Origin of the sequence: Morganella morganii H1r (assembly GCF_000633515.1) — a bacterium.
Lineage (GTDB): Bacteria > Pseudomonadota > Gammaproteobacteria > Enterobacterales > Enterobacteriaceae > Morganella > Morganella morganii_B.
In genome coordinates this window covers 1-57,671 of sequence record NZ_AYMP01000001.1, presented here as the reverse complement: position 1 = coordinate 57,671, position 57,671 = coordinate 1, and the positions used below count along the sequence as shown (strand labels likewise).

General features: G+C 52.8%; 51 protein-coding genes, 1 tRNA gene and 1 pseudogene (1 of these 53 running past the window's edge). 28 read left to right on the top strand and 25 right to left on the bottom strand.

The window, feature by feature from the left end; genetic code table 11:
* Positions 1–59, bottom strand: the 5' portion of a protein-coding gene (locus U868_RS0100280; RefSeq protein ID WP_025151533.1) for a glycosyltransferase family 39 protein. The gene continues 1,414 nt to the left of window position 1, outside the view; 59 of the gene's 1,473 nt are visible here — the first part of the coding sequence; the start codon lies at positions 57–59; its stop codon lies beyond the left edge, outside the window.
* Between the two features lie 214 nt (positions 60–273).
* Here U868_RS0100280 and yihI point away from each other — a divergent pair, with 214 nt between their 5' ends.
* From yihI to hemN, 3 genes are all read left to right on the top strand, one after another.
* Complete coding sequence (gene yihI / locus U868_RS0100275; RefSeq protein WP_025151532.1) at positions 274–777, top strand: Der GTPase-activating protein YihI; 504 nt, start codon at positions 274–276, stop codon at positions 775–777.
* A gap of 262 nt (positions 778–1,039) precedes the next feature.
* Positions 1,040–1,318 carry a SemiSWEET family transporter gene (locus tag U868_RS0100270; protein ID WP_025151531.1) on the top strand — a complete coding sequence of 93 codons (279 nt, stop codon included), beginning with the start codon at positions 1,040–1,042 and terminating at the stop codon, positions 1,316–1,318.
* Between the two features lie 132 nt (positions 1,319–1,450).
* Positions 1,451–2,821 (top strand): oxygen-independent coproporphyrinogen III oxidase, encoded by a 1,371-nt coding sequence (hemN, locus tag U868_RS0100265; RefSeq protein WP_025151530.1) that lies wholly within the window; start codon positions 1,451–1,453, stop codon positions 2,819–2,821.
* Here hemN and glnG read toward each other — a convergent pair.
* The 3 genes from glnG to glnA form a co-directional block, all read right to left on the bottom strand.
* Complete coding sequence (glnG, locus tag U868_RS0100260; RefSeq protein WP_025151529.1) at positions 2,818–4,272, bottom strand: nitrogen regulation protein NR(I); 1,455 nt, start codon at positions 4,270–4,272, stop codon at positions 2,818–2,820. The two genes, hemN and glnG, sit on opposite strands and share 4 nt — an antisense overlap.
* 18 nt (positions 4,273–4,290) lie before the next feature.
* Positions 4,291–5,340: a nitrogen regulation protein NR(II) gene (gene glnL, locus U868_RS0100255; protein WP_025151528.1), complete on the bottom strand. Its 1,050-nt coding sequence runs from the start codon at positions 5,338–5,340 to the stop codon at positions 4,291–4,293.
* Positions 5,341–5,494: 154 nt separating this feature from the next.
* Complete coding sequence (glnA, locus tag U868_RS0100250; protein WP_025151527.1) at positions 5,495–6,904, bottom strand: glutamate--ammonia ligase; 1,410 nt, start codon at positions 6,902–6,904, stop codon at positions 5,495–5,497.
* Positions 6,905–7,464: 560 nt separating this feature from the next.
* Here glnA and typA point away from each other — a divergent pair.
* From typA to fabY, 4 genes are all read left to right on the top strand, one after another.
* Positions 7,465–9,285 carry a ribosome-dependent GTPase TypA gene (gene typA, locus U868_RS0100240; RefSeq protein WP_025151526.1) on the top strand — a complete coding sequence of 607 codons (1,821 nt, stop codon included), beginning with the start codon at positions 7,465–7,467 and terminating at the stop codon, positions 9,283–9,285.
* 221 nt (positions 9,286–9,506) lie between these two features.
* Complete coding sequence (gene yihX / locus U868_RS0100235; protein WP_025151525.1) at positions 9,507–10,124, top strand: glucose-1-phosphatase; 618 nt, start codon at positions 9,507–9,509, stop codon at positions 10,122–10,124.
* Between the two features lie 33 nt (positions 10,125–10,157).
* Positions 10,158–10,595 carry a D-aminoacyl-tRNA deacylase gene (dtd, locus tag U868_RS0100230; RefSeq protein WP_004236576.1) on the top strand — a complete coding sequence of 146 codons (438 nt, stop codon included), beginning with the start codon at positions 10,158–10,160 and terminating at the stop codon, positions 10,593–10,595.
* Between the two features lie 50 nt (positions 10,596–10,645).
* Positions 10,646–11,563: a fatty acid biosynthesis protein FabY gene (fabY, locus tag U868_RS0100225; RefSeq protein ID WP_015422399.1), complete on the top strand. Its 918-nt coding sequence runs from the start codon at positions 10,646–10,648 to the stop codon at positions 11,561–11,563.
* A gap of 232 nt (positions 11,564–11,795) precedes the next feature.
* Here fabY and U868_RS0100220 read toward each other — a convergent pair whose 3' ends face one another.
* Together U868_RS0100220 and U868_RS0100215 are read right to left on the bottom strand one after the other, a co-directional pair.
* Entirely contained in the window at positions 11,796–13,559 is a 1,764-nt protein-coding gene (locus U868_RS0100220) for a hypothetical protein (RefSeq protein ID WP_025151524.1), read from the bottom strand.
* A 130-nt stretch (positions 13,560–13,689) separates the two neighbouring features.
* Positions 13,690–15,075, bottom strand: a complete 1,386-nt coding sequence (locus tag U868_RS0100215) for a uracil-xanthine permease family protein (RefSeq protein ID WP_025151523.1) — start codon at positions 15,073–15,075, stop codon at positions 13,690–13,692.
* Between the two features lie 241 nt (positions 15,076–15,316).
* On the opposite strand from U868_RS0100215, the gene gltS reads away from it, so the two are divergent.
* Positions 15,317–16,549, top strand: a complete 1,233-nt coding sequence (gltS, locus tag U868_RS0100210; RefSeq protein ID WP_025151522.1) for a sodium/glutamate symporter — start codon at positions 15,317–15,319, stop codon at positions 16,547–16,549.
* A gap of 50 nt (positions 16,550–16,599) precedes the next feature.
* On the opposite strand, the gene recG is transcribed toward gltS, so the two are convergent.
* From recG to U868_RS0100175, 6 genes are all read right to left on the bottom strand, one after another.
* Positions 16,600–18,681 (bottom strand): ATP-dependent DNA helicase RecG, encoded by a 2,082-nt coding sequence (recG, locus tag U868_RS0100205; protein WP_025151521.1) that lies wholly within the window; start codon positions 18,679–18,681, stop codon positions 16,600–16,602.
* Between the two features lie 18 nt (positions 18,682–18,699).
* A complete protein-coding gene (gene trmH / locus U868_RS0100200) occupies positions 18,700–19,395 on the bottom strand; it encodes a tRNA (guanosine(18)-2'-O)-methyltransferase TrmH (protein WP_025151520.1) in 696 nt (231 codons plus the stop codon).
* Positions 19,396–19,404: 9 nt separating this feature from the next.
* Entirely contained in the window at positions 19,405–21,510 is a 2,106-nt protein-coding gene (gene spoT, locus U868_RS0100195; RefSeq protein WP_025151519.1) for a bifunctional GTP diphosphokinase/guanosine-3',5'-bis pyrophosphate 3'-pyrophosphohydrolase, read from the bottom strand.
* Positions 21,511–21,527: 17 nt separating this feature from the next.
* Positions 21,528–21,803, bottom strand: coding sequence for a DNA-directed RNA polymerase subunit omega (rpoZ, locus tag U868_RS0100190; RefSeq protein WP_004236565.1), 276 nt, complete (start codon positions 21,801–21,803; stop codon positions 21,528–21,530).
* A gap of 54 nt (positions 21,804–21,857) precedes the next feature.
* Complete coding sequence (gene gmk / locus U868_RS0100185) at positions 21,858–22,481, bottom strand: guanylate kinase (protein ID WP_004236564.1); 624 nt, start codon at positions 22,479–22,481, stop codon at positions 21,858–21,860.
* A gap of 295 nt (positions 22,482–22,776) precedes the next feature.
* Positions 22,777–23,394, bottom strand: coding sequence for a trimeric intracellular cation channel family protein (locus tag U868_RS0100175; protein WP_025151517.1), 618 nt, complete (start codon positions 23,392–23,394; stop codon positions 22,777–22,779).
* Between the two features lie 139 nt (positions 23,395–23,533).
* Here U868_RS0100175 and U868_RS0100170 point away from each other — a divergent pair, with 139 nt between their 5' ends.
* Positions 23,534–24,814 carry a DUF3748 domain-containing protein gene (locus U868_RS0100170; RefSeq protein WP_025151516.1) on the top strand — a complete coding sequence of 427 codons (1,281 nt, stop codon included), beginning with the start codon at positions 23,534–23,536 and terminating at the stop codon, positions 24,812–24,814.
* A gap of 10 nt (positions 24,815–24,824) precedes the next feature.
* Here the strand turns inward: U868_RS0100170 and U868_RS0100165 are convergent, their stop codons facing one another.
* Positions 24,825–25,163, bottom strand: a complete 339-nt coding sequence (locus U868_RS0100165; RefSeq protein WP_025151515.1) for a YceK/YidQ family lipoprotein — start codon at positions 25,161–25,163, stop codon at positions 24,825–24,827.
* A gap of 470 nt (positions 25,164–25,633) precedes the next feature.
* Complete coding sequence (locus tag U868_RS0100160) at positions 25,634–26,206, bottom strand: DNA-3-methyladenine glycosylase I (RefSeq protein ID WP_025151514.1); 573 nt, start codon at positions 26,204–26,206, stop codon at positions 25,634–25,636.
* 184 nt (positions 26,207–26,390) lie between these two features.
* On the opposite strand from U868_RS0100160, the gene glyQ reads away from it, so the two are divergent.
* Complete coding sequence (glyQ, locus tag U868_RS0100155; RefSeq protein ID WP_004236554.1) at positions 26,391–27,299, top strand: glycine--tRNA ligase subunit alpha; 909 nt, start codon at positions 26,391–26,393, stop codon at positions 27,297–27,299.
* Positions 27,300–27,308: 9 nt separating this feature from the next.
* Positions 27,309–29,378, top strand: a complete 2,070-nt coding sequence (gene glyS / locus U868_RS0100150; RefSeq protein ID WP_025151513.1) for a glycine--tRNA ligase subunit beta — start codon at positions 27,309–27,311, stop codon at positions 29,376–29,378.
* 132 nt (positions 29,379–29,510) lie between these two features.
* On the opposite strand, the gene U868_RS0100145 is transcribed toward glyS, so the two are convergent.
* Entirely contained in the window at positions 29,511–30,602 is a 1,092-nt protein-coding gene (locus tag U868_RS0100145; RefSeq protein ID WP_025151512.1) for a filamentous hemagglutinin N-terminal domain-containing protein, read from the bottom strand.
* A gap of 267 nt (positions 30,603–30,869) precedes the next feature.
* Between U868_RS0100145 and U868_RS0100135 the strand changes: the two genes are divergently transcribed.
* From U868_RS0100135 to U868_RS0100095, 9 genes are all read left to right on the top strand, one after another.
* Positions 30,870–30,946 (top strand) — tRNA-Pro (locus tag U868_RS0100135).
* A gap of 162 nt (positions 30,947–31,108) precedes the next feature.
* Positions 31,109–32,656 (top strand): ShlB/FhaC/HecB family hemolysin secretion/activation protein, encoded by a 1,548-nt coding sequence (locus tag U868_RS0100130; RefSeq protein WP_025151511.1) that lies wholly within the window; start codon positions 31,109–31,111, stop codon positions 32,654–32,656.
* Between the two features lie 438 nt (positions 32,657–33,094).
* Positions 33,095–34,708 (top strand): dipeptide ABC transporter periplasmic-binding protein DppA, encoded by a 1,614-nt coding sequence (dppA, locus tag U868_RS0100125; protein ID WP_025151510.1) that lies wholly within the window; start codon positions 33,095–33,097, stop codon positions 34,706–34,708.
* Between the two features lie 200 nt (positions 34,709–34,908).
* A complete protein-coding gene (dppB, locus tag U868_RS0100120) occupies positions 34,909–35,928 on the top strand; it encodes a dipeptide ABC transporter permease DppB (protein WP_015422405.1) in 1,020 nt (339 codons plus the stop codon).
* Positions 35,929–35,940: 12 nt separating this feature from the next.
* On the top strand, positions 35,941–36,843 hold the full coding sequence (dppC, locus tag U868_RS0100115; RefSeq protein ID WP_004236547.1) for a dipeptide ABC transporter permease DppC: 903 nt from the start codon (positions 35,941–35,943) through the stop codon (positions 36,841–36,843).
* Between the two features lie 10 nt (positions 36,844–36,853).
* On the top strand, positions 36,854–37,837 hold the full coding sequence (dppD, locus tag U868_RS0100110) for a dipeptide ABC transporter ATP-binding protein (RefSeq protein ID WP_004236546.1): 984 nt from the start codon (positions 36,854–36,856) through the stop codon (positions 37,835–37,837).
* Complete coding sequence (dppF, locus tag U868_RS0100105; protein WP_240182632.1) at positions 37,830–38,828, top strand: dipeptide ABC transporter ATP-binding subunit DppF; 999 nt, start codon at positions 37,830–37,832, stop codon at positions 38,826–38,828. The genes dppD and dppF overlap by 8 nt, the downstream gene beginning before the upstream one ends.
* Positions 38,829–39,018: 190 nt before the next feature.
* Positions 39,019–39,726, top strand: a complete 708-nt coding sequence (locus U868_RS0100100; RefSeq protein ID WP_025151508.1) for a hypothetical protein — start codon at positions 39,019–39,021, stop codon at positions 39,724–39,726.
* A 163-nt stretch (positions 39,727–39,889) separates the two neighbouring features.
* On the top strand, positions 39,890–41,557 hold the full coding sequence (locus U868_RS0100095) for a M16 family metallopeptidase (RefSeq protein WP_025151507.1): 1,668 nt from the start codon (positions 39,890–39,892) through the stop codon (positions 41,555–41,557).
* 55 nt (positions 41,558–41,612) lie between these two features.
* Here U868_RS0100095 and U868_RS0100090 read toward each other — a convergent pair whose 3' ends face one another.
* From U868_RS0100090 to yhjD, 4 genes are all read right to left on the bottom strand, one after another.
* On the bottom strand, positions 41,613–42,641 hold the full coding sequence (locus U868_RS0100090) for a serine hydrolase domain-containing protein (protein WP_025151506.1): 1,029 nt from the start codon (positions 42,639–42,641) through the stop codon (positions 41,613–41,615).
* 2 nt (positions 42,642–42,643) lie between these two features.
* Positions 42,644–42,850: a 2-hydroxymuconate tautomerase family protein gene (locus U868_RS0100085; RefSeq protein WP_004236540.1), complete on the bottom strand. Its 207-nt coding sequence runs from the start codon at positions 42,848–42,850 to the stop codon at positions 42,644–42,646.
* Positions 42,783–44,423 carry an HAL/PAL/TAL family ammonia-lyase gene (locus U868_RS0100080; RefSeq protein ID WP_071997673.1) on the bottom strand — a complete coding sequence of 547 codons (1,641 nt, stop codon included), beginning with the start codon at positions 44,421–44,423 and terminating at the stop codon, positions 42,783–42,785. Before U868_RS0100080 ends, U868_RS0100085 begins: the two co-directional genes overlap by 68 nt.
* Positions 44,424–44,504: 81 nt before the next feature.
* A complete protein-coding gene (yhjD, locus tag U868_RS0100075) occupies positions 44,505–45,497 on the bottom strand; it encodes an inner membrane protein YhjD (protein ID WP_025151504.1) in 993 nt (330 codons plus the stop codon).
* 192 nt (positions 45,498–45,689) lie between these two features.
* On the opposite strand from yhjD, the gene U868_RS23305 reads away from it, so the two are divergent.
* Both U868_RS23305 and U868_RS0100065 read left to right on the top strand, forming a co-directional pair.
* Positions 45,690–46,139 (top strand): putative T6SS immunity periplasmic lipoprotein, encoded by a 450-nt coding sequence (locus tag U868_RS23305; RefSeq protein WP_025151503.1) that lies wholly within the window; start codon positions 45,690–45,692, stop codon positions 46,137–46,139.
* Between the two features lie 85 nt (positions 46,140–46,224).
* On the top strand, positions 46,225–46,884 hold the full coding sequence (locus U868_RS0100065) for an NleE/OspZ family T3SS effector cysteine methyltransferase (protein WP_025151502.1): 660 nt from the start codon (positions 46,225–46,227) through the stop codon (positions 46,882–46,884).
* Positions 46,885–46,909: 25 nt separating this feature from the next.
* On the opposite strand, the gene U868_RS0100060 is transcribed toward U868_RS0100065, so the two are convergent.
* Positions 46,910–47,299, bottom strand: coding sequence for a DUF1090 domain-containing protein (locus tag U868_RS0100060; protein WP_025151501.1), 390 nt, complete (start codon positions 47,297–47,299; stop codon positions 46,910–46,912).
* A gap of 189 nt (positions 47,300–47,488) precedes the next feature.
* Here U868_RS0100060 and U868_RS0100055 point away from each other — a divergent pair, with 189 nt between their 5' ends.
* Both U868_RS0100055 and gorA read left to right on the top strand, forming a co-directional pair.
* Complete coding sequence (locus U868_RS0100055; protein ID WP_025151500.1) at positions 47,489–48,331, top strand: 23S rRNA (adenine(2030)-N(6))-methyltransferase RlmJ; 843 nt, start codon at positions 47,489–47,491, stop codon at positions 48,329–48,331.
* 69 nt (positions 48,332–48,400) lie between these two features.
* Positions 48,401–49,753, top strand: a complete 1,353-nt coding sequence (gorA, locus tag U868_RS0100050) for a glutathione-disulfide reductase (protein WP_025151499.1) — start codon at positions 48,401–48,403, stop codon at positions 49,751–49,753.
* A 96-nt stretch (positions 49,754–49,849) separates the two neighbouring features.
* On the opposite strand, the gene U868_RS25180 is transcribed toward gorA, so the two are convergent.
* The 5 genes and pseudogenes from U868_RS25180 to mobA all read right to left on the bottom strand — a co-directional run.
* Positions 49,850–50,011: a hypothetical protein gene (locus U868_RS25180; protein WP_205275470.1), complete on the bottom strand. Its 162-nt coding sequence runs from the start codon at positions 50,009–50,011 to the stop codon at positions 49,850–49,852.
* 80 nt (positions 50,012–50,091) lie between these two features.
* Positions 50,092–50,613: an isopentenyl-diphosphate Delta-isomerase gene (idi, locus tag U868_RS0100040; RefSeq protein ID WP_025151498.1), complete on the bottom strand. Its 522-nt coding sequence runs from the start codon at positions 50,611–50,613 to the stop codon at positions 50,092–50,094.
* 127 nt (positions 50,614–50,740) lie between these two features.
* Positions 50,741–51,043, bottom strand: a complete 303-nt coding sequence (locus U868_RS0100035; protein WP_004240743.1) for an HdeA/HdeB family chaperone — start codon at positions 51,041–51,043, stop codon at positions 50,741–50,743.
* Between the two features lie 209 nt (positions 51,044–51,252).
* Positions 51,253–51,822, bottom strand: coding sequence for a molybdopterin-guanine dinucleotide biosynthesis protein MobB (gene mobB, locus U868_RS25805; protein ID WP_345840311.1), 570 nt, complete (start codon positions 51,820–51,822; stop codon positions 51,253–51,255).
* Positions 51,808–52,344: pseudogene (gene mobA, locus U868_RS25800) on the bottom strand (molybdenum cofactor guanylyltransferase MobA); the annotation flags it as partial. The pseudogene mobA and the gene mobB, both read right to left, overlap by 15 nt.
* 226 nt (positions 52,345–52,570) lie before the next feature.
* Here mobA and U868_RS0100020 point away from each other — a divergent pair.
* From U868_RS0100020 to polA, 4 genes are all read left to right on the top strand, one after another.
* Positions 52,571–52,840 carry a YihD family protein gene (locus U868_RS0100020; protein WP_025151496.1) on the top strand — a complete coding sequence of 90 codons (270 nt, stop codon included), beginning with the start codon at positions 52,571–52,573 and terminating at the stop codon, positions 52,838–52,840.
* Positions 52,840–53,835 carry a serine/threonine protein kinase gene (locus tag U868_RS0100015; protein WP_025151495.1) on the top strand — a complete coding sequence of 332 codons (996 nt, stop codon included), beginning with the start codon at positions 52,840–52,842 and terminating at the stop codon, positions 53,833–53,835. The genes U868_RS0100020 and U868_RS0100015 overlap by 1 nt, the downstream gene beginning before the upstream one ends.
* Positions 53,836–53,853: 18 nt before the next feature.
* Positions 53,854–54,477 (top strand): thiol:disulfide interchange protein DsbA, encoded by a 624-nt coding sequence (dsbA, locus tag U868_RS0100010; RefSeq protein WP_025151494.1) that lies wholly within the window; start codon positions 53,854–53,856, stop codon positions 54,475–54,477.
* Positions 54,478–54,821: 344 nt separating this feature from the next.
* A complete protein-coding gene (polA, locus tag U868_RS0100005) occupies positions 54,822–57,614 on the top strand; it encodes a DNA polymerase I (RefSeq protein WP_025151493.1) in 2,793 nt (930 codons plus the stop codon).
* The last annotated feature ends 57 nt before the right edge of the window (positions 57,615–57,671 follow it).

The window sequence follows — 57,671 nt, the reverse complement described above, 5'->3', positions numbered from 1 at the left end:
ACATAAGCAGCGACCCAAAACCAGACAGGGCGGTGCGACGTTTGTTGTGAAAAGTGCATAATTCTATATCTTGGTTAAAATAATGGCTGTGTTCATTATTCACCCGGAGGTGAAATGATGGATCGTTTTGACGGAAATCAGGGTACACTAGCCGCCAGCGAATCATTGTCATGGCTGCGGGCGTCCGGAAGCCATGAATATAGTTTTGTACTGTTCATTTACACGGTAAATGTTAACACAAATTAATCAGTTATTTTTAAGCGAGTAAGGTATATGGCCGCTATTTCAAAAAAACCATCCCGGTCACGGACACCAAAGAAAAGCCGTGAGGAGCTCAACGCGGAAGGCCGTGAACGTAAACGGCAGAAAAAACACCGCGGTAATCCGTCCGGTGCCCGTCAGCAGGATGATGCCCGCAAAACCGGCCGTGGTGCGGATAATGCGGTTGCTGATCCGCGTATCGGCAGTAAAAAACCGGTTCCGCTGTTTGCGGAAGGTAAAACCTCCGTTAAACCGGCAGTAAAAAAACCGGCTGAGCCGGTCAAAGCCGGATTATCTCCTGAAGAGGAACTGGCAAAACTCGAGAACGACGAGCGCCTCGATGCATTACTGCTGCGCCTTGAGAACAACGAAACCCTGACCGCAGAAGAAAACACCTACGTTGATACCATGCTGGAACGTATCGACGCACTGATGGAAAAACTCGGTATTTCTCTTGATGAAGATGATGATGAAGAGAAAACCGACGACATCATGCAACTGCTGAAAGGTCGCTGATCCTCAGTTATTTTACTGAAACCGGCGGCACCGTATCAAAACCGGCGTAACGGGTGACTGTTATGCCGGTTTTCTTATTTCAAGCCTACGTGTTTGCCGTGTTATCTGCCTTAATGGAGGATTAAATACTGCCCGGTGGCGGCTATCTGCAATATTAATGCTGTTTTTCTGTGACAGTACTGGCAGATATATTATTGAAAATAATAAATAATTCCTAAGAATAATACAGGATTATGCTGATACTGTTCTCCGGGAGAAACCCATGGGTAATACCAAACGTCCGCCGCACGACCACAGCCGCTTTATCCGCTGCCTCGGCTGGGTGGCAACCTTTACGGCATTCTGTATGTATGTCTCCTATATTCCTCAGATCATGGATAACCTTGCGGGACATAAAACATCACCGTTACAGCCGCTGGCTGCTGCATTTAACTGTACGCTCTGGGTCATTTACGGCATTAAAGTGAAAGATCTGCCGGTTGCGGTCGCCAATGCCCCCGGTGTTTTGTTCGGATTAGCGGCAATGCTGACCGCCTTATAGCGACCTGCCTGATTATCCGTCTGTGGCACGATCATATTAATCGGGCGGCAGATCCGATAAACTGTGCGGCACACAAAACCGTCAGAGAACGGAAATACATTAATTCTGCAAAGGTGAGGCAAAGGGGAGAGCATGTCTGACGCGATCGTCTGGGATCTGGCATTGATCCGGAAATATAACTATTCCGGTCCGCGATACACGTCGTATCCGACCGCACTGGAATTTAATCAGCAGTACAGTGACAGTGATTTTATCGCCTCAGCAAACCGCTATCCGCAGCGCCCGCTGTCGTTATATGTGCATATCCCGTTCTGCCATAAGTTATGTTACTTCTGCGGCTGTAATAAATTAGTCACCCGGCAGAAGCATAAGGCGGATGAATATCTGGCCGTGCTGGAGAAAGAGATTGCCGCCCGTGCCCCGTTGTTTGCCGGACGCGAAGTGCATCAGATGCACTGGGGCGGCGGTACGCCGACCTATCTCGATAAAGCGCAGATCAGCCGTCTGACCGGCATGCTGCGTCAGCATTTCCGCTTTGCGCCGGATGCTGAGCTTTCCATTGAAATCGATCCGCGTGAAATCGAGCCCGATGTTATCGACCATCTGCGGGCGGAAGGATTTAACCGCCTGAGTATGGGGGTTCAGGATTTCAACAAAGAAGTGCAGCGCCTGGTCAACCGCGAGCAGGATGAAGCGACGATTTTTGCCCTGGTGGAGCGTGCCCGCGCAACCGGGTTTGAATCCGTCAGTATCGACCTGATTTACGGGCTGCCGAAACAGACTCCGGAAAGTTTTGCCTTTACCCTGAAACGGGTGGCGGAGCTGTCACCGGATCGCCTGAGTGTCTTTAACTATGCCCATTTGCCGGACCTGTTTGCCGCCCAGCGGAAAATCAAAGATGAAGACCTGCCGTCCGCAGAGCAGAAACTGACGATTTTACAGCAGACAATTGAAAACCTGACCGGCAGCGGCTATCAGTTTATCGGGATGGATCACTTCGCCAAACCGGATGATGAGCTGGCGATAGCCCAGAATAACGGCATCCTGCACCGTAATTTCCAGGGGTACACCACCCATGAGGAGTGCGATTTACTGGGCTTTGGTGTCTCTGCAATCAGCATGCTGGGTGACCACTATGCTCAGAACCAGAAAGACCTGAAAACCTGGTATGCGCAGGTGGAAGAGTGCGGTAATGGGTTGTGCCGGGGTCTGGTGCTGACGGAGGAAGACTGCCTGCGCCGCGATGTGATTAAGGCGCTGATCTGCAACTTCCGGCTGGATTATTCGCAGATTGAAAAGCAGTATAACCTGGATTTTAAAACCCATTTCGCCGAAGATCTGCAATTATTGCAGCCGATGGCGGATGACGGACTGGTTGAGATCCGCGACGATGCTCTGGTGGTCACACCGCGCGGACGGCTGCTTATCCGTAATATCTGTATGTGTTTTGATACCTATCTGCGTAACCAGATGCGTCAGCGTCAGTTTTCCCGCGTAATTTAATCTGTTTCCGGGGTTGATGCGGTGTCATCAATCCCGGCCTCTTTCAGTTTCCGTGTCAGCGTATTACGCCCCCAGCCCAGCAGAAGGGCGGCATCCTGCTTGTGTCCGTTACTGTAATTCAGCGCGCACTGCAGCAGGGTACGTTCAAACAGCGGCAAGGCATCCGCCAGCAGATCGGTTTTCCCGGCCCGTAACTGTGCATCCGCCCACTGCGCCAGTTGCTGATCCCAGTTTCCGGCTGCCGGATTATGGCTGTGCTCACTGCGGATATGCTCTCCGGCGGCAGTCATGGTCAGGTCGGCAGGCAGATCCTGCGGCAGTACTTCCTGGGTGGCTGACATCACGGTCAGCCAGCGGCAGACGTTTTCCAGCTGACGGACGTTACCGGACCACGGCAGCTGCATCAGCAGTGCTTCGGTATCCGGATGCAGGGCTTTCGCTTCTGTTCCCAGCTCTTTTGCGGTTTTTTGCAGAAAATAGCGTGTCAGGCGCGGAATGTCCCCCGGCCGTTCCCGCAGCGGCGGCAGCTGCATGCGGATAACATTCAGGCGGTGAAACAGGTCTTCGCGGAATTTGCCTTCTGCTGCCAGCCGCTCCAGATCCTGATGGGTGGCGGCAATAATTCTCACATCCACCTTCACCGGTGCGTAACCGCCGACACGGTAAAACTGGCCTTCCGCCAGCACCCGCAGCAGCCGGGTCTGAATATCGAGCGGCATATCACCAATTTCGTCAAGAAACAGTGAGCCGCCGTCTGCCTGCTCAAAACGCCCCTGCCGCACCTGTGATGCCCCGGTAAACGCCCCTTTTTCATGGCCGAAGAGTTCTGATTCAATCAAATCTTTCGGGATCGCCGCCATATTGAGGGCAATAAACGGTGCATCCGCCCGCGGGCTGTGATGGTGCAGGGCGTGCGCCACCAGTTCTTTCCCGGTCCCGGATTCGCCGTTAATCAGCACACTGATGGAGGAGCGGGATAACCGGCCTATCACCCGGTACACCTCCTGCATGGCAGCGGATTCACCGATAATGCCGGACACCGGATCGGCAGCCGCTTCCTGCCGTACCGGCAGATGCTGCTCGCGGTAATGTTCCAGGGCACGGGCCACCAGCGTGACCGCATCATCAATATCAAAGGGTTTCGGCAGATAATCAAACGCACCCTGCTGGTAAGCATTCACGGCAGCATCCAGGTCGGAATGGGCGGTCATAATAATCACCGGCAGCAACGGGTTATGCTGTTTGACCGCCGCCAGCAGAGACAGGCCGTCCATGCCCGGCATCCGGATATCGGAGATCAGCACGTCCGGCTGTTCACTGCCCAGCGCCGCAAGAGCATTCTCCGCACTGTCAAAACAGACACAGGCATAACCGGCGCTGCTCAGTGCGCGTTCAAGCACCCAGCGGATCGCGCTGTCATCATCAACGACCCAGATTTTTCCCGGCTGCATATGATCTCCTCAACAGGCTTACTGACGGATTGGCAGATAAAGTGAAAACAAGGTGTGGCCCGGCCAGCTGCTGAACTCAATCTTGCCGTTATGCTGATCGATAAGATTGCGGGCTATGGATAAACCCAGCCCGGTGCCACCCTCGCGGCCGCTGACCATCGGGTAGAACAGCGTATCCAGGATATGCGGCGGAATACCCGGGCCGTTGTCCTCAATATCAATCCGGGCGGCCAGCCGGTAGCGTTCACCGTGCAGCATCACCCGGAATGCGGTGCGGGTGCGCAGAATAATGGTACCGCCTGCGCTGTGCAGGGCTTCCAGGGCATTGCGCATGATATTGAGGATAACCTGCTCGATTTGGTCGGGATAATGCGATAACTCCGGCAAACTGGGATCGTAATCTTTGAGCAGCGTGATATTGTCCGGCTTTTCCAGATTGATGAGCTGAAAGACCCGCTCCGCCACATGGTGAATACTCTGCAGGCTTTTCTGCCCCGGATGCTGAGGGCCGAGAAGGCGATCAACCAGCGCCCGCAGGCGATCGGCCTGTTCGATAATCACCTGTGTGTATTCCTGAAGTGCCGGATCCGGCAAAGCGCGGGATAACAGTTGTGCGGCACCGCGCAGCCCGCCGAGCGGGTTTTTGATTTCGTGTGCCAGTCCGCGCACCAGGTCACGGGCAGCAGCCTGCTGTGCCTGCTGTAACTGTTCCTGGGTAATGCGCCGGTGACTGTCGAGCGGCGTCAGTTCCAGCAGAATAAAATCGCCGGATACCGGCTGGGCACTCAGCGAAAGAGCGTGCATCTGGTTATTCACCACCAGAGTCACATCGTTGTCAGTAAAGCTGTGACCTTCTGCCAGTGTGGCCTGTAATGTGGCGGTATCGAGGGAAAGGTAACTGTATAAAATAGGGAGCGGTGTGCCGGTGAGTTTACGGGCACTCTGTGCAAACAACTGCATAGCGGACTGGTTGGCGTAGCGGATAATCAAATCATTATCCAGCAGCAGGACACAGTTGATCAGTGAATCAAGGAGCTGCTCTGCCTGCGGTTTGTTATCCGGGTTCATTGTTATCCACCTCTTTGCACCAATTTGGTGCATTGTAGCGTATTTACCCCGCAGGAGAAAAGGACCCGCCCAACGGCGGGTCAAGTGCTTCACGGCAACAAAATAAACCGGAGCCTGTCACTCTGAGAGCCGCCAAACAGCGGCGTCATCAGAATTACACGCTGTAATACATATCAAATTCAACCGGATGCGGCGTCATATTCAGGCGCTGAACATCGGCGCGCAGCAGGTCGATATAGGTGTTAATCGCATCTTCGGTAAACACACCGCCACGGGTCAAGAATTCGTGGTCAGCCGCGAGTGCGTCCAGCGCATCGCCCAGAGACGGTGCGACTGTCGGGATTTCTTTCGCTTCTTCCGGCGGCAGGTCATACAGGTTTTTATCCATGGCATCGCCCGGATGAATTTTATTGATGATACCGTCGAGACCGGCCATCAGCTGGGCGGCAAAGGCCAGGTACGGGTTAGCCGCCGGGTCCGGGAAGCGGACTTCAATACGGCGGGCTTTCGCACTGGACACAATCGGAATACGGATTGACGCTGAGCGGTTACGTGCGGAGTAAGCCAGCATCACCGGTGCTTCGTAGCCTGGCACCAGACGTTTGTAAGAGTTGGTGGTCGGGTTGGTAAAGGCATTCAGGGCACGGGCGTGTTTGATAATCCCGCCGATGTAATAGAGCGCCATTTCTGACAGACCGGCATATTTATCCCCGGAGAACAGGTTAACGCCGCCTTTTGACAGAGACATGTGGCAGTGCATACCGGAGCCGTTATCGCCGACCAGCGGTTTTGGCATAAAGGTCGCGGTTTTACCGTAGCGGTGTGCCACATTCTGCACCACGTATTTGTACATCTGGGTTTCGTCCGCTTTCAGCGTCATGGTATTGAAGCGGGTGGCGATTTCGTTCTGGCCGGCAGTACCGACTTCATGGTGATGTGCTTCAACGACCAGCCCCATCTCTTCCATGACCAGACACATTTCAGAACGCAGATCCTGTGAGGAATCGACCGGCGGCAGCGGGAAGTAACCGCCTTTCACACGCGGACGGTGACCTTTGTTACCTTCCGGATAGGCGGTACCGGTGTTCCAGGCTGCTTCAATATCATTGATATGATAGTAAGCACCGGAGATATCCGCACCGAAACGGATGTCATCAAACAGGAAAAACTCAGGTTCAGGCCCGAACAGGACGGTATCCGCAATATCACTGGTGCGCAGGAAATCTTCGGCACGTTTGGCAATAGAGCGCGGGTCACGGTCATAGCCCTGCATGGTGTTCGGCTCTAACACATCACAGCGCAGAACCAGCGTCGGAACGTCAAAGAACGGGTCAATCAGCGCGGATTCCGCAATCGGCATCAGTACCATGTCAGATTCGTTGATGCCTTTCCAGCCGGCCATTGAGGAACCGTCAAACATTTTTCCGTCTTCGAAGAAATCTTCATCTACCTGATGAGCAGGGATCGACACATGCTGTTCCTTGCCTTTGGTATCGGTAAAGCGTAAGTCCACGAATTTAACGTTGTACTCTTCCATCATGGTCAATACATGTTCAACAGACATATTCAGATCTCCTGGTTTGGGATGTTCCGTCAATCCTCTGGTGGTCACCCGGAGGGACACTGATTGCGGTTCTCACATTGCTTGACAGATATAAAGCGAAAAGCGTGCCAACTTTTCTAAAAGGGGCAAACCGCGTTACAGCAACGGGTTACTTAAATAAGGATAGCGGAAACGGCGTAAGTTGCACCATATTGGTGCATTTCTGTGTCGGCTTACCGATCCGGGGTGCACTGTTATGGTGCAATGAAATCAGTGCACTGTTTCCCGGCCACAAACGCAAAAAAAGTATCTCTTTTATCCTGAATAGGTTTATGATATGCCCCTCTGAATTCGTCGCTGAGCGTGGTATGCGCCGCTGATTTTGTAAAAAAATGGCAGGATGAATTTTATCTTCATGTTTTATAATCATTTATTTTTTAAGTGAGATGTATCACACTTCTTTCACTTGCCTCAGAGAACGTGTAAAATACCACCAAACATCTACACCATAGATGGGCGTTGTTGAAAAGAATGCTATCTGTGACGTAATTCCCATCCATTAACGAAAACGGTACAAGTCTTTGTCTATCGAGAAATTAAGAAATATTGCCATCATCGCTCACGTTGACCATGGCAAGACCACGCTGGTCGATAAATTATTACAGCAGTCCGGTACGTTTGATGAGCGTTCAAAACCGGAAGAGCGTGTAATGGACTCCGGCGATCTGGAAAGAGAGCGCGGCATTACTATTCTTGCCAAAAATACCGCGATTACGTGGAACGACTATCACATCAACATCGTTGACACCCCGGGGCACGCCGATTTCGGTGGTGAAGTAGAACGTGTGATGTCCATGGTTGACAGCGTGCTGCTGCTGGTGGATGCGATGGACGGTCCGATGCCGCAGACCCGCTTTGTAACGCAGAAAGCGTTCGCAAACGGCCTGAAACCCATCGTCGTTATCAACAAAATTGACCGTCCGGGCGCACGTCCTGACTGGGTTATTGACCAGGTATTTGACCTGTTCGACAACCTCGGCGCAACTGACGAGCAGCTCGATTTCCCGATCATTTACGCATCTGCGCTGAATGGTATCGCGGGCACCGATTATAACGATATGGCGGATGACATGACCCCGCTGTACGAAGCTATCGTTAAGTATGTTGAGCCGCCTCAGGTTGACCTCGACGGTCCGTTCCAGATGCAGATCTCCCAGCTCGATTACAACAACTATTTAGGTGTTATCGGGATTGGCCGCATCAAGCGCGGTAAAGTCAAACCAAACCAGCAGGTCACGGTTATCGATGCGGAAGGTAAAACCCGTAACGGTAAAATCGGTAAGGTTCTCGGACACTTAGGTCTGGATCGTATCGAAGCTGAAATCGCGGAAGCCGGTGATATCATCGCGCTGACCGGTCTGGGCGAACTGAATATCTCAGATACTATCTGTGACACCGGTTGTGTTGAGGCATTAAAACCACTGGCTGTTGATGAACCGACCGTCAGCATGTATTTCTGCGTTAACACCTCACCATTCTGCGGTAAAGAAGGGAAATATGTCACTTCCCGTCAGATCCTTGACCGCCTGAAGAAAGAACTGGTTCACAACGTGGCACTGCGCGTTGAAGAAACTGAAGACCCGGATGCATTCCGTGTGTCAGGCCGTGGTGAGCTGCACTTATCTGTTCTGATCGAAAACATGCGCCGTGAAGGTTTTGAGCTGGCGGTATCCCGTCCGCGCGTTATCTTCCGCGACATCGACGGCCGTAAACAGGAGCCGTTCGAGCAGGTGACTCTGGATATCGAAGAGCAGCACCAGGGTGATGTGATGAAGGCACTGGGTGAGCGTAAAGGCGAACTGCGTGACATGATGCCGGATGGCAAAGGTCGCGTGCGTCTGGATTACAGCATCCCGAGCCGTGGTCTGATCGGTTTCCGTACTGAATTCATGACCATGACATCCGGTACCGGTTTACTGTATGCCACATTCAGTCACTATGATGATGTTAAACAGGGTGAAATCGGCCGTCGTCAGAACGGTGTGATGATTTCCAATGGTCAGGGTAAAGCGGTTGCTTACGCACTGTACAGTCTGCAGGATCGCGGTAAGCTGTTTGTCGGTCATGGTACTGAAGTGTATGAAGGCCAGCTGATCGGGATTCACTCACGTTCAAACGACCTGACAGTGAACTGCCTGACCGGTAAGAAACTGACCAACATGCGTGCATCCGGTACTGATGAAGCGACCACACTGACACCGTTTATCGAGAAAACCCTGGAACAGGCGTTAGAATTTATCGATGACGACGAATTAGTGGAAGTAACGCCGAAGTCTATCCGTCTGCGTAAACGCCACCTGACTGAAAACGACCGCAAACGCGCACACCGCAGCAAAGATTAATCTCTGCCGGTTGTTTTGATTCATGCCACTCAGGGCGCCTCCGGGCGCCCTGAGCTTTTTCTGGGTACTGATCACATACCGGTCACAGACTGATAACCGCACTGAAATACGGGCGGGATCGCAGTCCCGGATATTTTTTCTCTCCGAAAATGGTTTTCACTCTGTTCAGGAAGGGAGTCTGCGGGTAGAGTAAAAATAATTCATCAACCCGGAGGGATGGTATGCTTTATATTTTTGACATGGGTAATGTCATTATTGATATTGATTTTAAACGTGTTTTATCAGTCTGGAGTGACCTGAGCGGTAAGCCGCTGTCCGAACTGAGCAGTGATTTTATTCACGGCGAAACCTTTAAACAGCATGAATGCGGCAAAATTTCCGATGTTGAATTTGCCGAAGCCATTAATGATCAGCTGGATATGTCGCTGAGTTTCGATGAGTTTGCCGAAGGCTGGCAGGCTATCTTTATCTCTGTCCGCCCTGATGTGATTGATATCATGAACAGGCTGCGTGAGCAGGGACACCGCGTGGTGGTTCTCTCTAATACTAATCGTCTGCATCAGGACTACTGGCCGCAGCACTATCCGGAAATCGCCGCTTCCGCCGATTACCTGTATCTTTCCCAGGATCTGGGGCTGCGCAAGCCGGATCCGGATATCTATCAGTATGTGCTGGAAACCGAAGAATTTGAGCCGCAGGATGCCGTGTTCTTTGATGATGTCCGCGAAAACGTGGATGCGGCAGTGGCGCTCGGTATCAACGGCGTGTTGGTCGCCGATCGTGACACAGTTTCCCGTTATTTTGCAGAGTATGATTTTTCAGCAGACGTGACTGAGTAATTCAGGTGTGATTGTTTTTTAAACGGATATGACATGATTGCATTAATACAGCGTGTGACCCGCGCGGATGTCCGGATCGCCGGGGAAATTGCCGGTGAAATCGGGCCAGGATTACTGGTTCTTCTGGGTGTTGAGCGGGATGATGACGAACAAAAATCAAAACGCCTGAGTGAAAAAGTGATGGGTTACCGCATTTTCAGTGATGCGGACGGAAAAATGAACCTGAATGTGGCGCAGTCCGGTGGTCAGCTGCTGGTGGTATCACAGTTCACCCTGGCAGCGGAAACACAAAAAGGAATGCGCCCGGGATTTTCAAACGGCGCAGCACCGGAAAAAGCCAACGCCTTATATGAGCACTTTGTAGCGCAGTGCCGTGCAGCAGGAATGGTGACGGAAACAGGCCGGTTTGCGGCAGACATGCAGGTCAGTCTGACAAACGATGGTCCGGTCACTTTCTGGCTGCAGGTATGATACAACAGTCTCAGGCCGGTCACCGGTTACCACTGACAGGAGAAAGTGAGATGTATCATTTACGTGTACCAAAAACCGATCAGGAGCTGGAAAGCTATTTTCATTTCCGCTGGGCGATGCTGCGCAAGCCGCTGAATCAGCCGCAGGGGTCGGAAAAGGACGGTTATGATACCTATGCACATCATCAGATGGTGGTGGATGAAACCGGGCAGCCTGTGGCTGTCGGCCGCTTGTATATCAATGCAGAAAATGAAGGCGCGATCCGCTTTCTGGCAGTTGATCCGCAGATGCAGGGACGCGGGCTGGGCACACTGATTGCACGCGCACTGGAGTCCGTGGCGCGTCAGGAAGGTGTTAAGCGGATTGTCTGCAGTGCCCGTGAGGAAGCGGTCGCATTTTTTGAAAAATCAGGTTTTGAAAACAGAGGACCGATTACAGGCCCGCAAACGACGCCTGTTCGTCATTTTTTTATGATTAAATCCGTTGAAACCCTCGATGCGATTCTGCATCGTCCCGACTGGTGTGCCGAATTACAGAAAGCATGGTATGAAACCATTCCCCTGAGTGAAAAAATGGGGATCCGCATTACGCAGTATACCGGTCAGGAATTTATGACCACCATGCCGGAAGGCCCGAACCAGAACCTGCATCAGACCATTTTTGCCGGCAGCCAGTTCTCGATGGCGACACTGACCGGCTGGGGGCTTATCTGGCTGCTGCTACAGGAAAATTCCCTGGATGGCGATATTGTGCTGGTGGATGCCAATATCCGTTACCGCAAGGCGGTGGCAGGCAGACCGGAGGCTATTGCTTCCCGCGATAAACTCAGTGGTGACCTGGATCGTCTGGCGCGCGGCAGTAAAGCGCGGATTAAGCTGGAAGTGACTGTCGGGCAGGGTGATGAGGTCGGCGCTGTCTTTACCGGCACCTATATGGTGCTGCCCGGCCAGAAACACAGCGCGGAGTGACGGGTAAAACAGCGCCTTACGGCGCTGTTAACAGAATCTGTAAGATCCGGGATGCTCTGATAACAGGCAAAACGAAAAGACGCTGTAAACACATCCCTGTGCGCCCGGATCGCGCCATCCCTGGCGCTTACGCTTTTCGCTCGCTTGCCTGTTATCATCACGGCACATAATCCGCAGTGTTACCGATAAAGAAAAACAGCGCTCTGAGGCGCTGTTTCTGTATCAGCAGGGGTTACAGTATTTCCCCGGTTTCGCTGTTATCCGGGATCACCCGCTGTGCGGGCGGGGCAGAAGGCACCGGCTCTGCGGAAACCGGGGTGTTGTTCATCTGTCCTTGTGTGATAGCCCGGTTTATCTGATTCCCCTGTTTATCCTGTCCGGAGAGCATACCGCTCAGCGTGCTGCGGATATCCTCTGCCCGTAATTGCCCGTTCAGGCGCAGTGTGTAATTGGCGCTGCCGGTCAGCGGAGCTGGCTGCCAGCCCCATTGTGACAGGATCTGACTGTCCGCCCCGGTTGCCTGCAGTGTGAAACTGAAAGGCGCGGTGCCGGATGGTGTGGCCTGAAACTGCATTTTCAGCAACCCTTCTCCGGCGGAGGCGGCAAATTGTGTGGTTGCCGCGCTGTCAGTACCGGCCGTCAGTGTCAGATACGGGCGGTGCAGTTCAACCCGGTTAAAGGTGGCATTACCGGCACTGACAGAAAGCTCGCCGTCCCATAAACCCCACTGACCGGATTTCAGGATCTGCATGGTTTTGATGTAGCCGTTCACATTGGTGAGCTGGAACGGGAAAACCGGCTGTGTATCAATCAGCAGGGCATTGGAGATTTTAATATCCTGTAAGCGGATAGCATCAATTCCCTGCGGGGCGGCTTCCTGTAATGCGGCGAACCACTGTTCCGGCAAACTGTATAGCAGGTTGTCGGCGACACCGCTGGTGATATCCAGTGTCCGAGTGGCACGGTTCCACTCCCCGGTAAAGCGCAGAATACTCTTGTCATAACGGCCGGTCAGGCGGTTGACGGCTATCTGATCGCCGCGCAGTTCCAGCGTGCTGATAATGTCAGAAAAATGCTGCCCGCTGAGTGTCAGATCTGCGGCGGCGATATCCGCCTGTCCGTTGTCTGTCTGCCAGCGTCCCTGTTTAAAGGCCAGATTTTTGACCGTGCCTTCCAGATAGTTTACCGCCCACTGATGACCTTCGAGCTTGATATTGGTGGCGGTGATATTTTTGGCCTGAATATCCGGCAGACTTTCCGTACTGTCTGCCAGCTGTGTCAGTGTTTGCGGTGTCTGCCAGCGGATGTCATTAAGCAGCAGGTTATCCAGCTGCCACTGACCTTCGGCGCTGCGGCGTCCGGTGGCGGTGATCAGGCCGTTTTCCAGTGTGGCGGTCAGGTTATCAAAGGTGAACTGTTTTCCGCTGACATCCCCCTGTGTGAGGATATTTTTCAGTGGCAGGCCGTAGTAGTTCAGGCTGCTGGCGGAAAACTGGTATTTACCGTTACCGGTCAGATCACTGCCCTGCGGCTGCCACGGCGTGATCCCGCCGGTAACACCTTCTGCGTTAATTACCCGGTTGCCGTCGGTGCGGCGGAGTGCGGTCTGATTGAGCTGTAATAACCCGGCACTGACCGGCAGAGTACCGCTGTCAGCCGCATCAGAAATTTCAATATCCCCTTTCTGCACAATGATACGGGCAAACCAGCCGGGTTCAGAAAAACTGCGCCAGTCCAGCGTCAGCTCAACATTAGCGGCTTCCAGAGCAAAATCACCGGAAACCGTGCTGATACTGATATCACTGAGTGAAATACGTGAAGGGGAGGAAAGCGAGTGACTTATCGCGGAAAGCGAGACGTTGTAGCGTGTATTGTCACTGATAAGGGCTGAAACCTGTTTTGTGCCCCATGATGTCTGCACCACAAGGGCACCGGCAACGATAAGAATAATGACCAGTGTTATCAGCCAGAAAACAGCCCGTCCCAACCATTTCATAATGCGCTCCCCGAGAGATAATCCTGAGGGCATACTAGCGTGAGGCTCTTTGTGGTGACAAGGATTATCGCGGTTTTTCCGCACAGAGCAGCCCGCGTGACCCTTTCCGGTCACGCGGTTAAACAGATGATTATTTCTCCGGCGGGAAAATCAGGTTCAGGGCAATCGCGGTCAGGCCACCGGCTGCAATTCCTGAAGAGAGCAGGGTTTTCAGCCAGTCCGGTGCGAACTGCAGGATAAGCGGCTGCTGGGAAACACCCATGCCGACAGCCAGTGACAGCGCGATGATCATAATCGCGCGGCGGTTCAGGGTTTCGCGGGAAACAATCCGCACCCCGGATGCTGCAATCGTCCCGAACATGACAATGGTTGCGCCGCCGAGTACCGGTTCCGGAATGTGCTGCACAAAACCGGCTACGGCCGGGAACAGTCCCAGTACGATCAGCATCAGCGCCACTACATAACCGACATAACGGCTGGCAACGCCGGTCAGCTGGATCACTCCGTTGTTCTGCCCGAAGCAGGAGTTCGGGAAGGTGTTAAAGACCGCAGACAGGGCGGAATTGAGGCCGTTTGCCAGTACACCGCCTTTCAGACGCTTCATATAGAGCGGGCCGGATACCGGCTGTTCGGAGACATCGGACGTGGCGGTAATATCACCGATGGTTTCCAGCGAAGTCACCATAAAGATCAGGATCAGCGGCAGCAGCAGGTTCCGGTCAATGGATAAGCCGTAATAGAGCGGTGCCGGGATCACCACCATTTCCTCCGGGATTTCCGCATGGTTATCCGGCAGCATGCCCATCCACCAGGCGGCCAGATAGCCTGCGGTCATCGCCAGCACCAGTGATGCAACGCGCAGATACGGGTTTTTCTGACGGTTCAGCAGCACAATTACCGCCAGCACAATACCGGCCAGGATCAGGTTATCGGCAGAGCCGAAGGTGTTATCCGCCATTGCGCCGTAACCGCCGCCGATGGAGGTCAGCCCGACCTGGATCAGTGACAGGCCGATAATCATCACCACCACACCGGAGACCAGCGGTGTGATAATACGGCGCGCCAGATGCAGGAACCGGGAGAGGATCACCTCTGTCATGGCTGCCAGCATCAGCGTGCCGAACAGCGCCGCCATCATCCCTTCCGTATCCACACCATTATTTTTCAGTGCCATACCGCCCATAATCAGCGGGGCAACAAAGTTAAAACTGGTGCCCTGAATCGAGAGCAGTCCGGAGCCGACCGGCCCCCAGGTGCGGATTTGCAGCAGTGAGGCCAGCCCGGACGCAAACAGCGACATGCTGATAATCCGCTGGGTATCATGAGCCGACAGGCCGAGCGCCTGAGCGATAAGCAATCCCGGCGTAATCACCGCCACAAACATCGCCAGCAGATGCTGACAGGCGGCAAAGAGCGTCTGCGGCAGCGGCGGACGATCTTCCAGACGGTAGATGAGTTCACTATTTGTGTTAGTCGCGGGAGTTACGCTGGTTTTGTCAGAAATGGCAGAGTTCATGTCAACAGGTCCGGGATAAGCAATTTCCGTATTTTAATGATCTGTGGCACAAAAGCAATCGTTTGCGCAGGTGAGTTGTTATTTTTTATAGCGGAATATAATCACAGTTTTATTTATTTTAACTTGTCTTTATCTGCTTTTTTTTCTTTAATCCGGATACCTGCTTTTTCCTCTTGCGTAACAGGGATGTGATTAACGCGATACTGATGTAACAAATACCAACAATAAAAGGGGTACGTGAATGTATCAACTCGACGTTTACGGCACGCTGGTTGCGGCCACTCTCGTCCTGTTATTGGGACGTAAACTCGTAAAAACTGTACCATTCCTCGAAAAGTATACTATTCCTGAGCCTGTGGCCGGTGGTCTTCTGGTCGCGATTGTATTATTGGGGTTCAAATCCGGTATGGATCTGGAAGTGAAATTTGATGACTCACTGAAAGATCCGCTGATGCTGGCGTTCTTTGCCACCATCGGCTTGAACGCTAATTTAGCCAGCCTGAAGGCAGGCGGCAAAACCTTATTTATCTTTGTGATTGCCGTTGTGGGCTTATTGATTGTTCAGAACTCCGTCGGTATTTCCCTGGCGAAAATGATGGGGCTTGATCCGCTGATTGGTCTGCTGGCCGGTTCTATCACACTTTCCGGCGGTCACGGTACCGGGGCGGCATGGGGTAAGATTTTCAGCGACAGCTATGGTTTTACCGCAGCAACAGAAATTGCGATTGCCTGCGCAACCTTTGGTCTGGTGCTCGGTGGCCTGATTGGTGGTCCGGTTGCCCGTTTCCTGATCAAAAAGACAGCCATGAGTGATGTGAAACTGCAGGATGATGAAGCACCGACTGCGTTTGAAAAACCACAGGCCGGACGCATGATCACCTCGATGGTTCTGCTCGAAACAATTGCACTGATTGCTATCTGTTTGCTGGCGGGGACGTATCTGTATAGTGTTCTGACGGATTTCTTCACGTCGATGCAATGGAAGTTCCAGATTCCGGCGTTCGTGTGTGTGCTGTTTATCGGGGTTATCCTGAGCAACAGTCTGTCACTGATGGGCTTCTACCGTGTATTTGAACGGGCGGTGTCGGTGCTGGGTAACGTCAGCCTGTCACTGTTCCTGGCGATGGCACTGATGAGCCTGAAACTGTGGGAAATTGCCTCTCTGGCGGTACCGATGCTGGTGATCCTGGCGGCACAGACTGTCGTGATGGCACTGTATGCGATCTTCGTCACGTACCGGGTGATGGGGAAAAACTATGATGCGGCGGTACTGGCTGCCGGTCACTGTGGTTTCGGGATGGGGGCAACGCCGACCGCGATTGCCAACATGCAGGCGGTAACCGATCGCTTCGGGCCTTCTCATGTGGCTTTCCTGGTGGTGCCGATGGTGGGGGCGTTCTTCCTCGATCTGATTAACGCACTGGTTATTCCGTTCTTCCTGGCGTTACCGATTTTCCCGGTTGCGGGCGGGTAACAAAACTGTTCTTAAAGCAGGCAAGCCACCCTTCCGGGTGGCTTTTTTCGTTATACGTTGGTGTATTGTGTGCGTTCCGGCAGCCAGCGTTCGATCAGGGCTTTCGCCTGTTCCGGATAATTCTGGTGCAGATGCCGTGCCACGCGCTGCACTTCCGGCAGCATGCCCTGATCGCGCAGTAAATCCGCCACTTTAAATTCCGCATTGCCGGTCTGGCGTGTGCCGAGCAGTTCGCCCGGCCCGCGGATTTCCAGGTCTTTCTGCGCGATAACAAAGCCGTCGTTGCTGTCCCGCAGAACCTGAAGACGCAGTTTTGCCGTCTGTGTCAGCGGGGTTTTATACAGCAGCACACAGTGGGAAACCGCAGAGCCGCGCCCGACCCTGCCGCGCAGCTGATGCAGCTGTGCCAGCCCGAGCCGTTCCGGGTTTTCGATAATCATCAGGCTGGCATTCGGCACATCCACCCCGACTTCAATCACGGTGGTGGCAACCAGCAGATCCAGTTCACCAGCCTTAAATTGCGCCATCACCGCCTGTTTTTCCGCCGGTTTCATGCGGCCGTGAACCATGTCGACCCGCAGATCCGGCAGTGTGGCTGACAGCTCATCAAACGTCACCTGAGCCGCCTGGGCTTCCAGCAGATCCGATTCATCGATCAACGTACAGACCCAGTAAGCCTGGCGTTTTTCATCCTGACAGGCACTGCGTACCCGCTCAATAATCTCATGGCGGCGGCTGTCCGGGATCGCTACCGTGGTCACCGGAGTTCTGCCGGGCGGCAGTTCGTCGATAACCGAGGTGTCGAGATCGGCATAGGCGGTCATTGCCAGGGTGCGCGGGATTGGCGTGGCGGTCATGATCAGCTGATGCGGATGGAATCCCTGCTGTTCGCCTTTTTCCCATAACGCCAGCCGCTGGTGGACACCAAAGCGGTGCTGCTCATCGATAATCACCAGCGCCAGGGAATGAAAACGGATATGTTCCTGAAAAATAGCGTGTGTGCCGATAACCATGGCCACATCACCGGCAGCAATGGCGTCTTCCTGTGCCTGCCGGGCCTTGCCTTTTTGTTTCCCGGCAACCCAGCCGACACTGATACCCAGCGGCTCCAGCCACTGGCGGAACGTATTGGCGTGTTGTTCCGCCAGCAGTTCTGTCGGTGCCATCAGCGCCACCTGTTTGCCGTGTGCGATAGCACGGAGTGCCGCCAGCGCGGCGACCAGCGTTTTTCCGGAGCCGACATCCCCCTGAATCAGGCGCATCATCGGCACCGGTTTTTCCAGATCCTGCTCTATTTCCGCCACCACGCGCCGCTGGGCATGGGTCGGTGAAAAGGGGAGTTGTGCCAGAAACTGATTTTTCAGTGTTTCCTGTGGTGACAGCGGCAGTGCGTGATAACGCTGTGCCCCGGCTCTGACCGCCAGCATGCTGAGGTGATGTGCCAGCAGTTCTTCCAGCACAATCCGTTTCAGTGCCGGATGCTGGCCGCTCTCCAGTTCGGTTAACTGTGTGTCTGCCGGTGGCCGGTGCAGTGTTTTCAGCGCCTGCGGCAGACTCATCATAGAGCGGGTCAGTTCCGGCGGCAGTAATTCATTGATGGCACAGGTATCGAGCAGTTCCAGCGCCTGGTCGAGCAGTTTGCGGAGTGTGGCCTGGCGGACACCTTCGGTGGTCGGGTAGATGGGGGTGAGTGTTTCCTGTAATTCAACAGACGTATCACTCTGACGGACTTTGTATTCGGGGTGAAAAATTTCCGGGCCGTTTTTGCCGCGCCGGATTTCACCGTAAGCGGTGACCTGTTTCCCGGTCGCCAGCGCATTTTTCATCGCCGCCGAAAAGTTAAAGAAACGCAGGGTTAAGATGCCGGTACCGTCGCTTATCTGACAGGTCATCATCCGTTTGCGGCCAAAGACCACATCGGTGCGCAGCACTTCACCGCTGACGGTGGCATAAATCCCGGGTAACAGATCGGTGATGGTATAAAGCCGGGTCTGGTCTTCATAACGCAGCGGCAGATGGAACAGCAGATCCTGAAGGGTATGCAGACCGATACCGGCCAGTTTGCCCGCCTGCCCGGCCCCGACGCCGTGTAAAGCCGTGAGTGGGATAGCATCAAGCAGCTGACCTTTCATTTTCTGCTCCGTTTCGTATCAGGCGGATGGTTTCTTCTGTTGCATGGCAGCCCACCAGCTGTCCGGCGCAATGATATGGCCCTGTTCATCAATCTGCGGACGGGGCAGTTTTTTCTCACGGGCAACCTGAGCCAGCACCGGATAACCGCGTTCAAACAGCAGGCGCTGCTGTTCATCCTGTGCCAGGGCACAGCGGGGGTGCTCATAGAGACCGGCAGCTTCGCGCTGGCGCTGTGCCTCATAGAGGATCACGGCAGCGGCAACAGACACATTCAGTGACTGTACCATGCCGGACATCGGGATCATAATATGCTGATCCGCCAGCCGGATGGCTTCCTGAGATATGCCGGTTTTCTCCGAGCCCATGATAATGCAGGTCGGACGGGTAAAATCGATCGCCCGGAAATCCACCGCGCTGTCAGACAGATGGGTGGCAAGAATCTGCATACCCTGCGATTTCAGGAGGGTCACGGCATCCCCGAGTGTATCGTGGTTATGCACATTCACCCAGCTGTTGCTGCCGGCGGCGGAAGAGACCTGGGTTTTGATTTTTTCCGGCCAGACAGCATGCAGATCATGGATACCGACCGCATCCGCACTGCGGATCACGGCAGAAACATTGTGCGGCTTATGCACTTCCTCAAGACACAGGGTGAGGTCGGGCTGGCGCATCGCCATCATCCGGCAGATGCGCTCATAACGTTGGGAATTCATACCGTGTGATTAATTCCGGTTGCGGCTGACGCGCAGGACATCCGGCATAATGCGGATCTTACGCATAATATTCGCAAGCTGGATACGGTCTTTTGCGGTCAGGCGGATAAAGGCGCAGTAAACCCGGCCATCTTTCTCCTCGGTATTCATGCTCTGAATACTGGAGTTGGCATCATTAATTGCGGCGGTCAGGTTAGCCAGCGCACCCTGGTGGTTAAACATATCCACTTTGATTTCAGCAATGAAATCCGTGTCGATATCATTATCCCACTCAACAGCCATGAATTTTTCCGGCTCTTTTTCATATCCGCGGATATTACGGCAGGATTCATGGTGGATAACCAGCCCTTTACCCGGACTGATATGGGCGATAATCGGGTCACCCGGCACCGGACGGCAGCATTTGGCGAAGGTAATAAGCACGCCGTCCGCGCCTTTGATCGGCAGCTTGCGGGTGGTGCTCTCTTCAGTATTACTTTCCGGTTCATTCAGCAGGTTACGGGCAACCACCACGCTCATGGCATTCCCCAGGCCGATTTCCGCCAGCAGGTCATCCAGAGTGGCCAGTTTCATCCGCACCAGCTCACGGCTGATATTTTCCTGCGGGATATCCGTGATCTTACGGCCGTTACCGAGTGCATGGTTGAGCAGACGGCGTCCGAGATTGACGGAATCATCCCGTTTAAGATTTTTCAGTAACTGACGGATTTTCGCCCGGGCTTTTGAGCTGACAACAAAGTTCAGCCATGCAGCATTTGGCCGGGCACCCGGTGCGGTAATAATTTCAACGGTTTGTCCGCTGGTCAGTTGCTGGGAGAGCGGGTACGGCTGGCGGTCAACGCGCGCACCGACACAGGAGTGACCGATATCCGTATGGACGGCATAGGCGAAATCCACCGGGGTGGCGCCGGTCGGCAGCTCAACAATCCGGCCTTCCGGTGTGAAGACATAAATCTCATCCGGGAAGAGATCAGATTTCACGCTCTCAATAAATTCAAAGGTGTTACCGGTGCTTTGCTGAAGTTCTATCAGGCTCTGCATCCAGCGGTGAGCACGCACCTGTGCGGTGGTGCCGGATTCACCGTGCTCTTTATAAGCCCAGTGTGCCGCCACCCCCATTTCCGCCATCTGATCCATATCTTCGGTCCGGATCTGCACTTCCACCGGCACCCCGTGAGGGCCGATAAGGGAGGTGTGTAATGACTGATAGCCGTTGGCTTTCGGGATAGCGATATAATCTTTGACGCGACCGGGACGCGGTTTGTACAGGCCGTGAACCTGACCCAGTACGCGGTAGCAGGTATCGACACTGCTCACAATCACGCGGAATGCATAAATGTCCATGATCGAGTGAAAACGCTGCTCTTTCAGGTGCATTTTCCGGTAGATAGAGTAAAGATGTTTTTCCCGCCCGCTGACTTTGCTGCTGATCCCGGCTTCCGTCAGACGCCCTTCGATTTCGGATAAAATCTTCTGGATCATCTCTTTACGGTTGCCGCGTGCGGCTTTTACCACTTCTTTGATGACGCGGTAGCGGTTCGGGTAAAGGGCTTCGAATCCCAGCTCCTCAAGCTCCGTTTTGATATGGTGAATACCGAGACGGTGAGCCAGAGGACTGTAGATTTCAAGGGTTTCGCGCGCAATACGGCGACGCTTATCGGGACGCAGAGACCCGAGCGTGCGCATGTTGTGCGTGCGGTCTGCCAGCTTGATGAGAATGACACGGATGTCTTTCACCATCGCCATGACCATTTTGCGGAAGTTTTCAGCCTGAGCTTCTTTTTTGTCGCGGAAGTTCAGTTTGTCTAACTTCGATACCCCTTCCACCAGCCCGGCAACGGTGGTGCCGAACAGTTGTTCAATATCCTGAAAGGTGGCAGGCGTATCTTCAATAACGTCGTGCAGCAGTGCTGCCATCAGTGTTTCGAGGTCGAGACGCATCTCGGCCAGGATACAGGCAACAGCGACCGGATGGGTAATATACGGTTCACCACTGGAGCGGGTCTGCCCTTCGTGAGCATCCCGCGCAACGACATAGGCTTGTTTTAACAGATCAATCTGCTCTTTCGGCAGATAATCCTTAACAATATGGTTCAGGCTTTCAAACAGGTACAAGGCAGACCTACCTTAACTTAACGACGTCCTTCGGCGATTGCAGAAACCGCTTGCATTTCAGCAGCTTCCTGCTCCTGTTGTTCCTGGCGCTCACGGGCGTCAAGGATCTGGCCGTTGATCAGATTTTCTTCGATTTCGCGCAGGGCGATCACGGTGACTTTATCGTTTTCTTCCGGAACCAGAGGCTCTTTGCCGCCGGCCTGTAACTGACGCGCACGGCGTGCTGCCACTAATACGAGGTCAAAACGGTTACCAATTTTTTCTACTGCGTCCTGGACTGTTACGCGTGCCATAGGTGTGCTACTCCACAGATAAATAAATGACTCGGCATGATACTGAAAGTTGTATCACTGTGCCAATAATTTGGCGATTAAAGCATCATGTCGCTGAACCTGGCGACCTGAACGCAGACGTTCCGCACGGATAATCGTCTGTAAATCGGTCAGCGCGACATTAAAATCATCGTTCACAATCAGATAATCGTACTCGCCATAGTGCTGCATTTCACTGACCGCCTGTGCCATACGTCCGGCAATGACCTCGTCAGTGTCCTGACCACGGCCGCGCAGACGGCGCAGCAATTCCTCACGGGACGGCGGCAGAATAAAGATACTGCGGGCTGCCGGCATCTGTTCCCGGATCTGGCGGGCTCCCTGCCAGTCAATATCAAGAAATACATCAACACCGGAGTTCAGGATATCTTCCACTGTTTTACGGGCGGTACCGTAGTAATTCCCGAAGACACAGGCATGCTCAAGAAACTCATTACGGCCGATCATGCTTTTGAATTCATCTTCAGTGGTGAAGAAATAGTGCTCTCCGTGCACTTCGCCCGGGCGGATACCGCGGGTGGTGTGCGAAACAGAAACCTGGGTGTCATATAAAGGCTGTGTTTTCAGTAATGCCTGAATAAGACTCGATTTTCCCGCACCACTCGGCGCAGAGACAATATATAACGTACCTTGGGTCATTGTTGGTGTCTTGTCTGATTGGGGTTGAAAAAGCCTCGGGGAATAAATCCCCGCATATAGTATACACACACGCGCAGCGACATGCAGCGTTCAGGTGATTATCTGCTGAAAATTTCTTATTTTTCCGGTCAGATAAATACGGATGTTTCATTTTTCTGCACCGGCGGAATAAAAATGTACGTACAGTTCCCCCGGTTACATGACTGTGCGGTACAACAGGAAAAAACAGACAAGCAGGGCAGATAAGCAGCGCCGGAACCGGTATTGTCCGGTTCCGGTTGAGCGGTTATTGCCGTTAATCCTGATTTTCGTAATTAAAGACCGGTAACCCGAGGCGGTAGCGGATGGCAATTAACCGGGATGTCAGACCGGCGGCGAGGGTGATAATTATGACGGCATCACGCGGCAGCGGCGTGTAAAACAGTAATCCCATATAGAGCCAGGCGGCGGCAAAGGAGATACCGGCATATAATTCTTTCTGGAAAACCAGCGGAATGGTATTACACAGCATATCGCGCAGCACACCACCGAAAACACCGGTGATAACAGCGGCAATGGCGGCAATGATCGGGCCGTAGTCCATATCGAGTGCTATCTGGGCGCCGATAATGGAAAATACCATCAGCCCGATGGCATCGAGGATCAGGAAAAGACGGCGCAGATGTTTCATCATCGGCGCAACCCAGATAGTAATAACGGCGGCACAGGCAACCGTAATAATATATTCAGGGTGTTTGACCCAGCCCAGCGGGTAATGGCCCAGCAGCATATCGCGGACCGATCCGCCGCCGATAGCCGTTGCGGAGGCGATAATAATCACGCCGAAGACATCCATTTTACGGCGGCCGGCGGCCAGCGCTCCGGTCATGGCTTCAGCGGTAATACCAATAATGTACAGGATACTGAGTAACATAGTCTTATCATTGCCGGTTTATCGGAAGGTTAGCATAGTCAGCACAGCCGCAAGTCTCGACTGAGTTTTTTTTAGTCTGACCCGATCGGATTACCTGAGGTTATCCGAACTGATGGTATAAAAAGAGAGTATCACTCTAATGAATGAATATCAGATAACAACAATACCCCGTCATCATCAGCTTACTAATATTAATGTATGGACGCCGGATAGCCAATGGCTGGTTTATGATGTCCGCCCTCAGGGGGCTTCGTTTACCGGTAAAACGATAGAAAAAATTCATGTGAATACAACAGAAATCCGTGAAATTTACCGGGGAACCGCCGGGGCTTGTGTGGGGGTGGTGACGGTCAGCCCTGAATTACCGGTGCGCTATGCCTTTATCCGCGGGCCGCTGAACCCGGATCCGCAGTGGCAGTATGATTTCCATCACCGTCAGGGCGTGATGGTCAATGATGATGTACCTGGTGTTGCACACAATATTGATGCTTTCTGCATTACGCCGCCTTATCAGCCCGGCGCTCTGCGCGGCGGTACACATGTGCATGTGTTCAGTCCCGACGGGGAGTGGCTGAGTTTTACTTATAATGACCATGTCCTGCATGAGCGGGACCCGGCGCTGGATCTGCGTAATGTGGCGGTGGCGGTTCCGCTGCATCCGGTGTGTACCGGGAAACATCACCCGCGTGAATATGACGGGAAATTTTTCTGCTGTGTGGTCTCGCGGACAACCCCGGCACCACAGCCGGGCAGTGATGACATCAGCCGGGCATACGAAGAGGGCTGGATTGGTCAGCAGGGGTATCTGCGGGCTGACGGTTCCCGTCAGCGGCGGGCGATTGCGTTTATCGGGGATACCCGGGCAGAAAACGGTGAGGTGATCGCGGAGATTTTCCGTCTCGATCTGCCGGAACGGCCTGAAGATTATGCCGTTGCCGGTGATCTGCCGCTCGGGGGAACTGACAGCACGATGCCTGCCCCGCCGGCGGGAGTTACCCAGACACGTCTGACGTTTACCCATCAGCGCAAATACCCGGGGCTGGCAAAACAGCCGCGTTTCTGGCTGCGCAGCTCACCGCAGGGCGACAGAATTGCCTTTCTGATGCAGGACGATCGGGGTGTTGTTCAGTTATGGACGATTTCCCCGCAGGGTGGTGAGCCGCATCAGGTCACTTCCGGCAGTGATGGTATTGCATCCGCATTCAGCTGGGACAGCACCGGACGGTATCTGACTTTTGTCCGCAAAGGATTGGTCATGGTGTGCTGTGCTGAAACCGGGGTATGCCGGGCGGTGACGGCACCATCGGCAGAACCGGTGTCAGGGGATGCGGTGGTGTTTTCACCGGACAATAGCCGGGTGGCATTTCTGCGCCGCACAAACGGCTGGCAGCAAATCTGGGTGGCAGACACCGGGCTGTAACAGCGGCAGATTATTCCTGCGGTGCAGGTGGCGGGGAATTGTGCGCGGTTTCCGCTGCTTCCAGACGTTTTACCCGTTCCGCAGGGGATGATTCACTGTTGTCTTTGCCGTCGGTGGCATAATCGACCGGGGCCAGCAGGGTATCGAGCACCGCAGAAAACGGCAGATCAATGGCGACGAGCGGTTTCATTACCCAGCCGGTTTCGTCATCCTGCAACATGGCGATACTGTTTTTGGTACCGGGATAGTAGCCCTCTGTCGGGCCGGTCCGGGTCATAATACTTGAGCAGCCGCTGAGTATTGTACTCAGTCCCAGCAATCCGCTTATCATCATATATTTGCGTGTCATAACATGTCCCTGCATATACAGCGGGCGGGTACCGGTAATTATTTCACCCGACCGGCGTACTATTCCATAAATAGAGTGTACTGAGAAGTTTTTGTTTTTTTGTGTGATCCGGGTTCCTGTTTAACGGCAGCGCATGATCACCGGTCAATTACCACCGGTAAAAACGCTCAGATCACAGACAAAGGGTATCATCCCCGGGGTGCTGTTTTAACAGAACCGGCAGAATTATCTGTCAGAAAATGTGACTGAATTTATTGAACAATGCGGTTTGTCGGCGTTAATACAATGATAATAAGGGGATTATTGCAGCCATTACCGGTGGAACTTCCGGGTAAACTGGGACGCATTACTGAACGGTGTGAGGTAAATATGCCTTATGCTTTATACCGTCCGGTAATGTCAGTTAACAGATCCAAAGTCCTCGTTATACCTTTACCCCGTTATGTTCTTACCACATAACGGGGATTTTTTTACCGGCGGCTGCAGCAGTGCGGCAGATGATCATCAACCATACCGATGGCCTGCATAAAGGAATAACAGATAACCGGCCCGCAGAATTTAAATCCGCGCTTTTTCAGTGCTTTTGCCAGTGTCCGGGACAGCGGGGTATCGGCGGGGATTGTGCTGCTGTCAGTGTGGTGGTTAATCAGCGGCGTGTTACCGGTGAAATTCCATAAAAAATCACTGAAATCCTCACCGGCCTGCTGCATCGCCAGATAGGCTTTTGCATTGCTGATAATGGCATTAATTTTTGCCCGCTGGCGGACAATGCCCGGGTTCTGCATCAGTTTATCCACATCGGCATCGGTCATAGCCGCCACTTTTTCCGGGTCGAACTGAAAAAATGCCTGCCGGTAATTTTCCCGTTTTTTCAGGATCACCAGCCAGGAAAGACCCGCCTGCTGGCCTTCAAGGCAGATCATCTCAAACAGCTTATGGTTATCCCGTTCAGGGACACCCCATTCCGTGTCGTGATACTGAATATAAAGCGGGTCATCAGTAACCCAGGCACAGCGGGTCCGGGCAGCAGCGGACGGTGACATTACGTTCTCCGGAAAGACAGCGTTCCTGTTAATCTATACTGGATGAATATCCATGTAAACGGGTATGTTTCCGGTTTTTCGATCCGGGCGGAAAAAGATCGGAGAAGCGCTGTATAGTCCGGCGGTCAGAGGGTATACTGAATAACTTTATTTTATTATTCATTTTCTCGCGTGCGGATCCAACATGCAAAAGTTTGATACCAAAACCTTCCAGGGTCTTATCCTGACGTTACAGGATTACTGGGCGCGCCAGGGCTGTACCATTGTTCAGCCGCTGGACATGGAAGTCGGCGCCGGCACTTCACACCCGATGACGTGTCTGAGAGCGTTAGGGCCGGAGCCGATTGCGGCGGCCTATGTGCAGCCATCCCGTCGTCCGACGGACGGCCGTTACGGGGAAAACCCGAACCGCCTGCAGCACTATTATCAGTTTCAGGTCATCATCAAACCGTCTCCGGATAACATCCAGGAACTGTATCTCGGCTCCCTGAAAGAGCTGGGCATTGACCCGACAGTTCATGACATCCGTTTTGTTGAAGATAACTGGGAAAACCCGACACTGGGTGCCTGGGGATTAGGCTGGGAAGTCTGGCTGAACGGCATGGAAGTCACGCAGTTCACATACTTCCAGCAGGTCGGCGGTCTGGAGTGCAAACCGGTTACCGGGGAAGTCACTTACGGCCTCGAGCGCCTGGCGATGTATATCCAGGGCGTGGACAGCGTTTACGATCTGGTCTGGTGTGACGGCCCGCTGGGCAAAACCACCTACGGTGATATCTATCATCAGAACGAAGTTGAGCAATCCACCTATAACTTTGAATACGCCGATGTGGACTTCTTATTCACCTGTTTCGAACAGTATGAGAAAGAAGCACAGTCCCTGCTGGCACTGGAGACTCCGCTGCCGTTACCGGCCTACGAGCGTATTCTGAAAGCGGCTCACTCTTTCAACCTGCTTGATGCGCGCAAAGCGATTTCGGTGACGGAACGTCAGCGTTATATCCTGCGTATCCGTACCCTGACCAAAGCCGTTGCCGAAGCTTACTATGCCTCCCGTGAGGCACTGGGCTTCCCGATGTGTAAAAAGAACTAAGAGGCTGTCATGACACAACAGACTTTCCTGACGGAAATCGGCACAGAAGAGTTACCGCCGAAGGCGCTTCGTTCTCTTGCTGAATCTTTTGCGGCTAACCTGACTGCAGAACTGGCTGCGGCTAACCTGACTCACGGTGATGTGACCTGGTATGCCGCTCCACGCCGCCTGGCGGTAAAAATTACCGGTCTGGCGGAATCTGCCGCTGATCGCGAAGTGGAAAAGCGCGGCCCTGCTATCGCCCAGGCATTTGATGCCGAAGGCAAACCGACCAAAGCCGCGGAAGGCTGGGCACGCGGCTGCGGGATCACCGTTGATCAGGCTGATCGCATGGTCACCGACAAAGGTGAATGGCTGCTGTACCGCGCGGTGGAAAAAGGGAATAAAGCCAAAGAATTACTGGCAGATATGGTCAGCCGTGCGCTGGCAAAACTGCCTATCCCGAAACTGATGCGCTGGGGTGATAAAGAGACTCACTTTGTGCGTCCGGTTCATACCGTCACCATGCTGATGGGCGCGGATGTGATTCCGGGTGAGGTCCTGGGGATCAACTCTGACCGTGTTATCCGTGGTCACCGTTTTATGGGTGAAGCGGAATTCACTATCGCACACGCAGATGAGTATCCGGCCATTCTGGAAACCCGCGGCAAAGTGATGGCGGATTACGATGCCCGTAAAGCCATGATCAAACGTGATGCGGAAAAAGCAGCACTGGCACTGGGCGGCGTGGCTGACCTGACTGACAGCCTGCTGGAAGAAGTTACTTCACTGGTGGAATGGCCGGTTGTGCTGACAGCGAAATTCGAGGAAAAATTCCTCGCGGTTCCGTCTGAAGCCCTGGTGTACACCATGAAAGGTGACCAGAAGTACTTCCCGGTTTACGACAAAAACGGCAACCTGATGCCGAACTTTATCTTTGTCGCCAATATCGAGTCTTCTGATCCGTCACAGATCATCGCAGGGAACGAAAAAGTCGTCCGTCCGCGTCTGGCAGATGCCGAATTTTTCTTCAAAACCGACTGCAAAAAACGCCTGGAAGATAACCTGCCGCGTCTGAGCACGGTTCTGTTCCAGCAGCAGCTGGGTACACTGCGTGATAAAACCGATCGCCTGGAAGCGCTGGCAGGCTGGATTGCCGGTCAGATTGGCGCGGATGTGAATCACGCCACCCGTGCCGGTCTGCTGGCCAAATGTGACCTGATGACCAACATGGTCTTTGAATTCACTGACACTCAGGGTGTGATGGGCATGCACTATGCACGCCATGACGGTGAATCCGAAGACGTGGCGCTGGCACTGAAAGAGCAGTATCAGCCGCGTTATGCCGGTGATAACCTGCCGTCAACGCCGGTGTCTGATGCTCTGGCGATTGCTGATAAAATGGATACCCTGGCGGGGATCTTTGGTATCGGCCAGCATCCGAAAGGGGATAAAGACCCGTTTGCTCTGCGCCGTGCCGCACTCGGCGTGCTGCGTATCATCGTTGAGAAAGGTTATAACCTCGACCTGGAAACGCTGACTCAGGAAGCTGTCCGCCTGTATGGTGATAAGCTGACGAACGCGAATGTGGTCACTGACGTGGTTGATTTCATGTTAGGCCGTTTCCGTGCCTGGTATCAGGAGCAGGGTTATGCGATTGATACTATCCAGGCCGTTCTGGCGCGTCGTCCGACCCGTCCGGCAGACTTTGATGCCCGCATGAAAGCGGTCACTCACTTCCGCACACTGGACGAAGCCGCCGCCCTGGCTGCCGCCAACAAGCGTGTTTCCAACATTCTGTCGAAGAGTGATGATGCACTGAATGATACGGTGCTGGCGTCATTAATGAATGCACCGGAAGAAATCCGTCTGGCCGCCTATGTGACTGACCTGAAAACACAGCTGGCACCGCTTTATGCGGAAGGTAAATATCAGGAAGCACTGACTGAACTGGCTTCTCTGCGCGAAGCGGTGGATGCGTTCTTTGATAGCGTGATGGTGATGGATAAGGATGACAACATCCGCCGCAACCGTCTGACATTATTAAATGAACTGCGCAACCTGTTCCTGGGTGTTGCGGATATTTCACTGTTGCAGTGATCGACAGAGGTTTTAAAAATAAACCGGGAAAATCAATTTATTGATTTTCGGCTGATAACACAAAGCAGGAAAAACCACGTTTTATCCTGCTTTGTCAGCAATCTAAAGCCCGGTCTGACCGGGCTTTATTTTTTACTTAAACGGCAGTAATGATGCGCCTTCAGTTTTCCGGATATCCATTTTATTCAGCTCAATATCCTCTTTTCCGCCGATATAATTGGTACCGTCAAAAACCAGGGTGAAATCACTGATCGGGCTTTTCGGATTAAGGTAATTTGTTTTCATCCGGCCATTATTTTCAATGCTGCTGTTACTCATAATGGTATTCATCAGTAATGTATTTATTTTACCGGATGATTTATTTTCAAATCCGGAATGATACAGATCCATTGTCAGCTGGTTATGGCCGTACATCGGTGTTTTTTCCGGGTCAGTCAGCTGTAATTCAGGCCCGATGGTTACCTGTCCTGCATTCCGTATTTGCGCGGCAGCAGAATGGATATACATGTTATCTGCTTTGATATGACTGTTTGCTTTTATATTCAGAAAGTTATTGGTATTTTTTCTGTTTTCCAAAGAGTAATCCGGATTGATTATTTCCAAATCACGAAGACCACTGTTTGTTTTTGCCAGATCATAATGTCCGATATACGTTGCCAGATTTTTGGTTTTCAGCTGACTGTTTTTAATATCAATAGCTGCGGCAACTAATATGAGTTTATCGGTATCAGCAAAATGTTGTTCTGCGGTATTCAGCATACGGACTTTTCCGCTGATATTCCGGTAACCGGAAAATTGTCCGTCCGGCGTCATGCTGACATTACCGGCAGCCAGACTTAAACTGTTCACACCGGTCACACTGCATCCGTTACAGGCAATACCGTTCGGGTTAGCAATAATCAGATGGGCTTTTTGGCCGTCCACATGCATATTACCGCTCAGGCGTGATTTTTCAGTTGAAAGCACTTCGTTAATAATGGTCACTGCACCGGCTTCACGGTTATTAAATACCACACCATGATTATCAACATTAAACTGATCGTAGGCATTATAAGAAACACCGTGTGTATTTGCCGGGGCGATATTGATGGTTGTGTTGTTTCCCTGACGGACGACCTGAGTTGATGCCGAAGACGCAGGATTCACGGTAATATCCGCAGCAGAGGCGAACTGAGCGAGTAAAAGGGCACTACTGATAACGGAAAGCTTTACTATTTTTGGCATAACCACTCCCTGGTTGTTGTTGAGGTATAAAATCCACGGGCAGAATAAATAAAATCGCTGACAGGAGATATGAGCAGAGTGGTTATTTTTTGTCAGTTTTCAGCATTCTGATAGCAAATAAAAAACATACCATTTACTAATAAGCGGATGAAAAACAGAAATTTGGCTGATAAACCGGCGAAATAAAAATAATGGGGCGAAAAACAAAAAATTCCGGTTTCCGCTCTTGACGTTTAGCCTTTCCGGCAGTAATATCCATCCCGCTTTCGGCGAGTAGCGCAGCTTGGTAGCGCAACTGGTTTGGGACCAGTGGGTCGTAGGTTCGAATCCTATCTCGCCGACCATTTTAAGAAAAACCCTGCTTTTACAGCAGGGTTTTTTGCTTTTCAGCGTCTGCCGTTTTTCCTCTCTGTTACTTTCAAAAATTCTGCCGCTTTTTTGATATCGCTGTTTTCTGTTATCCGTTTAACTGCCCGCTGAAAGGATTTCATCAGACGGACGGATACATGATAAAAAAAACACTCGTTGCTGCTGTGATGGCGGTTTCCGGCTGTGCATGGGGCAGCCCGTACACTTCTTCAGCGGTTTCTCCGGCCTCCTGCGCCATACTGTCAGAGGTGGTAATTAAGCAGCGTGAATTAATCGAGCCATCTTATTTGGCGGATGAATTTAAAAAAAACATCACCGGGCGCTGCCTGACATCAGAACAGATGGCGGAGGCGGTGATGGCACTGGAATCAGCGGTGCATCAGGCCGGTTTTATCACGGCGCAAATCAGTGTGCCGCCGCAGAATGTCAGTGACGGCACACTGACCCTTCACTATCTGCCCGGTTATCTGAGCGGCTACCGCGATAAAGAGGGCGGGGATACACATTTCGGCCTGAATCTGATTTTCCCGCAGCGGGCGGACGGGCAACTGAATATCCGCGATACTGAACTGGGAATGACTCATCTGAATCAGCTGCCGGGACTGGTCACCCGGGCTGAGGTTGAGCCAGATCCGCAGAACCCGGGCAACAGTGTTATCACCATTGCCCGGCAGAAAAAACGCAGCATCAGCGGCTCACTGGAAATCAATAATCATGGCAGCCCGTCAACCGGCAGCAGGCAGATAAGCAACCGGCTCAGTATTGAGAATCCGTTGCAACTGTATGATCGCCTGTTTATTTATACCCTGCGGGATATGAATCGTGATCATTCTGCCGGGGTGAAATATATTTATGGTCAGTACCGGCTCCCTTTCCGGCACTGGGAGTTTACCGCCGGCGGCAGTTACAGTGAGCAGAAGCAGCAATACCCGGTGTACCGGGGATCACTGGACTATTTCACCCGCAGTAAGACGCTGGATTTGAGCCTCGGTCGTAAGCTGCTTCTGACCCCGGCGCATGATATCACCCTCAGCAGCGGTATTTCTGCACTGACCCGGCATGTCACACTCGGGCATTCACCGCTGATATTGCCGGAGCGCCGTTCTGTTTACTGGAATGCCGGGCTGAATCACCGCTGGTATCTGCCGGATTTTACCTTTCAGTATCAGGTGCAGTATAAGCATTCACTGAACCGCTTTGGTGCGCTGCCGGTAACAGAAAAAAAGCTGAAACCGACGCGGCAGCTGATGGCAGAAACAACGGTGACAGTGCCGTTCCGTCTGGCCGGCCAGCCGTTTTATTATGAAGGTGTTATGCGTGGTTTTATTAATGCCGATAAAGCGGACGAGATGGATTATGAATCCCTGAGTGGCCGTTATTCGGTGCGCGGTTATCCGTTTTCCCACAGTATAAGCGCCGCGCGGGGGTTTATCAGCCGCAATGAGGTGGTCTGGCAACAGGTATTACCGGGACATAACCTGTATCTGGCTGCTGACGCTGCACTGCCTGGTGTGGCCATTTCCGGGGGAGGCCGGTCTCATGGCCTGGCTGGTACCGAAACCGGGATTAAAGGTGTTTACAACGTACTGAGCTACCAGGTCTTTGCCGGTCTGCCGCTGAAAGAAGCGGAGCGTGTACGGGCCTTTTCGCCGGTGGGCGGATTTTCTGTCAGTGTCAGTTACTGAGGCGCAGTTTGATTTCAGTACGTGATAGTTCTGCTGTATATCAGGCAGGAGGCGGATTACAGCGGCAATCGTGGCAAAATGTGCAACGGAAAACACTGTGACAGTGATATCAGACAAAATAATCGCGCAGTAATTAAGCATTCAGTCACAAAATCCGGATAATTTTTATCAGCTGTTTATTCTGTGAACGTTTTATCCGGCAGCTGAATAAATGCTCAGTTGCGTACCCGCTCAAACATTTTAGCTGTTTTTGTTATCAAAACGTTTGATTTGTGTGTTTTATGTGTAGTCATCGCCCATAGTCAATAGTATTGACTGCCTCTGTGACAGTTGATTTAGTGAAGTGTCAGAAAATAATAAACAAACTGAAATTTGTGGTCCGGCACTGCCGGACGACAGAGCAAACACGACATTCAACGACAGGCGGAGATAATGATGATGAGAAGCGCCAAACGTAAGACAGGATTAGCGAAGCTGGGCATTACACTGGTTGCCCTGGCGGTGTCTGCAAGCGTCAATGCGGCGGGAACGCTGGTTTTTTGTTCTGAGGGATCACCGGAAGGGTTTAACCCGCAGCTGTTCACCTCGGGAACCACTTATGATGCCAGCTCCGTGCCGCTGTATAACCGGCTGGTGGAGTTTAAGGCCGGTACCACAGAGCTGGAGCCGGGCCTGGCGGAATCCTGGGATGTGAGCGAAGACGGAAAAACCTATACGTTCCATCTGCGCAAAGGGGTGAAATTCCACAGCAGCAAGGATTTCAAACCGACCCGTGATTTCAATGCGGATGACGTGGTCTTTACCTTCGACCGCCAGAAAAACCCGGATAACCCGTATCACAAAGTGTCCGGCGGCAGTTATGAATATTTCAGCGGCATGGATATGGATAAAATCATCGACAAAGTTGAGAAAGTTGATGATAACACCGTCCGTTTTCAGCTGAGCCGCTCTGAAGCACCATTCCTCGCAAACCTCGGAATGGACTTCGCCTCCGTTCTTTCCGCCGAATATGCGGATCAGATGCTGAAAGCCGGTACACCGGAGAAAGTCGACCTGAACCCGATCGGTACCGGGCCGTTTGTGTTACAGCAGTATCAGAAAGATTCCCGTATCCTGTATAAAGCCAATGACGATTACTGGAACGGCAAACCGAAAATTGACCGCCTGGTCTTCTCCATCACCCCGGATGCCTCTGTCCGTTACGCCAAACTGCAGAAAAACGAATGTCAGGTGATGCCGTACCCGAACCCGGCAGATCTGGAGCGTATGCGTGCGGATAAAAACATTGTCCTGAAAGAGCAGCCGGGCCTGAACGTCGGCTATCTATCCTATAACGTCACGAAAAAACCGCTGGATAACGTCAAAGTGCGTCAGGCGCTGAATATGGCGGTAAATAAAGATGCCATCATTGATGCGGTGTATCAGGGCGCAGGCCAGAAAGCGAAAAACCTGATCCCGCCGACCATGTGGGGCTACAACAACAGCATCGAAGACTATCCGTATGATCCGGAAAAAGCCAAAGCGCTGCTGAAAGAAGCAGGTATGGAAAACGGCTTTGAAATCGACCTGTGGGCGATGCCGGTTCAGCGTCCGTATAACCCGAACGCCCGCCGTATGGCTGAAATGATCCAGGCAGACTGGGCGAAAGTCGGTGTGAAAGCCAAAATTGTGACCTATGAGTGGGGTGAGTACCTCAAGCGCGCGAAAGCGGGTGAGCCTCAGACCGTCATGATGGGCTGGACCGGTGACAACGGGGATCCGGATAACTTCTTCGCCACACTCTTCAGCTGTGCGGCCAAAGAGCAGGGCTCTAACTACTCGAAATGGTGTGATCAGTCCTTTGAAAACATCATTCAGCCGGCACGTACCACGGCTGACCCGAAAGAGCGCGCCAAGCTGTATGAGCAGGCTCAGGTGGTGATGAAAGAGCAGGCGCCTGCACTGATCGTTGCGCACTCAACAGTGTTTGAGCCGGTGCGCAAAGAAGTGAAAGGCTATGTGGTGGATCCGCTGGGTAAACACCACTTTGACAATGTTTCTGTTGAAAAATAAGTAAACCGGAAATGAGTGTTACCGGTCTGCCGCCTCCTCCGGGGGGCGGCAACCCTGTATCGAACCGCATTGCACGGACGACGCAGAACACATAACTAAAACAATATTATTCATCGTGTGAGTATAAAGGGAAAGTCCTCCCTTTCGTCCGGTCTTATGACCAGAGCGCTGTCAGCGGCCATTACAAGAGAAACAGGGATATGCTGCAATTTATCCTCCGGCGTGTCGGGATGGTAATACCGACATTTATCGGTATTACATTACTGACGTTTATATTTGTTCATCTGATCCCGGGCGATCCGGTCACTATCATGGCGGGTGAGCGGGGAATTTCCCCTGAACGCCACGCCCAGCTGATGGCGGCCCTGGGGCTGGATCAGCCTTACTGGAAACAGTACCTTCATTATATCAATGGTGTCCTGCACGGTGACCTCGGCCTCTCTCTGAAGAGCCGCCAGCCGGTGTGGGAAGAGTTTGTCCCCCGCTTTAAAGCCACGCTGGAACTCGCTGCCTGCGCCATGATTTTTGCCATTTCTGTCGGGATCCCGGTCGGGGTGCTGGCTGCCGTCAAACGCGGGTCGATCTTTGATCACACCGCTATCGGGGTCTCCCTGACCGGCTATTCCATGCCGATTTTCTGGTGGGGCATCATGCTGATCATGCTGGTGTCGGTGAATCTCGATCTGACACCGGTGTCGGGGCGGTTATCGGACAGTGTGTTCCTCGATGACAGTCAGCCGCTGACCGGATTTATGCTGATTGATACCCTGATCTGGGGTGAGGACGGCGATTTTCATGATGCGGTGATGCATCTTATTCTGCCGTCCATTGTGCTTGGTACCATCCCGCTGGCGGTGATTGTCCGTATGACCCGCTCGGCAATGCTGGAAGTGCTGGGTGAGGATTATATCCGTACCGCCCGCGCCAAAGGACTGAGCCGCATCCGCGTGATTGTGGTGCATGCACTGCGCAACGCGCTGCTGCCGGTGGTCACAGTGATCGGTTTACAGGTCGGCGTGATGCTGGCCGGTGCGATTCTGACCGAAACGATTTTTTCCTGGCCCGGTATCGGCCGCTGGCTGATTGATGCTCTTCAGCGCCGCGACTATCCGGTGGTGCAGGGCGGCGTTCTGCTGATCGCCATTCTGATTATCCTGGTTAACCTGTGCGTGGATTTACTCTACGGCGTCGTTAACCCGCGGATCCGTCATAAAAAATAACAGGAGCGCACAATGTCTGAGACGACAAATACTACCGTGACCCGCGCGCCTGAGCCGCTTTCCCCGCTGCGCGAATTCTGGCACTACTTCCGGCGCAACAAAGGCGCGCTGATCGGCCTGATCTATATCCTGCTGATGCTGCTGATCGCCGTTTTTGCCCCGCTGCTCGCCCCGCATCTGCCGGATGAGCAGTTCCGTGATCATTTATTACAGCCGCCGGTCTGGCAGGAAGGCGGCTCATGGCAGTTTATTCTCGGTACTGATGATATCGGCCGCGATATTCTGTCGCGCCTGATGTACGGCGCCCGGCTTTCACTGCTGGTCGGTTGTCTGGTGGTAGCGCTGTCGCTGCTGCTGGGTGTGGTGATTGGCCTCGCTGCCGGGTATTTCGGCGGCTGGGTGGATGCCCTGATTATGCGTATCGTCGATATTATGCTGGCACTGCCGAGCCTGCTGCTGGCACTGGTGCTGGTGGCGATTTTCGGCCCGTCGATTGTTAACGCCTCGCTGGCGCTGACTTTCGTGGCACTGCCGCACTATATCCGTCTGACCCGCGCGGCGGTGCTGACGGAAGTGAGCCGCGACTATGTGACCGCGTCTGCGGTGGCGGGCGCAGGCCCGGTGCGCCAGATGTTTGTCAATATTCTGCCGAACTGCCTGGCGCCGCTGATTGTGCAGGCATCTCTGGGTTTCTCCAACGCTATCCTGGACATGGCGGCATTAGGTTTCCTCGGGATGGGCGCACAGCCGCCGACACCGGAGTGGGGAACCATGCTGTCCGATGTTTTACAGTTTACGCAGAGCGCGTGGTGGGTGGTGACTTTCCCGGGTCTGGCGATTTTACTGACGGTACTGGCGTTTAACCTGATGGGCGACGGATTGCGTGATGCCCTTGATCCTAAGCTTAAGCAGTAGAGGTGCAGACATGGCGTTATTAACAGTTGATAAATTATCTGTTCACTTCGGTGAAAAAGAGATGCCATTCCGCGCCGTTGACCGGATCAGCTATCAGGTTGAGGAAGGGGAAGTGCTCGGGATTGTCGGGGAATCCGGCTCCGGTAAATCCGTCAGTTCGCTGGCGATTATGGGGCTGATTGATTTCCCGGGCCGGGTGATGGCGGATAACCTTGAGTTTGACGGCCGCCATCTGCTGACCATCTCAGAAAAAGAGCGGCGCGAGCTGGTGGGCGCGGATGTGGCAATGATTTTCCAGGATCCGATGACCAGCCTGAATCCCTGCTATACCGTGGGATATCAGATTATGGAAGCCCTGAAAGTTCACCAGGGCGGCAACCGGAAAACCCGGTTACAGCGGACTATCGATCTGCTGACACTGGTTGGTATTCCGGATCCGAAATCGCGGCTGGATGTCTATCCGCACCAGTTATCCGGCGGAATGAGCCAGCGGGTGATGATCGCAATGGCGATTGCCTGCCGTCCGAAGTTACTGATTGCTGATGAGCCGACAACGGCACTGGATGTGACCATTCAGGCGCAGATCATTGAGTTGCTGCTCGAGTTACAGCAGCAGGAAAACATGGCGCTGGTGCTGATCACTCATGATCTCGCGCTGGTGGCGGAAGCCGCTCACCACATTATTGTGATGTATGCGGGGCAGGTGGCGGAGTCCGGTAAGGCGTCGGATATCTTCCGCGCACCGCGTCATCCGTATACTCAGGCACTGTTACGGGCGCTGCCGGAATTTGCCGGTAACAAGAGCCGTCTGGCATCACTGCCGGGGGTTGTGCCCGGTAAATATGACCGGCCTGAGGGCTGTCTGCTGAACCCGCGCTGCCCGTATGCCACGGATTTATGCCGCAGCACGGAACCGGAACTGCGTACTGTCGGGGCGCGTCAGGTGAAATGTCATACCCCGCTGGATGATGAAGGGAGACCGGGCCATGAGTGAAACCACACAGCCGCTGTTACATGTCAGTGATCTGAAAAAATATTATCCGGTGAAGAAAGGCTTTTTCTCGCCGGAGCGGATGGTGAAAGCCCTCGACGGCGTATCCTTTGATCTGAACCGCGGGAAAACCCTGGCGGTGGTCGGGGAGTCCGGCTGCGGAAAATCAACCCTTGGCCGTCTGCTGACCATGATTGAAAAACCGACCGGCGGAGAGCTGTTTTATCAGGGGCAGGATCTGCTGGTGGCGGATAAACATGCGGAGAAACTGCGGCGGCAGAAAATCCAGATTGTGTTTCAGAACCCGTATGGATCACTCAATCCGCGTAAAAAAGTCGGGCAGATACTGGAAGAGCCGCTGATTATCAATACGTCCCTCAGTGCGGCAGAGCGCAAAGAGAAAGTGCTGGCTATGATGGCGAAAGTCGGCCTGAAAACCGAGCATTACAGCCGTTATCCGCATATGTTTTCCGGTGGTCAGCGCCAGCGTATTGCCATTGCCAGGGGGCTGATGCTGGATCCGGATGTGGTGATTGCCGATGAGCCGGTATCCGCACTGGATGTGTCCGTCCGCGCTCAGGTACTGAACCTGATGATGGATCTCCAGGATGAGCTGGGGCTGTCGTATGTGTTTATTTCCCATGATTTATCGGTGGTGGAACATATCGCGGATGATGTGATGGTGATGTATCTGGGGCGTTGTGTGGAAAAAGGTACCAAAGCGCAGATTTTTGAGAATCCGCGCCATCCTTACACACAGGCTCTGCTCTCTGCGACACCGAGGCTGAATCCGGCACAGCGCCGCGAGCGGATAAAACTGACCGGCGAGCTGCCGAGCCCGCTGAATCCGCCGCCGGGATGTGCGTTTGCCGCCCGCTGCCGTCATGCATTCGGCACTTGTACGCAGTTCCGGCCGGAGCTTAAATCCTACGGCGGGCAGCTGATTGCCTGCTTTGCGGTGGACAGAGAAGAAGAGGCGAAAATTTCCGCATAACATTCTGTTTTACTGCAGATGGCAGAGAAACATATTTTAACAGAAGACAAACAGCGATAATGGAGCGCTCCGTTATCGCTTTTTCCTGTCTGACGTGTGAGATTAGATCAGCACAAAGCACAATGATGACGTATAATCACGGCGTATGGCGAAAGATGCGATAACTGAATTGTAACGAAAGGCGTGAAATATGCGTGTAAAAGTCAGAAAGTCACTGACTATCAAACAGATGTCAGTTGTCGCTGCGGTGACTTTGGTGACGATCGCACTTTTTATGACGCTTCTGTTATCACATCTGATACAACAGCGGAAAGATGATTACATCAATCAGCTTTATAATTCGTCAGTACAGGTCAGGAAACCGCTGGCAGATGCCTTGTTAGGATCGGACTTAAACGCGATAAAATCGACGCTGATGACATTGCGGGCCAGCGGGATTTTAGGACGCGCGATTGTGATGACGCCGGAAAATGTTCAGGTGATAAGCCTGGATTTTGCCACACACCGCCCTATTCCCGGCACAGCAAAAATGATTTTCGGGATCCCGGTTGAGATTAAAGTTCCGCTGTACGCCTATGGCGTGGCACATACCGGAAAACCCCCGCAGGGCTATCTCATTCTTCAGGTGGATGATAACCGCATATACCGCTTCGCGATGAATGTCGCGGCACTGATAGTGACCAGTTATCTGTTACTGGCGCTGGTACTGGTGATCGCGATAAGTTGGTGTATCAACCGTCTGATCGTGCGGCCGCTGCGTAAAATGGCCTGTGAGCTGAACAGTGATGAGCCTGCTGAGCAGCTCAGTTGTTCAGCTTATCATGAGGATGATGAACTCGGCCTGCTGGCGAAGGGTTACCGGAACCAGCTGAACAAACACAAACCGGAGTCATCATAAAACTTCCCGGGCAGTTTGCTGTCTAAATCCGGACGAATCAAAGGACGTCCCGGAAGCCGGTCAGTTTTTGCCTGTACGTATCGTCTGACAGAACAGTATTTCCGGCATCAGTGGTAAACCTCAGAAGAAGGCATACCAGGGATTCATATTAAAAGAGGTCAGCATGCAACGCTCTTATTTACGTGTTTTACTCGGTGGCGTCCTGATTGCCGTCACATCTCAGTTACACGCAGAAGCATTACAGCCGGACCCGGCATGGCAGCAGGGTAAACTGGCAAACGGATTCAGCTGGCAGCTGCTTCAGACTCCGCAGCGCCCGAATGACCGCATACAGATGCGCCTTTCTGTTCAGACCGGTTCCATGATGGAAAAACCGGCTGAAAAAGGGTTTGCTTATCTCATCCCGAAAGTGGTGATGTTCAACAGCCAGAGCCTGAACACACAGCAGTTATCGAACCTGCTGCGTAACGGGATAAGCCCGGATATGCCGCTGCCGCCGGCCATTGTTTCCTATGATTTCACACTCTATAACCTGAGCCTGCCGAATAATAATCCGGAGGTGCTGAAAGCGGCACTGAGCTGGATGGCGGATGTCTCAGGTCATGGCATTTTTAATCAGGAAACCGTTGCGGCTGCGCTGGCTGCGCCGGACTCTCCGATCGCCACCTATCCGCCGGATATCAATGATCCTATCTGGCGTGCCCGGATAAAAGGCACGACCCTCCAGGGGTTTGATCCGGTGCCGCCGCCTGCGGGCAAAATTGATGTTGAGGCACTGAACAGTTTCTATCAGCGCTGGTATACGCCGGATATGGCAACACTGTATGTTGCCGGCCCGGTTGATAAACGTGCGCTGGAAGACGCCATCAGTAAAGCGTTCGGTTCCCAGGAAGGTAAACGCCAGACACCGGTCAGTGTTGCCACTCTGCCGCCGATGAAACCGCGCTCAGTTCATGCGGTGAATGAAAATCAGAAAGACGATATGCTGGCGCTGGTCTGGGATCTGAACTGGTCTTCCGTCAAAGATTCGGATGCACTGAACCGCTACTGGTTAAATGATCTCGCCCGTGAAGCCCTTTTCGGTGCATTACAGCAGGGCATCGGCAAGAAAAATGAAAAATTCATGGCAATGAATATGGATTGCCGGATGCAGTATCAGCGCGCCAGCTGTATGCTCAGTCTGCGGGCACCGAATGAAAAAATGCCGGTGATTGTCTCTGAGCTGGCCGGTGAACTGGCTGTGCTGAAAGAAAAAGGGATTTCCGCTGAGAACTTTGATGCCCTGATTGCCATGAAACAGGCTCAGCTTCAGCAGCTGTTTGCTATCTATGCCCGTACCACCACCGATATCCTGATCAACCAGCGTCTGATGTCCCAGCAAAGTAATATCATTGATATTCCGCCGGAGCAGTACCAGCGTCTGCGTCAGGCATTCCTGAACAACCTGACACCGGATGTGCTGAACGCAGAAATTCATGCGATTTTAGAGCAGGATACCGCATTCTTCTTTACTCAGCCGAAAGGTGAGACAGAAATGAATGTGGATCAGCTGCGTGCGCAGTTCGATAAGATAATGCACCCGGAGAAAGCGGTTGCTGCGGCAGAGAAACGGGCGGCAGATGCGGAATCTGCGGAGAAAGCGGCCGCTGAAAAAGCAGCGGCAGAAAAAGCCGCCGCAGAGCAGGCCAAAGCCCCTGCGGCAACCCAGGAAGCCGCAGAGCCGTCACAGGACGTGAAACCGGCAGCACCGGTACCGGATAAAAAAGGCGGACAAAACGGTAACAGCGAACCACCGGCGGCAGATAATAACACCGACGGTGTCAGTGCCTGATTTTGGGTAACGGTATGACATAAAAGGGTATCTGAAAGATACCCTTTTTTAATGGTTAGTCATCGTCCTGACACAAGCTGCTTTCCAGCAGATTCATCAGCCACGGCCGGGTATCGCGGTTATTCACAAATCCTGCCGCCGCAATTTTTTTCTGCGGGTGATAATAGGCGGCAGTTCCCCAGAATCCGGGGTGATACCAGAGCGTCTGCCCGTCCCGCACTGTCACCATCACACCGCAACGGTACGCTTCCGCGCCGTCATGGCTGCCCGGTTGCAGCATGGTTTCAAGGGTCTCCGGCTTATCAAAAATACGGCCCTCAAACAGATTCGCCATAAACACCGCCAGGGCGTTTACCGACATAATCAGCCCGCCACCGCCCCAGAGATCCATCGTCGGGCTGATTGTATCCCCGTCAATATTACCGAGATACTGATGCGCCCGGGGCGGAAGACCCGCCGGTACCGGCTCTTCCAGCTCCCAGTAAGCGGATTCCATACCCGGGGCATTAAAGCGCAGCAATTGCCGGACCGCCTGTGCCAGCGGCAGTTGCGTGACCCGTTCAATGATATCGCCCAGCAGCAGGTATCCGGTATCGGAATAGAAGTAACAGAGGCCCGGTTTCATCAGCGGATAGCCCCGGCGGACATACAGGCGGATCTGTTCATCCCGTGTCCAGAGATGGCCCGGGTCCGCGAGTACATCACGGATATAATTCTCATCGGCATGATCATACAGCCCGCTGCTGTGACTGAGCAGATGCTGCACCGTGATGGCATTCAGGTCATAACCTGCCTCTGTCAGCCGGCGGACATACTGCGGGGAGAGCAGCGGCGCGACCGGAGAACTGAGGCTGAGTTTCTGCTGTTCATACAGGCGCAGCACTGCCGCCGCAGTGAACGTCTTGGTATTACTGGCGATCCGCACCGGGGTATCCGGGGTAACCGGTGTACTGTCGCTTCTGCTCAGGCCGCCGTGTGCGGCACCGTCCGGCAGATCACACCCTTCACCGGTGAAAGAGAACGCTGTGGCAAAACCTGCCGGCTGAACATCCTGCAGCAGGGCAGACAAATTCGGCGCGGGCATCGTTATTTCTTCGCGTCAGCGCGCAGTTTCGTCACACTCTGCCCGCCGACACCCCAGTTATCGGTTTCCACCTCATCAATAATCACAAAGGTTGAAGCCGGATTTTTCCCCAGCACATCAACGAGTAATTGCGTGGCACCTTCAATCAGTTTTTGTTTTTGTTCTGCGGTCGCACCCTCTTTGGTGATGCGGATATTGATGAATGGCATAGAGGCTCCTGATGATGTGATTATGATGATCCCGGAGGATACCGGCAAGTGTCTGAACATCAGGCCGTATTGCTTTGTCAGACTGCATAAAAGCGGCAGATGCTCTTATCACATCATAGAGTGAAGCGGTGTGTTGTGCGAGCCTGAAATGCGGATTCTGTTGTCTGCGCAGATCAATCGCCTGTGCACTGTGAATAAGTAAAATACTCAATAATTCATAACAGTTATCAATTTGCTGCTGCAGATGCTGCGTCACTGCGGGAGCCCGGGTGGCGATATCTTCAATTCCTCCGGCGACAGGCAGATAGTCCAGTGAAAGCGGCATTGCCAGACTTTTATTATGCAAAGCGAGCGCGACCATATCTTTCTCAATCGCCCCGAAGGCGTGCACGGTTTCTTCTGTTGCCAGAAAGCGGCTCAGACCGGTAAATGCGGGGGTATTTAATACGATCAACTGTTGTGCACTGAGCAGAGAGTAGCGGGCGACAGACAGACTGAACTGCTCAAAAGCCGTTACCCACGGCAGCGGTTCAAAATTAGCGGAGGGAATAACCGCTCCGGCGGGGTCGTTTTTACCGGGCGGAATGACAACCGGATTATCATCGGCACTGTTAAGCTGAATAAGTAACCGGCGGTATGCACGCCGGTAACTGTCTCTCAAATCGGCCAGGAAAAAGAGGGCGGAGCGGAAACTGAGCGGATCCTGCAACCGGCGGTTCGGATCCGGTTCTGACAGTGATGAACCGCGAAGCAATAAGCGAAGTATCTGCCCGCTCTCAGCCACTGCCGGATAAGGCCGCTGCTGTAATACCTCTGCGGTAAAAGGATGGATATTGCCGTTAAGTGCCTCCAGCGCCAGCGCATAAACCGCAAAACTTAAATCCGTCAGACGGGCGGCATCATACAGCGCGAGCGCGGCAATGGCGGATGAAACCGCATTGGAACTGATAACGGACAGCGCATCTTTTGCTGACGGCCTGAAAAGAGGAATACCGGCTGTTTTCAGTGCCTCTGCGGCTTTCATCTGTTTTCCCTGATAATCCACATCACCTTCTCCTGACATGGCGAGCCCGATATGGCTTAGCTGTGTGATGTCTGCCTCTCCGACAGAGCCTGCGGACGGAACCAGGGGGGTAATAAACTGATTGAGAAAACGGAGATACATCCCGGCCAGATCCGGATGTGCGCCACTGCCGCCGGTCAGCAGCATGTTAAGCCGTGTTACCATCACCGCCCGGGTCTGCCTGACACTCAGCGGCTTGCCTGTCCCTCCGCCGTGAGCACGGAGTAAATGCAGATTAAATTCCGTGGCGGGCATATTTACTTTCTTGTCTTTATTCAGACCAACGCCTCGTGTCAGGCCATATACCGGCTGCTCTGTACCGGCGGTTTTTATCAGAATCTCATGTGAGCGGCGCATGGCTGCCAGTGAATCCGGCGCAATGCGGATCGGCTCACCATCCGCAATCCGGGCAATCAGGGCAGGGGTCAGTGTTTTACCATCCAGAAGAACTGATGCGCAGCCGGGGAAACTGAGCAGCAATGATATCCATATGCCTAATATCGTTTTCAATAATATGTCTCCGGTGAATGAACTGTAATTCATCCGGAGACTATAGAGGGAAGAATGATGAGATGATTATCTTAAAAAATCTCAGGCGGTTTTATTTTTTTGGATGTCAGTCGCAATCCAGGCGGCAGAAAAGAGGATCAGGCGCGCGAAGAAATAGAAAAAGGCCATCAGGCCGATAACCGAACCAAATGCCGCACCGGACGGGGAGGCTGCCATATTCGGCAGCAGCCGGGTCATGATGGTTTTCAGGATCTCAAAGCCGATCGCAGCCAGCAGTGTGCCTTTCAGCAGGGAGCGGCGGCTCAGCTTCATGCGCGGAAGGATCCAGAGAATCCAGGTAAACAGCAGGTAGTTGGCGAGGATGGAGATGGTCAGGCCGATAGTTGTCCAGGCGGGACGCAGCCATTCGATAGCATCCAGACCGAGAAAGGCGACTATCCGGGCTTGTGCGGCACCGGCAATTGAGGTCAGGGAAAGGGTGATCACCAGTGCCACCAGCAGGCCGATCAGCGCCAGGAAATCCCGCAGATAGCGCAGAAACATATTTTCTTTGGGCTCGATATCCGGCTCCCACTGGTCATGGTACTGCGCACGGATAGCCATCCGCAGATTACCCACCCAGTTCACCCCGGAATAGAGTGCCAGTGCCAGACCGGTTAACCCTACAGTCGCACGCTGGCGGATGGCGGTATCGATACTGCGTTCAATGGTGGCGGCGAGTGTCGGGTCACTGATACTGTTGGCGACACCACGGATAAGTCTGGTCAGCAGTTCCGGATTGAAGGCCAGCACATAACCGGCAGCGGCAAAAGAGACCATCAGAATCGGGATCATGGATAAAAACGAGAAATAGGTGATCGCGGCACCGAACGGGCTGCCCATTCTGTCATTAAAGCGGGTGGCTGTGCGGATCAGGTGAGCAATAAACGGAATATCGCGGATATAATTCCCGGCTTTCACACTCCATTTCAGGGCTTTTTTTCCCTGTTTTATCCCCTCATCAAAATTCTTCCGCAGGGGGGTTAATGATGATGTGCTGTTGTCATCTTCCGGTGTGTCATTTTCCCGGGTCATGTATCCTCGCTTGTTCGGAAATTGATTCCGTTTAAGTTTACTACAGGACTCACCGGATGAACAATTCAGGTTCTGATATAACGGCCTTCAGAATTTCCCGATTGATAAACCGGGATAATAATATGTAATTAACCGCGCTTATTTCTTCTCAGAATAATGAAAATAAATACCACATTATAAGATGTTCACAATATGAATAATAAATATGTTTTTCCCGGAAATAACCGGCGGAATTACCGACCTCTGCTGATCATGGTTATTCTGCTGCTTATTAGCGGGTGTGTTTATAAACCGGAGGGGCCGTATTTACCGGCAAACGTGGTGGTTGTGTCAAACCATGTGTGTCTGCTTACCCGGCCGGAAGGGGATGAGAGAATTATCCGCATGGATATTAATGAAATCGGCAGTGAAAATAAACGGCTGTTAACGCATACTTTTACGCCGGCGCAGGCGGCGGTCAGCCGGGAGCACTGTATTTCAGTGCAGAATTACCCCTTCCGGAGCGGATATTCTTATACTGTGCTGATAACGCTCGGATCTGACGTTCAGCGCCGCCTGAATATTCATCCGGGAACGCGGAATTTTGAAGTCCGCTTCCGGCTGACGAATTATTTCGGTCAGTTAAGAGCAACAGAGTTTTAATACTGTTTGCAGGAATGGCTGTTTTATACAAGCCGGTGAATATTGTTCTGCCTACATTGTCTGTAAATCACAGAGGAAAGACGCGATGAATATAGACAGAGCAGCGGGGCCGGTGAGTCACGGGCGGTTATCACGGTCGTGTGATGAGATAACCGGGAAGATTGAGTCCATTTATCCGGAATACAATGCTGCTGATTTGCAGAATGATCCGGATGGATACCTGAGGCAGCCGGATACGTTTGCACTGAAATACCACCGGTTCAGACAGGAGATAACATCTTCCCTCTGTCGTTGTTATCCGGGAGGAACAGTATCAGCGGAGCAGGTGAACACACCGGCAGACAGTTGGCTGAGTGTGGTGAAAGGCTTGCGTCCGATGGGGCAATTCAGTGTGTTTTCACTTTGTGACCCGTTATTGCATGCCCTGAATGAAACACCGGAGATTGGCGTAAAATGCCTTCGCAAACAAGGTAATATCACATTGTATATTATTCTTGTGTATCGCCGTGACAGTGATGACGGCGAACAAAAAGCGCGGGATTTTATTGCATTGATGGCCGAAAAAAAGAGGATGATGGAGAGCGGAGCCGGCACGCATGAGGAGCGGGTCTTCAGCTCAGAATATCAGCTTGGCCGGCGGTTTGGTGAACTGCTGAGTTACCATCCTGCGGATATTGACCGGTATGAAGCCATGATGAAAAATAAGACGGAAATACTGAGGGAAGGGCATACATCAGGGAAATAACGCACCGGAAAGGTGCGCTGCATCATCACTGCGGCAGGGCATCCAGTTCTGCCTGCGCTTCTTTTAATTCCGCTTCGGCTTCGGCCAGTTTGCGTTCGCGTTTGGCAATCTTACTGATATCGCCTTTATCAATCGCTTTCTGCAAATCGGCTTTGCGTTCAGCCACTTCTTTTGTCCGGTCACTGACTTCATCACGGGCATCATCCCGCAGGCTGTTTGGAGTGCAGTAAGTATTCACATTCTGCAAAGCCCGCTCCAGCCCCTGCACCCGGTGTGTGTTGCCGTGTGCTTTGGCGTAGCTGAGCTGCTCCTGAATTTTACTCTTTTTAATGTCACAGCCATTCTGCGCACTCAGCGCGGAGGTGCTGACCAGTAATGTTGCCAGTGCCAGCACAGTGGTTGTAAAACGTGTCATGTTTACCTCGTTATTTATATTAATCGTCATTATATGACTACTTATAATGACAATGGTTCATTATCACGCCGCACAGATGAGGAAAGGGCATTGGTTCTTTCCTGCCGAAATCAGGTTATACTGAGAGCTTCAATCTGTACTGATATTCTTGTTCCGGGTGGTGCACACCCGACCATCTGAGGCCTTTGTATGCTTAGTTACCGCCACAGCTTTCACGCCGGCAACCATGCGGATGTGTTAAAACACACCGTCCAGAGTCTGATCATTGAATCATTAAAAGAGAAAGACAAACCCTTTTTGTATCTGGATACGCACGCCGGTGCCGGGCGTTATCAGCTCAGTGGTGAGCATGCGGAACGTACCGGGGAGTACCTGGAAGGGATCGCCCGTATCTGGGCACAGGAATCGGTGCCGGAAGAACTGAAAACGTATCTTGAGGCTGTCAGTGCACTGAACCCGCGTGGTGACCTGCGTTTTTATCCGGGGTCGCCGCTGATCGCCGCACATTTGCTGCGTGATCACGATAAATTAAATATCAGCGAACTGCATCCGTCTGATTTCCCGTTGCTGCGTAATGAGTTCAGCCGCGATAACCGTGCCAGGGTTGTGCGGGAAGATGGCTATCAGCAGCTGAAATCACAGTTACCCCCGTCATCCCGGCGCGGATTTGTGCTGATTGACCCGCCGTATGAACTGAAAAGTGATTATCAGGCCGTGGTGAAAGGGATTCAGGAAGGTCACCGCCGCTTTGCAACCGGGACTTATGCGGTCTGGTATCCGGTGGTGCTGCGCCAGCAGATCAAACGGATGGTAAAAGATTTTCAGGCAACCGGGATCCGTAAAATTCTGCAAATCGAACTGGCGGTGCGCCCTGACAGTGATCAGCGTGGCATGACCGCATCCGGCATGATTGTGATTAATCCGCCGTGGAAGCTGGAATCGCAGATGAGATCCGTGCTGCCGTGGCTGCATAACGTGCTGGTACCGGAAGGCACCGGGCATACACTGATTGAATGGATCACACCGGAATAATTCGTTTCCGCTGCGGGTATGACGGCAGCGGGTGTTTATGTATTGACTGATAAATGGAACGAGCCAACTATGAGCAAACATTACGATTATATTGCAATCGGCGGCGGCAGTGCCGGTATTGCGTCTGTAAACCGGGCAGCAATGTACGGGCAGAAATGTGCCCTGATTGAAGCAAAAGCGCTCGGCGGCACGTGTGTTAACGTCGGTTGTGTCCCGAAAAAAGTGATGTGGTACGGCGCACAGATTGCGGAAGCTATCCGCCAGTACGGCCCGGATTACGGGTTTGATACCACCATCAACCATTTCAGCTGGGACAAACTGCTGGAAAGCCGTTCTGCGTATATTGATCGTATTCACCAGTCTTATGAGCGCGTTCTCGGCAATAATAAAGTGGATGTGATCACCGGGTTTGCCCGTTTTAAAGATGCACATACCGTGGAAGTGAACGGTGAAACGTATACAGCGGATCATATCCTGATCGCCACCGGCGGCCGTCCGGTTCCGCCATCCATCCCGGGCGCGGAATACGGGATTGATTCTGATGGTTTCTTTGCACTGAAAGCCCTGCCGTCCCGTGTGGCAGTGGTCGGTGCCGGGTATATCGCTGTGGAACTGGCCGGGGTGCTGAATGCCCTGGGCAGCGAAACACATCTGTTTGTCCGCAAACATGCACCACTGCGTAATTTCGACCCGCTGATCACCGAAACGCTGGTCGAAGTGATGAACACCGAAGGGCCGTCACTGCACACCAACTCGGTACCGAAAGCAGTTGTGAAAAATGCCGACGGCAGCCTGACCCTGCAACTGGAAAACGGCCACGAGCAGACTGTGGATTGCCTGATCTGGGCTATCGGCCGTGAACCGGCAACAGACAATATCAATCTGGATGTGACCGGCGTGAAACTCAGCGATCGCGGTTATATTCAGGTGGATAAATACCAGAACACCTCAGTTCCGGGTCTGTACGCAGTGGGTGATAACACCGGCGCTGTCGAACTGACACCGGTTGCGGTTGCCGCAGGCCGCCGTCTCTCTGAGCGCCTGTTTAACAACAAGCCGGACGAGCATCTGGATTACACCAATATCCCGACCGTTGTCTTCAGCCACCCGGCTATCGGCACCGTGGGTCTGACCGAACCACAGGCGATTGAGCAGTACGGCGCGGATAATGTGAAATGCTACAAATCCTCTTTCACCGCCATGTATACCGCTGTCACCAGCCACCGCCAGCCATGCAAAATGAAACTGGTGTGTGCGGGTAAAGACGAGAAAATCGTCGGTATCCACGGCATCGGCTACGGCATGGATGAAATCCTGCAGGGCTTCGCGGTTGCACTGAAAATGGGCGCCACCAAGAAAGATTTCGATAACACCGTGGCCATCCACCCGACCGCAGCGGAAGAGTTTGTGACGATGCGCTGACAGCACTGATTAACCTCAGTATCCGTAAAGCAGGCCGTGACGATGTCCGGCCTGCTTTCTTTTTACGTAATGGCAATGACACTACGCCGGGCCATGTTAAAGAGGATGTAGTACTGTTTCCGGATCAACGGCGACATCAACCACCTTAAAATTACAGGCACCGTCACCGGTCACGCGCCCCATGGCGATAAGCGTTCCGGTATCCCTGATGGTCACGATATATAAACTGTCGGGCAGCCTGATCTCAGCGGCTTTCACTGATTTTGCCGATAATCCGGCCTTAATATGCAGCGCGCGGTACTCCTGTGCGGAAGGCGCACGCTCTTAAGTAATAAGCGTCATAATGGTGTTATCTGTAATAAGGGGGATTTTTTGGCAATGACGTTAAACCATTCGGCAAATTGTTGCGGATGGTCATGCATCTCTTTTTTCAGGTCAGTGAGTGATATCCAGCGCACGGCAGCGACTTCCTGCGGGTTCAGGGAAAACGGGCCGTTATAGTGGCCGGTAAACAGGTGGTCATATTCATGTTCAATCAGTGACGGCGGAACATCCGCCCGGTAAATGATATGGCCGGCAGGCTGTAAAGAGCAGGTGATCCCCAGCTCTTCCAGCAGACGGCGCTGTGTCGCCTGTTCCAGCGATTCACCACGACGGGGATGGCTGCAGCAGCTGTTGGCCCATAATCCGCCGGAATGGTATTTGCTGAGTGCGCGCTGCTGGATCAGCAGTTCGCCCGCATTATTAAACAGGAACACAGAAAATGCACGGTGGAGTAATCCGAGCTGATGAACACGGAGTTTTTCGTCATACCCGAGGGCATTATCATGTTCATCGACCAGAATCAGTTCATCACTCATTATATCTTTTATCCGGTAAAGCGGCTGAAAGATATACTGTAGCAAATATGCAGCGGAAAGTTTGCCGGAATAATGACATAAAAACGCCGGAATATGCCCCCGGCGTTTTCGTCTTTATTTTCAGGGATTATTTATTGCGGGCTGCCAGGTAATCCTGAAGGGTACCTTCCGGGAATTTCTTACAGAATTCAACGATTTTTGGCGCTTCTGCAATCCCTTTTTCTGACAGTGCCACAAAGTCACCGCCCGGGTATTGTGTGTCTTTGCTGATCACCCACAGGGCAACCGGTGCCCAGCTTTGCGGATTCAGATTCACGAACTCTTTGCAGGTCATTTTATCGGGTACCTGAATATCAGCAGGTTCAGCGAGAGCCACTGAGGAAAATGCACTTGCAGCAACCAGACACGCGGTGACGAAATACTTTTTCATGATAAATAAACCTCGTTTTTTGTTTCAGAAAATACAATAAACACGTTTTCAGAATAGATTAAATAACGTCATATTCAATATTTCTCTGTTTTTAAAACGTAAATAATGATATTAAACGGTTTTTTCAGGATAAAAAGTATGAGTATCCCGGTGAGACTCATATCGGGCCGGGTAACATGATTTTATACCAGTCCCGATATGAGTGACGGTTACGGATTATTTTCCAGCCAGCTGACAATAAAGTCGCCGATGGCGGTGATATTGTTGATATCCAGCTGCGGTACCGTGACATCCTGCCGTGTTTTATCTGACGCAAATGCAATAACGAATTCATCCAGCAGTGTCTGGTACGGGCGGTCAGTCACATCACGAAACAGGGCAATTTTCGGTACGGATTCACCCTTGAACCCTTCCACCAGGATAAGATCCAGCTCCCGTGTATCAAAGCGGCCAGCCAGCTGCATCAGATCCGGCTCCGCGCCGCCCGGGGTTTCGGTCATCAGTGCAAAGCGCTCCCGGCTGACCACCAGGGTCTGATAAGCGCCCGCTTTGCGCAGCTCATAGCTGTCTTTCCCCGGCGTGTCCACATCCATATCGTGATGTGTGTGTTTGACCAGGCCGATACGCAGCCCGCTTTCCCGCAGCAGCGGGATCAGTTTTTTCAGCAGGGTGGTTTTGCCGGTGCCGCTGTAGGCAGTGACGGCCAGCAGCGGAACAGGATGCGGCAGCCGGTGCTGCTTTTCCCATTCCCGGCACTCCGCAAGGGTATTGAGATTCATAAAGTCACCGGGGTTTGCATCAAATGTGACGGCTCTTGCGCCGATGTTATCCATAAACAGCAGAAGTTTGCGATCACCGCCGGTAAGATATGCTGTCAGCGGGGCGATCAGCGAGCGGTGACACAGTGCGAAGGCCGGATGCGCCCGCTGATGATCACAGGCATAAGCGCACAGGGCATCCCCTTTCTGCTGCCAGAGTTTTTCTGCCAGATCCGCCGGGAACTGCGGCACATCACACGGCACAAACAGCACCCAGTCGTGCAGGGCGTTTTCAAGACCGGCCAGTATCCCGGCAAGCGGGCCGGGGAAATCCGGCAGTGTATCGGCGACCACCCGCAGGCCGGTGGCGTGATAATCCCGCGCATTGCGGTTGGCATTGATAAAAATGTCATCTGTCTGCGGAGCGAGCAGCTTTACACTGTGCTGATAAAGCGGGATCCCGCCCAGTAATACCAGGCCTTTATCCTGTCCCTGCATCCGGGTGGCCCGTCCGCCGGCAAGAATACAGCCGCTGATTTGCATCATCATTTTCAGTTTCTCTGACAATCTCTGATAAATATTCTGAACTTATCTTAACAAGGATTCCGGTATAGTGAGCGCGAATATCAATGCAATGGTCGTTATAATCACGGATAATACGCCGCAGTTATTACAGCCTGCCAATATTTACGCATCCTGACAGTCCTGTTCTTTCCGGAGCGGCGGATAATTGGTAATGTGTTACGATCTTGCTTATAAGGAATTTATTATGAAATGTCATCGTCTTAATGAGGTTATTGAACTTCTGCACCCTGTCTGGCAGCAACATTCTGATCTGAATCTGATGCAGATGTTACAGAAACTGGCTGATGAAGCCGGGTTTGAGGGTGAATTATCTGACCTGACTGATGATATTCTTATTTATCACCTGAAAATGCGCGGCTCAGAGGCAACAGACGCCATTCCGGGTCTGAAAAAAGATTACGAAGACGATTTTAAAACCGCGCTGTTACGTGCGCGCGGCATCATCAAAGAGTAATGCAGACGACAACTCCGCCGGTTTTCACTTTTCAGGATTTCCGGCCCGACCGTCTGATCGACAGCCTCAGCCGTTACGGTATCTGGCTGGATTCCGGTCTGACAGAGCTGAACAGCTATGAAAACCGCGTATATCAGTTTACGGATGAAAACCGTACCCGCTATGTGGTGAAATTCTATCGTCCGGCCCGCTGGGATGAGGCGCAGATCCGCGAGGAGCACGACCTGACCCTGACACTGGCTCAGGCCGGGCTGCCGGTCGCGGCACCGCTGGCCTTTGACGGTGATACGCTGCTGTCACAGGATGGTTATCTGTTCGCGCTGTTCCCGTCGGTTGGCGGGCGGGCGTATGAAACCGATAACCTTGATCAGCTGGAAAGTACCGGGCGTCTGCTCGGACGGCTGCATCAGATAAGCCGGGAGCGCTGTTTTGAACACCGGCCGGCGATCGGGCTGCAGGAATATCTGCTGACACCGCGTGAGATCCTCGCGCAGTGCCCGCTGATCCCGCAGGCGCGTCGAGACAGCTTTATCGCGACACTGGATACTCTGATCCGTGAGACATCAGCCCGCTGGCACGACGACTGGCATGCCATCCGTCTGCACGGGGATTGTCATCCGGGTAATATTTTATGGCGTGATGAACCGTGGCTGGTGGATTTCGATGATGCCCGCAACGGCCCGGCGGTGCAGGATTTGTGGATGCTGCTCAGCGGGGATACGGATTCGCGCCGTTATCAGCTCGACATTCTGCTCGATGCCTATCAGGAGTTTTGTGATTTTGATACGCGGGAGCTGGCACTGATTGAACCGCTGCGTGCCATGCGCATGGTTCATTTTTTATCCTGGGTGGCACGCCGCTGGCAGGATCCCGCTTTTCCTAAAGCTTTTCCATGGATGGCGGAAAGTGATTTCTGGTCACAGCAGCAATCACTGATGACTGAACAGACAGCCGTACTGGCGGAGCCTCCGCTGACGCGCTTTCTGCCTTATTGATTTTCAGGAGAGATAAAGATGAAGAAACTTTGGTTAGCGCTGATTGGATTTGCGATGTCTTTCAGTGTGTTTGCAAACCCGGTATCCGGAAAAGAGTACACCGAACTGAGTACACCGGTCACAAATCAGCCTGACGTGGTGGAGTTTTTCTCCTTCTACTGTCCGCACTGCTATCAGTTTGAAGAAAACTTCAAAGTACCGGAATCCATCAGTAAAAATCTGCCGGAAGGCGCCAAACATGAACGTTATCATGTTGATTTCCTCGGTGGTCCGATGGGGCCTGAAATGACCAAAGCCTGGTCTGTGGCCATGGCGATGGGTGTTGAGGACAAAGTGACACCAATTCTGTTCGAAGGCATTCAGAAAACCGGCACCATTAAAACCCCGGCCGATGTCCGTGACGCCTTTATCAAAGCAGGTGTGACCGGCGAGGATTATGATTCCGCCGCTAACAGCATCTTTGTGAAATCCCTGATTGCCAAGCAGCAGAAAGCGGCGGCGGATTACAAATTACGCGGCGTGCCTGCGGTCTTTGTCAAAGGTAAATACCAGATCAACAATGCCGGTCTGGAAGTCAAAGATGTGAATGAATACGGTAAAGCGTTCTCCGATACGGTCAATTATCTGATTAAGCAAAACTGATCTCAGAATTTGTATCTCCGGAAGCAATGGCGGTAACGCCATTGCTTTTTTACTATCCACATTAATCAAGTGATTACAACGGCAGATTATCTTGCGGTATTCGTTTATAACCTATTGATTTTTTTGAATGAGATTTGGATATATCGCGCTGCAGACAGTGATTTACATAGGGTTAATAAATTTACCCACAAAGTTATCCACAGCTTGTTATTTTTTATTTTCCCGCGATACCCGTCCTGTTCTGAGTGCGGGAAGATTAACGGCTGAGGCCGATAATAGTCGTCTGATGCCGCAGTCTGTGGCATGCTACCCGCAAGAATCCCTTTAATACTGTGAAGGCAATTATGGCTCAGATTGCAGACAACCCTTTGATTTTAGTCGATGGTTCATCGTACCTCTATCGTGCTTACCACGCATTCCCCCCGCTGACCAACAGCGCCGGACAACCGACCGGTGCCATGTACGGCGTGCTGAATATGCTGCGCAGCCTGGTGATGCAGTATGAACCCAGCCATGTTGCCGTGGTATTTGATGCCAAAGGTAAAACATTCCGTGATGAATTGTTTGAAGCCTATAAATCACATCGTCCGCCGATGCCGGATGATCTGCGTGAGCAGATAGCACCGCTGCATGACATGGTTATCGCAATGGGGATGCCGTTGTTATCTGTCTCCGGCGTGGAAGCGGATGATGTTATCGGGACACTGGCGAAACAGGCGGCAGCAGAAGGCCGCGCTGTGCTGATCAGCACCGGTGATAAAGATATGGCACAGCTGGTGACGCCGGATATCACCCTGATTAATACCATGAATAACACCATCCTCGGGCCGGAAGAAGTGGAAACCAAATACGGTGTTCCGCCGTCACTGATTATTGATTATCTGGCGCTGATGGGTGATTCCTCCGATAACATCCCGGGCGTACCGGGCGTCGGTGAGAAAACCGCTCAGGCCTTATTGCAGGGATTGGGCAGCCTGGATGATATCTATGCGGATTTGGATAAAATCGCCGGACTGAGCTTCCGTGGTGCCAAAACCCTCGCACCGAAGATGGAAACCAACAAAGAGATGGCGTACCTCTCTTACACTCTGGCGACCATCAAAACCGACGTGGGACTCGATCGCACCTGGGACTCCCTCGCGCTGACGGAACCGGACTTAGATAAGCTGCATGCCTTATTCACACAGTATGAATTTAAGCGCTGGATTAGTGATCTGGAAAACGGCGGCTGGCTGGCGAAGAAAAGTACCCGCAGTGCGCCGTCAAAAGCAGCGGTAACCGCCGCAGCACAGACCCCGGCAGCACCGGCGGCCACGCCGGACATCAGCAGCGAAAACTATGAAACCATCCTTGATGAAGAGGCGCTGAACCGCTGGGCACAAATCCTGCGTGAGGCCGGTGAGTTTGCGTTTGATACCGAAACCGACAGCCTGGATAATCTCTCCGCGCGTCTGGTCGGAATGTCATTTGCGGCGAAAGCAGGTCATGCAGCGTATGTGCCGATCGGTCATGATTATCTGGATGCGCCGGATCAGTTGTTAACTGAGCAGGTGTTGCGGGTGATGAAACCGATTCTGGAAGATGAAAAAATACGGAAAATCGGTCAGAACCTGAAGTTTGATCGCGGGATTATGGAAAACTATGATGTGGAACTGCGCGGAATTGCCTTTGACACCATGCTGGAATCCTATGTGCTCAACAGTGTTGCCGGGCGTCATGATATGGACAGCCTGGCCGACCGTCATCTGAATTACAAAACCACCACCTTTGAAGATATCGCCGGGAAAGGCAAAAAACAGCTGACGTTTAATCAGATCCCGGTGGAAGAAGCGGCCAATTATGCGGCGGAAGATGCGGATATCACACTGCTGCTGCATCAGGCGCTGTATCCGCAGCTGGAAGCCGAAAAATCGCTGCTGCATGTCTATCAGGATATTGAGATGCCGCTGGTGCCGGTGCTTTCCCGTATGGAACGGACCGGGGTTCTGATCGACGCCAATGTGCTGGCCGCACAGTCAGTGGAACTGACAGCGCGTCTGGATGAGCTTGAAAAACAGGCATTTACGATTGCCGGAGAGGAATTTAACCTCTCTTCACCGAAGCAGCTGCAAACCATTCTGTTTGAAAAACTGAATCTGCCGGTGGTGAAGAAAACCCCGGGCGGCGCGCCGTCAACCAATGAGGAAGTGCTGGAGGAGCTGGCAGATAACCACGAGTTGCCGCGTGTGATCCTTGAACACCGCAGCCTGTCCAAACTGAAAACCACCTATACCGATAAACTGCCGCTGATGGTGGATCCGAAAACCCGCCGTGTGCATACCTCGTATCACCAGGCAGTGACCGCGACCGGCCGTCTTTCTTCCCGTGACCCGAATCTGCAGAATATTCCGGTCAGAACCGATGAAGGCCGCCGTATCCGTCAGGCGTTTATTGCCCGTGACGGCTACTGCATTATGGCGGCGGACTATTCGCAGATTGAACTGCGCATTATGGCGCATCTGTCACAGGATAAAGGGCTGCTGAAAGCCTTTGCCGAAGGCAAGGATATCCACCGCGCAACCGCCGCAGAAGTGTTTGGTGTGCCGCTGGACGATGTGACGGCAGATCAGCGCCGCAGCGCGAAGGCGATTAACTTCGGTCTGATTTACGGTATGAGTGCCTTTGGTCTGGCGCGTCAGCTGGGGATCCCGCGCGGTGAAGCACAGCGCTATATGGATCTCTATTTTGAGCGCTATCCGGGCGTGCTGGAGTATATGGCCCGTACCCGTGAACATGCGGCAGAAAAAGGTTATGTGGAAACGCTGGAAGGCCGCCGTCTCTGGCTGCCGGAAATCAATTCCCGTAATGGTATGCGCCGTAAGGCCGCTGAGCGCGAGGCGATCAATGCCCCGATGCAGGGCACTGCGGCGGATATCATCAAAAAAGCGATGATTGCCGTGGATGACTGGCTGCAAAAGGAGAACATTGATGCGCTGATGATTATGCAGGTGCACGATGAACTGGTGTTTGAAGTCAGAAAAGAACAACAGGCGGAGATGGCAGAGAAAATCCGCGGGCTGATGGAAGCAGCGATGAAGCTGGATGTGCCGTTAAAAGTGGAAGCAGGAGTGGGTGCCAACTGGGACGAAGCCCACTAATTTACGCGTCATCTTTCAATCCGTGGCTGCGTTGGCCGCACTCAGAAATCCGGGTCA

Bases quoted from the DNA above. Each gene is read 5' to 3' on its own strand.
- dsbA (WP_025151494.1), top strand. From the start codon at position 53,854: ATGAAGAAACTTTGGTTAGCGCTGATTGGATTTGCGATGTCTTTCAGT.
- U868_RS0100160 (WP_025151514.1), bottom strand. From the start codon at position 26,206: ATGTCACCGTCCGCTGCTGCCCGGACCCGCTGTGCCTGGGTTACTGAT.
- gorA (WP_025151499.1), top strand. From the start codon at position 48,401: ATGAGCAAACATTACGATTATATTGCAATCGGCGGCGGCAGTGCCGGT.
- idi (WP_025151498.1), bottom strand. From the start codon at position 50,613: ATGAGTGATGAACTGATTCTGGTCGATGAACATGATAATGCCCTCGGG.
- hemN (WP_025151530.1), top strand. From the start codon at position 1,451: ATGTCTGACGCGATCGTCTGGGATCTGGCATTGATCCGGAAATATAAC.
- U868_RS0100095 (WP_025151507.1), top strand. From the start codon at position 39,890: ATGCAACGCTCTTATTTACGTGTTTTACTCGGTGGCGTCCTGATTGCC.
- U868_RS0100015 (WP_025151495.1), top strand. From the start codon at position 52,840: ATGCAGACGACAACTCCGCCGGTTTTCACTTTTCAGGATTTCCGGCCC.
- recG (WP_025151521.1), bottom strand. From the start codon at position 18,681: ATGAAAGGTCAGCTGCTTGATGCTATCCCACTCACGGCTTTACACGGC.
- glyS (WP_025151513.1), top strand. From the start codon at position 27,309: ATGACACAACAGACTTTCCTGACGGAAATCGGCACAGAAGAGTTACCG.
- glyQ (WP_004236554.1), top strand. From the start codon at position 26,391: ATGCAAAAGTTTGATACCAAAACCTTCCAGGGTCTTATCCTGACGTTA.
- U868_RS0100060 (WP_025151501.1), bottom strand. From the start codon at position 47,299: ATGACACGTTTTACAACCACTGTGCTGGCACTGGCAACATTACTGGTC.
- yihX (WP_025151525.1), top strand. From the start codon at position 9,507: ATGCTTTATATTTTTGACATGGGTAATGTCATTATTGATATTGATTTT.
- U868_RS0100035 (WP_004240743.1), bottom strand. From the start codon at position 51,043: ATGAAAAAGTATTTCGTCACCGCGTGTCTGGTTGCTGCAAGTGCATTT.
- U868_RS0100270 (WP_025151531.1), top strand. From the start codon at position 1,040: ATGGGTAATACCAAACGTCCGCCGCACGACCACAGCCGCTTTATCCGC.
- glnG (WP_025151529.1), bottom strand. From the start codon at position 4,272: ATGCAGCCGGGAAAAATCTGGGTCGTTGATGATGACAGCGCGATCCGC.
- U868_RS0100055 (WP_025151500.1), top strand. From the start codon at position 47,489: ATGCTTAGTTACCGCCACAGCTTTCACGCCGGCAACCATGCGGATGTG.
- dppC (WP_004236547.1), top strand. From the start codon at position 35,941: ATGTCTGAGACGACAAATACTACCGTGACCCGCGCGCCTGAGCCGCTT.
- U868_RS0100170 (WP_025151516.1), top strand. From the start codon at position 23,534: ATGAATGAATATCAGATAACAACAATACCCCGTCATCATCAGCTTACT.
- mobB (WP_345840311.1), bottom strand. From the start codon at position 51,822: ATGAATCTCAATACCCTTGCGGAGTGCCGGGAATGGGAAAAGCAGCAC.
- dppD (WP_004236546.1), top strand. From the start codon at position 36,854: ATGGCGTTATTAACAGTTGATAAATTATCTGTTCACTTCGGTGAAAAA.
- U868_RS0100165 (WP_025151515.1), bottom strand. From the start codon at position 25,163: ATGACACGCAAATATATGATGATAAGCGGATTGCTGGGACTGAGTACA.
- gmk (WP_004236564.1), bottom strand. From the start codon at position 22,481: ATGACCCAAGGTACGTTATATATTGTCTCTGCGCCGAGTGGTGCGGGA.
- U868_RS0100175 (WP_025151517.1), bottom strand. From the start codon at position 23,394: ATGTTACTCAGTATCCTGTACATTATTGGTATTACCGCTGAAGCCATG.
- U868_RS0100220 (WP_025151524.1), bottom strand. From the start codon at position 13,559: ATGAAATGGTTGGGACGGGCTGTTTTCTGGCTGATAACACTGGTCATT.
- U868_RS23305 (WP_025151503.1), top strand. From the start codon at position 45,690: ATGAATAATAAATATGTTTTTCCCGGAAATAACCGGCGGAATTACCGA.
- trmH (WP_025151520.1), bottom strand. From the start codon at position 19,395: ATGAATTCCCAACGTTATGAGCGCATCTGCCGGATGATGGCGATGCGC.
- glnA (WP_025151527.1), bottom strand. From the start codon at position 6,904: ATGTCTGTTGAACATGTATTGACCATGATGGAAGAGTACAACGTTAAA.
- U868_RS0100020 (WP_025151496.1), top strand. From the start codon at position 52,571: ATGAAATGTCATCGTCTTAATGAGGTTATTGAACTTCTGCACCCTGTC.
- U868_RS0100085 (WP_004236540.1), bottom strand. From the start codon at position 42,850: ATGCCATTCATCAATATCCGCATCACCAAAGAGGGTGCGACCGCAGAA.
- polA (WP_025151493.1), top strand. From the start codon at position 54,822: ATGGCTCAGATTGCAGACAACCCTTTGATTTTAGTCGATGGTTCATCG.
- glnL (WP_025151528.1), bottom strand. From the start codon at position 5,340: ATGAACCCGGATAACAAACCGCAGGCAGAGCAGCTCCTTGATTCACTG.
- dppF (WP_240182632.1), top strand. From the start codon at position 37,830: ATGAGTGAAACCACACAGCCGCTGTTACATGTCAGTGATCTGAAAAAA.
- U868_RS0100090 (WP_025151506.1), bottom strand. From the start codon at position 42,641: ATGCCCGCGCCGAATTTGTCTGCCCTGCTGCAGGATGTTCAGCCGGCA.
- yhjD (WP_025151504.1), bottom strand. From the start codon at position 45,497: ATGACCCGGGAAAATGACACACCGGAAGATGACAACAGCACATCATCA.
- dppA (WP_025151510.1), top strand. From the start codon at position 33,095: ATGAGAAGCGCCAAACGTAAGACAGGATTAGCGAAGCTGGGCATTACA.
- U868_RS0100065 (WP_025151502.1), top strand. From the start codon at position 46,225: ATGAATATAGACAGAGCAGCGGGGCCGGTGAGTCACGGGCGGTTATCA.
- gltS (WP_025151522.1), top strand. From the start codon at position 15,317: ATGTATCAACTCGACGTTTACGGCACGCTGGTTGCGGCCACTCTCGTC.
- U868_RS0100130 (WP_025151511.1), top strand. From the start codon at position 31,109: ATGATAAAAAAAACACTCGTTGCTGCTGTGATGGCGGTTTCCGGCTGT.
- yihI (WP_025151532.1), top strand. From the start codon at position 274: ATGGCCGCTATTTCAAAAAAACCATCCCGGTCACGGACACCAAAGAAA.
- U868_RS0100100 (WP_025151508.1), top strand. From the start codon at position 39,019: ATGCGTGTAAAAGTCAGAAAGTCACTGACTATCAAACAGATGTCAGTT.
- rpoZ (WP_004236565.1), bottom strand. From the start codon at position 21,803: ATGGCACGCGTAACAGTCCAGGACGCAGTAGAAAAAATTGGTAACCGT.
- dtd (WP_004236576.1), top strand. From the start codon at position 10,158: ATGATTGCATTAATACAGCGTGTGACCCGCGCGGATGTCCGGATCGCC.
- fabY (WP_015422399.1), top strand. From the start codon at position 10,646: ATGTATCATTTACGTGTACCAAAAACCGATCAGGAGCTGGAAAGCTAT.
- dppB (WP_015422405.1), top strand. From the start codon at position 34,909: ATGCTGCAATTTATCCTCCGGCGTGTCGGGATGGTAATACCGACATTT.
- U868_RS0100215 (WP_025151523.1), bottom strand. From the start codon at position 15,075: ATGAACTCTGCCATTTCTGACAAAACCAGCGTAACTCCCGCGACTAAC.
- U868_RS0100145 (WP_025151512.1), bottom strand. From the start codon at position 30,602: ATGCCAAAAATAGTAAAGCTTTCCGTTATCAGTAGTGCCCTTTTACTC.